Source organism: Pseudomonas sp. KB-10, assembly GCF_018221585.1.
In the GTDB taxonomy this organism is placed as follows: domain Bacteria; phylum Pseudomonadota; class Gammaproteobacteria; order Pseudomonadales; family Pseudomonadaceae; genus Aquipseudomonas; species Aquipseudomonas yangonensis.
Genome location: NZ_QYYB01000004.1, coordinates 335273 through 391236 on the forward strand (window position 1 = coordinate 335273; position 55964 = coordinate 391236).

The window sequence follows — 55964 nt, forward strand, 5'->3', positions numbered from 1 at the left end:
AGTACATCATGGTCGGGTCGAGAAACTGCTCGAACAGGTCGTTGCCCAGGTCATAGTGCGCAGCGATGTTGCGCCGCGAGCCCTGCCGGGTGTTGCGATTGAGCCAGTGCAGGCCCTGGATCAGCGGCCGCCCGAGGCGCGCCAGGCCGCCCTCCATGGCGTCCAGTACATCGAGGTTGGCGACGAAGATGCGGATCACCGCCGTCAGGTCCGGCGTGCTCCAATAGCCGTGGATGTAGGCCTCGCCCGCGCCGATGGAGCCATTGCCGGCCACCAGGCCCCAGACGGCAGGATCGCTCACCCGGATCTCGGCGCGCAGCTCGCTCTGCGGCGTGCCGAAATGCAGGGTGTCGCTGCCTTCCTGGATCAGCAGCAGGCCATGGCGCAGATTTTCCAGCTGGCGCAGTACGGCGCGTCGCAGCAGGCCGGCGCCGATGCCATTGCCACTGCGTACCAGGCTTCGGGTGGAGGTCAGGCTAGAGCTCTTCATGGGGCATGTCCTTCACGTGCGGGCGGGCAACGCGGAAGCTGCCTTCCGCGGGGGAGTGGTCGAAAATCGGGATGCGCTTGAGCAGCAGGCGCAGCGCCTGCCAGTAGATGGCCGCCACGGTCTTGCCGGTCATCCAGGGAAAGCTGAGCAGATAACGCTGCAGGCTGGCGCGGTCGAGCGCCTGGCGCTGCAGACTGAGGCTGGCATCGAACAGCTTGGTTGCGCCTTGCCAGTCGGCCATGTGCACGCCCAGACGTTCACCGACAGGGCTGAAACTCATGCGGTATTCCAGCTCGCGCGGCAGAAAGGGCGAGACGTGGAAGGTCTTGTCCACGCTGACCCGGTGACGCCCGTCGCCCTCAGCCGGCAGCACGTAGTGATAGCGCTCGCGCCACGGCGTATTGCTGACTTCGCAGAGAATCGCCACCAAGCGTTCTTCGCTGTCATGACAGTAAAAGATGCTCACCGGGTTGAAAGCCAGGCCCCAGCTGCGCGGTTGCGTCAGCACGCAGATGCGGCCTTGCGGGCGTGTGCCCAGAGCTTCTTGCACGCGGTTGCGCACCGCCTCGTGCAGTGCCACGCCCTGGCGGGTGGATTCGGGCAGGTAGTCGGTTTCGCGAAAGGCGAACGGCGCGAAGCGGCCGCATCCGGCCAGCTTCGAGAGGCCGAACAGCTGCGCCTGCTCGCTCAGATCGAGATACAGCAGACCCATGCGATAGCGAAAGGCATGGGCGCGTGGGGCGAAGCGACGATGCTGCACCCAGCCGCTGTACAGGGCGCTGTGCATCACAGCGTCTCTCCGAAGGCGCGTGCCACGCGCAGCGCGCTGACCACACCGTCTTCATGGAAGCCGTTGGCCCAGTAGGCGCCGCAGTAGTAGCTGTGCTGGGCACCGAGCAACTCTTCCCAGCGTGCCTGGGCGGCGGTGCCGGCCAGGCTGTACTGCGGGTGGGCGTACTGGAAGCGTGCGAGGATCTTGGCCGGATCTATGGCGGCGGTCTGGTTGAGGCTGACGCAGAAGGTGGTGTCTGCCTCGACGCCCTGCAGGATGTTCATGTTGTAGGTGACGGCTGCAGGCTGATCGGTCGGCCCGCCCAGCCGATAGTTCCAGCTGGCCCAGGCCAGCTTGCGCTTGGGCAGCAGGCGTGTGTCGGTGTGCAGCACCACGTCGTTGTTGGCGTAGGGCAGGGCGCCGAGAATGTCACGCTCCTGTTCGCTGGGCTGATCGAGCAGGGCCAGGGCCTGGTCGCTGTGGCAGGCGAAGATCACCTTGTCGAAGCGCTCGCTGCCGGCTGCGCTGTGCAGGGTGACGCCGTCCTGATCACGGACGACGCGGCTGACCGGGCAGTTGAGGCGAATACGTTCGGCGAAGCTTTCGGTCAAGGGCGCCACGTAGCTGCGTGAGCCGCCTTCGATCACCTGCCAGGTCGGGCGGTCGCTGACCGAGAGCAGGCCGTGGTTCTTGCAGAAGCGCACGAAGAACTGCAGCGGGAAACCGAGCATGTCGGCCAGCGACATCGACCAGATGGCCGAGCCCATCGGCACGATGTAATGCTCGATGAAGCGGCGGCCATAGCCGTTGCGTTCGAGGTACTGACCGAGCGTGGTATCGGCGCTGATGCGGTTGTTGGCCAGGTCGTCGAGCGACTGACGATTGAAGCGCAGGATATCGCGCAGCATGCCCCAGAAGGCCGGCGACAACAGGTTGCTGCGCTGGGCAAACAGGGTGTTGAGGTCGTGGCCGTTGTACTCCACGCCGGTGGCCGGGTCGCTCACCGAGAAGCTCATTTCGGTGGGCTTGTAGCGCACCCCGACCTGCTCCAGCAGGCGAATGAAATTGGGGTAGGTCCAGTCGTTGAAGACGATGAAGCCGGTGTCGATGGCGTAGTTTCGCCCCTCCACCTGCACGTCGACGGTGTGGGTATGGCCGCCGATCCAGTCACTGGCCTCGAACACCTGAATGTCGTGCCGGCGGTTGAGCAGGTAGGCGCAGGTCAGGCCGGCGATGCCGCTGCCGACGATGGCGATTTTCATGCGTTGTCCTCGTTACGCGCCAGGCGGCGACCTATGGCCAGTTGCAGGCTGCTGGGCAGGCTGCCGAGCAGTTTCAGTACGGCGATGAAGGGAGTGGGAAAGGCGATTTCGTGCGGGCGCTTGTCCAGGCGCGCGGCGATATACCGGGCTGCGCGCTCCACGGGCCAGCGCATGGGCATGGGAAAGTCGTTCTTCTGCGTCAGCGGGGTGTCGACGAACCCCGGGCTGACCAGGGTGACGTCGATGCCTTCTGCCGCCAGGTCGATGCGTAGCGTCTGCATCAGGTAACGCATGGCCGCCTTGGAGGCGCCATAGGCCTCGGCACGCGGCAGCGGCATGAAGGTCACCGAGCTGCCGACCCCGACCAGGTGCGGGCGATTGCCCTGGCGCAGCAGGGGCAGGGCTGCCTCGATGCAGTAGCTGGCGGAAAACAGGTTGGCGTTGACCACGCGTTGGATCATCGCCGCCTCGAACTGGCGAACCTCGACGTATTCGCAGGTGCCGGCGTTAAGGATCGCGCAATCCAGTGCGCCCCACTGCTGAGCGATGCGTTCGCCGATGGCGCGCACCTGCTCGGCGTCGGTCAGGTCGCCCGGGGCCACCAGCACTTGCTCGCCATAGCGCGCGGCCAGTGCCTGCAGCGGGCCGCTGCTGCGCGCGCTGAGTGCCAGGCGATGGCCGGCGCGCAGCAGTTCTTCTGCCAGTGCGGCACCGATGCCGCTGCTGGCGCCGGTCAGCCAGATGCGCTTCATGCCAGCCTCCGTTTCAACCAGGCGATCACGCTGCCGAGTACGGGCAGGTGTTCGTAGAGCAGGGCGCCGGCATCGAAGTAGTCCCGGTGCCGGTAGACGCGCTCGCGCCAGAGCAGATGCGAGCAGCCTTCCACGGCAATTTCGGCGCCACCGCGCAGGCGTGGATGGCGGTAGTACATGGTCCAGCGCAGGTAGCCTTCGCCGTCCGCGACCTGGTCGAAGCCGTGAAACTCGAAGCGCAGCGCCTCGACATTGGCATACAGCTCGGCGAAGTAGTGGCGCATCTCGCTCAGGCCGCGCACTTCATGCAACGGGTCGCGAAACAGCACGTCGTCGCTGTACAGCTCGCCCAGGCGGTCGAGGTTGTCCTTGTTCAGCGCGGCGAAGCGCTGGGCGAAGTCGTGCAGGAAGTCGCTCATGCCGGCAGCTCCTGCGCCGAAAGGTTCTTGAACGCCGTCAGTGCGCGCTCGCGCGAGCGCGACAGGTCGACGATCGGCCGCGGATAGCCGGACGGCGCGAACAGGCCGCCGAGCGCGGACGGATCGTGGATGTCGCGCTTGTTCAGGCCCGACATCTCAGGCACCCACTGGCGAATGAACTGGCCGTCGGGGTCGAACTTCTGCGACTGGCTGATCGGGTTGAAGATGCGGAAGTAGGGCGCGGCGTCGGTGCCGGTGGAGGCGCTCCACTGCCAGCCGCCATTGTTCGCGGCCAGGTCGCCATCGATCAGATGGCGCATGAAGAAGCGCTCGCCCTCACGCCAATCGATCAGCAGGTTCTTGGTCAGGAACATGGCGACGATCATGCGCAGGCGGTTGTGCATCCAGCCGGTTTCCAGCAACTGGCGCATGGCTGCATCGATGATCGGCAGGCCGGTGCGACCTTCCTGCCAGGCGGCCAGTTCCTGCGGCGCGTTGCGCCAGGGCACTGCCTCGGTTTCCGTGCGGAAGGCGCGATGCCGCGAGACCCGCGGGTAGCCGACCAGGATGTGCTTGTAGAACTCGCGCCAGAGCAGCTCGTTGATCCAGGTGACGACGCCCTGGTTGCCACTGTCGAACTCGCCGCGGTTGGCCGACAGGGCCGCGTGCAGGCATTGGCGGGGCGAGAGAACGCCAGCGGCCAGGTAGGCCGAAAGCTGGCTGGTGCCCGGTTTGCCGGGGAAGTCGCGCTCGTCCTTGTAGAAGGCCACCTGCTCGTCGGTGAAATGCTGCAGGCGCTGCAGTGCCGCCTCTTCGCCGGCTGGCCAGAGCAGGCGCAGGCTCTCACTTGGAGTAGCGAAACCGTCGACTGCGCAGGGGATGGCGTCGCTCTTCACAGCCAGCGGCGTCTGCGCCTTGGGCAGCGTGACCAGGCCGGGCAGGGCGCTGTGCAGACGTTCGTAACAGACCTTGCGGAACTGGCTGTAGACCTGGAAATAACCACCGGAGCGGGTCAGCACGCTGCCCGGCTTGAACAGCAGTTGGTCCAGGTAACTGTTCCAGGCGATGGCCTGCTGGCTGAGGTAGGCGCACACCTGTCGGTCACGCAGGCTTTCGTTGATGCCGTATTCCTCGTTGACGTGCACGGCGCAGATGGTGTGCTCGCGGCACACATCGGCGATCAGTACCGGCACCTCATTCCAGTCATGGCACTGGCGCACCAGCAGCGGCACGTTGAGTGCGGTCAGGGCCTTGCTCAACTCGGCCAGGTTGCGCAGCCAGAAGTCCACCTTGCACGGCGCATCGTCATGACGTTGCCACTGGCCGGGCGTGATCAGATACAGGGCGATGGTCGAACCGCGACTCATGGCCTGGCTCAGGGCTGTGTTGTCCTGAACGCGCAGGTCACTGCGAAACCACATCAGTTGCTTCATGGGGTTACCTCTTGTGCGCTTAGCAGACCCTGACGCTGCAGCCAGGCATGCGCTGCGAGCGGGTCGTTGGCCGACTCCAGACCGGTCAGCGCATCACGGTGAATGTGCGCAGCGGGGCCGGCGATCAGCAGTGGCACCGGGCATTGTTCGGCCAGGCGGGGCAACTGGCGGCGCACCAGCGTGCCGTCCAGTGCATCCTCGGCGTAGAGCAGCACGGCACGCGGTGCGATGTGTTCCAGTGCCGTCAGCAACTCATTGGGCGGTAGCGGCCAATCGAAGACCTCCACCGGGCAATCGCTGGCACTGGCCAGCCAGGCGCACAGCCACAGGCCCGGTTCCATCGGTGCTTCACCCAGATTGATCAACAGCAGGGGGGCGCCACCGACCTGTCGGTTGCAGTGGTAGATACGCGTGGCCAGCTTGCTGCGCAGCCAGGAGAAAAAGAACACCTGCTCCGCGCGCGCTCCGAACTGACCCTGCCAGCGCTGGCGCAGATCACCGAGCAAGGGCCAGAACAGCTGTTCGACCAGGGTGCAGGCCGGGTAGAGCGCCAGTGCTGCGTTGAAGCGATCATCCAGGCGGCGCTCGTTGAACTGGACGATGCAACCGAGGATGTCGTTGCGCTGGCGTGTCCAGTTGTCGCCGCTGGTGGCCTGCGGCACCTGGCCATGGTCGAGCAGCGCCTTGACCTGGCCTACGGCCACGCCGCGGGCCAGCCAGGCGAGAATGGCGTTGATGCGTTCGACGTTGGCCGGCGAGTAGAGGCGATGGCCCTTGGGCGTGCGGTACGGCACGATCAGGCCGTAGCGGCGTTCCCAGGCGCGCAGGGTGACGGCGTTGATGCCGGTACTGCGCGCCACCTCGCGAATCGGCAGGTAGCCCTCATCGAGCGCCTGGCGGTAATCGTGGCTGGTGTCTTCGTCGGCGATGGTTTCGCGGGTCATGGCGTCACAGTGCGTTGCGCAGGGCAAGAGGTTCGGGGTGCGGCTGCAGATAGGCCTGCTCGGCGATGTAGCGATCCGGGTGGCGGCGGAAGTGGTGCTTGAGCAATGTCAGCGGTACCACCAGCGGCACGATGCCCTCGCGGTACTGGCCGATCAGCTGCTGCATTTCCTGCTTTTCGTCGGCGCTGAGGGCGCGCTTGAGGTAGCCGCTCAGGTGCTGCAGCACATTGCTGTGGGTACGGCGCGTGGCGCATTTCTTCAATGCGCTCATCAGCTCGCTGAAATAGCGCGGTGCCAGTTCGCCAAGATCGTGCTGGCTCAGTTCGCCAAGCATGCGCCCCAGTGACTTGTAGCGCAGCGGATCGGTGGCCATCAGCAGGTACTTGTAACGCGAGTGGAAGGCGATCAGCGCGCGGCGAGTCAGGCCCCGCTGCAGCAGGCGCTGCCATTCGGCGTGGGCGTAGACACGGGTGATGAAGTTTTCGCGCAGCACCGGATCGTTGAGGCGGCCGTCTTCCTCCACCGGCAAATCCGGATGCCGCGCGCAGAAGGCGGCGGCGAAGATGCCACGGCCCGGCTCGCTCGGGCGTCCGCCCTCCTGATAGACCTTGACCCGTTCCAGGCCGCAGGAGGGCGATTGCTGCATGAAGATGTAGCCGCTGATGCCTTGCAGTTCCTGCGCCATGCGCTCGCCGTAGGCGGCCAGCGCGTCGGTCACGTCGCGCGAGCGGTCCACCGTGCCAACGGCGCGCGGCGCCTGCGGGTCACCCACCAGGCGGATCGGCTCGCGCGGGATCGGCATGCCGATGCCGACCTCAGGGCACACCGGGACGAAGTCGAAGTACTCGGTCAGGCTGCGGCTGCACAGGCGTGACAGCTTGTGGCCGCCGTTGTAACGCACTTCGGCACCCAGCAGACAGGCGCTGATCCCCAATTTGGCTTTGCTCGCTTGCATAACCTGACCTCATGATCCTTGTACATGGACTGATCCATGTACAACTTGTGTCTATCATAGGTGCGCAGTTATACAAGTCAAATAATTTGTATAGCTTTCGTATTGCTTCGTGTGTGGCGGCGGGTGGCGCCAGTTGAACCTGGCGCCATGGAGGAGCGGGGCAGGTCAGCGCCAGCCTTGCAGCCAGTGCTCGGTGTCTTGCAGTTGGCGCCAGTCGAGCTGCTGACTGCGCTGGGTGAGGACGGCCTGAAGCTCGACGCCGAGAATGGTGTCCGCTTCGTCGCGGATCAGCTCGGTTACCAGAAAATGGCGCTCGCGGTTCTGCGGCTGTGCTGCCGTCCACTTCGAAAGCAGGAGCTTGCGCCGGTTGAGGCGACGCTTGCCAGGCTTGTCGTTGAACGGGGTCATTGCAGGTGCTCGAGCAGGCGACGCGCCGCATCCTGGCCGCTGAGCCAGGCGCCTTCGACGCGGCCGGACAGGCACCAGTCGCCGCAGGCATACAGTCCCAGGTCGGCATCGGCCAGCGCCCCCCACTGATGCGCTTGCGCCGGCCGTGCGTAGAGCCAGCGGTGGGCGAGGGTGAAGCTAGGGGGCGGCACAGCGCAACCGATCAACTCGGCAAAGGCCCCGTGCAACTGTTCGATCACGGCTTCCTTGGCCAAATCCAGATGCTGTCGGCTCCAGGCGCTGCTGGCGTGCAGTACCCAAGTATCGAGGCGGTTGTCGCGCCCTGGTTTGCTGCGGTTGCGGGCCAGCCAGTCGAGTGGGCTGTCCTGTACGAAGCACCCTTCCACGCGGGTATCCAGCGGGCTGTCGAAACCCAGTGCCACTGCCCAGGTCGGTTCCATGATCACGCTCGCTGCGGCGCCGGCCAGCTTGGGGGCGGCCGCCAGCAGGGCGCTGGCTTGCGGGGCGGGTGTGGCGACGATGACGTGACTGTAAGGGCCGTGGCTGTTGCCGTCGGCGTCCAGCAGACTCCAGTAGCGATCACCGCGGAAAACTTCGGTGATGCGGCAACTGAACCTGACCGGAAGGGCGCCGAGCATGGCGCGGGTGATGGCGCTCATGCGGGGGCTGCCGACCCAGCGTACCTGCTCATCCGGCGAGGCGCTGAGCTGCGCGTCCTGAGCGTTGTACAGGCTTGGCTGCCACTCGGCGACCCAGCCGCGTGCCTGCCATTGCTGTACCACTTCGACGAAGCGCCGATCGCGGGCGGTGAAGTATTGCGCGCCCAGATCCAGGCTGCCGGCGTCGCTGCGTTTGCTCGCCATGCGTCCGCCGCTGCCGCGGCTCTTGTCGAACAGCTCGATGCCTTGCCCGGCGGCATGCAGAGCCTGTGCGGCGGAGAGTCCCGCGATGCCGGTGCCAATGATGGCGATGGGTGCGTTCATGGTTACCTCGTCAGCGCTGAATGCTATACAGGCTAAGGTTTGGACAAAAGCTATACAAGAGTGCTTTCATGTATAGATGTCGCTGGAAGTCGCGCTCCTTGCTTTAGGTTTAGGACAAACGCGGCATTCGATAAAGGCACGTGTGCGCGTCATGAACCAGACTAAAGGTGAAGTCTCATCAATTGCCATGCGAGGACGATGCCATGCATATCCTACTGACCGGCGGTACCGGCCTGATCGGGCGTGCGCTTTGTGCGCACTGGGTCGAGCACGGCCATCGCCTGACGGTCTGGAGTCGTGAACCTGGCAAGGTGGCCGGCCTGTGCGGGCCTGGGGTCAGGGGCATCGGGCGGCTCGAGGAGCTGGCCGAGGAACCGCTGGATGCGGTGGTCAATCTGGCCGGAGCGCCCATCGCCGACCGTCCCTGGAGCAGCAAGCGCAAGGCGTTGCTGTGGTCCAGCCGTATCGGTTTGACCGAGCAGTTGCTGACCTGGTGGCAGGGCCGTACCCAGCGTCCGGCGGTGCTGTTGTCTGGCTCGGCGGTGGGCTGGTACGGCAACGGCGGCGAGCGCGAGCTGCACGAGGAAACGCCGCAGGTCACCGACGACTTTGCCGCGCAGCTCTGTGGAGCCTGGGAAGAAACTGCACTGCGCGCCGAGGAGCTGGGTATCCGTGTGGTGCTGATCCGTACCGGTCTGGTGCTGAGCGCCGAAGGTGGCATGCTCAAACGCCTGCTGCTGCCATTCAAGCTCGGCCTGGGCGGGCGCCTCGGGGATGGTCGGCAATGGATGCCGTGGATTCATATCGCCGATCAAATCGGCCTGATCGATTTTCTCTTGCAGCAAGACGATGCCCGCGGTCCTTATAATGCCTGCGCGCCGACACCGGTGCGCAATGCAGAGTTCAGCAAAGCGCTGGGTCAGGCGCTGAGCCGCCCGACCATTTTCCCTGCGCCGGCTTTCGTCCTGCGCGCTGCACTCGGTGAAATGTCCGAGCTGCTGCTGGGCGGTCAGCGTGCCGTGCCGACGCGCCTGCTGGAGGCGGGCTTCAGTTTTCGTTTTACCCATCTGGATGTGGCTCTGGCCGATCTGCTGGGCCACCCCTGACTAGGATTTCGCATGACCGATCACGCATTGTTGCTGGTTAACCTGGGTTCGCCCGCGTCCACCGAAGTAGCCGATGTCCGCCGTTACCTCAATCAGTTCCTGATGGATCCCTACGTGATCGATCTGCCCTGGCCGCTGCGTCGCCTGCTGGTGTCGCTGATCCTGATCAAGCGCCCGGCGGCGTCGGCGCATGCTTATGCATCGATCTGGTGGGACGAGGGCTCGCCGCTGGTGGTGCTCAGTCGGCGCCTGCAGGAAGCGATGAAGGCGCACTGGTCGCATGGACCGGTGGAACTGGCGATGCGTTACGGCGAGCCGTCCATCGAGGCGACCCTGCAACGCCTTGCTGACCAGGGCATTCGCCAGGTGACCCTGGCACCGCTCTACCCGCAGTTCGCCGACAGCACCACCACCACGGTGATCGAGGAGGCCAAGCGTGTGGTGCGCCAGCGTGGCCTGGATTTGCGTTTCTCCATTCTGCCGCCGTTCTCCGACCAGCCGGAGTACCTCGATGCCCTGGTGGCCAGTGCCAAACCCTATCTGCAGCAGGGCTTCGACCACCTCCTGCTGAGCTTTCACGGCCTGCCCGAGCGCCACCTGCACAAGCTCGATCCCAGTGGTCATTGCCTGAAGGGCGACGACTGCTGCCGCAGCGCTTCGCCCGAGGTGCTCGCCAACTGTTACCGCGCGCAATGCCTGCGCAGCGCCGAGCTGTTCGCTGAGCGCATGGGCCTGCGTCCGGAACAATGGTCGGTGAGCTTTCAGTCGCGCCTGGGTCGTGCCAAGTGGATCGAGCCCTACACCGAGACGCGTCTCGATGAACTGGCAGCGCAGGGGGTGAAGAAGCTGCTGGTGATGTGCCCGGCCTTCGTCGCCGACTGCATCGAGACTCTCGAGGAGATCGGCGACCGCGGCCGCGAGCAATTCGTCGAGGCCGGTGGCGAGAGCCTGCAGCTGGTGCCCTGCCTGAACGATCACCCGGATTGGGTGGCGGCACTCAAGGTACTTTGCGAGCGGGCGCCGCAAGCCCTCTGATGCATGCCTCTGCTCGCCGCGGTGAAGCATTCGCTGCGGCGGGTATGAAGCATTCGCCGGCCTGATAACACCTTCGAGCGATACTCACCGCCGTTTATATCGTCCTAAGCTGACGCTACTTTCAACCGCCGCGCACCGCGTCAGCGGTGCCGAGGAGAGCGTCCGTGCATAACAACAATAACGGCTATCCCTCCAGTGCCCGAGCCTGGGTCACTGTCGCCATCCTGATGGTGGCCTACGTGCTGTCCTTCGTCGATCGGCAGATTCTCAACCTGCTGGTCGAGCCCATCCGCCGCGATCTTGCGATCAACGACACGCAGATGAGTCTGCTGATGGGCCTCTCGTTTGCGCTGTTCTACACGATATGCGGGATTCCTCTCGGGCGTGTGGCCGATACTCGCAGCCGGCGGGGCTTGATCGCCGTGGGCATCCTGTTCTGGAGCGCTGCTACCGCCGCCTGCGGCATGGCCAAGATGTACTGGCAGTTCCTGCTCTGCCGCATCGGTGTCGGTGTGGGCGAGGCGGCGCTTTCGCCTGCAGCCTATTCGCTGATTGCTGACAGCTTTCCCGCCGAGCGCCGGGCCACGGCGATCAGCGTTTATTCGATGGGCGTTTATCTGGGCTCGGGCCTGGCCTTTCTGGTGGGCGGTCTGGTCATTCAGTTCGCCTCGGCGCAGGGCGACGTGACGCTACCGGTGCTGGGAGAGGTGCGTCCCTGGCAGCTGATCTTCCTGATTCTCGGTGTGGCCGGCGTGCTGTTCACCCTGCTCATGCTGGCGGTCAAGGAGCCCGCCCGGCGTGGCGCCGGGGCCGGCGTGGCGGTGCCGCTCAGCGAAGTGGGTCGCTATATCCGCGCCAACCGGCGTACCGTGCTGTTGCACAACTTCGGCTTCGCCGGCCTGGCCTTCGCCGGTTACGGCAGCGCGGCCTGGGTACCGACCTTTTACATTCGCACCTACGGCTGGGACGCCGGCCAGGTGGGTATCGTCTATGGCAGCATCGTCGCGGTGTTCGGCTGTCTGGGTATCGTCTTCGGCGGCCGGCTGGCTGACTGGATGGCGAAACGCGGGCGCAGCGACGCCAACATGCGCGTCGGTCTGTACGCCGCGCTCGGCGCGTTGCCGCTGGTAGCGCTGTTCCCACTGATGGACACCGCGTTCTGGGCCAGCCTGCTGCTGGCGCCGACGGTGTTCTGCCTGAGCATGCCGTTCGGTGTGGCACCTGCGGCGATTCAGGAAATCATGCCGAACTCGATGCGCGGCCAGGCGTCGGCCATCTATCTGTTCGTCATCACTCTGTTCGGCCTGGGAGTAGGGCCGACCGCCGTGGCGCTGGTTACCGACTTCGTCTTCGCCGATGACGCGGCGCTGCGCTATTCGCTGCTGATCGTCACCACCCTGGCGGTGCTGACGTCGGTCATCCTGCTGGCCAAGAGTCTCAAGCCTTATCGTGAGAGCGTGACGCGACTGGAGCAATGGGCTGCCAGCCCGGCCTGAGCCTGCGCGTTTTTCTGCGGTGCCGAGCGTTGTTCGGCACGGTTCATGCGCCAGCGCACGGCCAGCATGGAATTTTTGCGCTTTACTGAGGTCCTGAGTGTTGCGCGCGTCACTCCGGCGCGTGCCAGCCAGGGAACTTCCGTATGGGAGCTAGGCCAGCATCTGCCAGCCAGGGCAGGGCATTCAACGACTCGGTAAATTTTCGACGGTTATTGCTGCCGGGGCTGGCTGCGCTCTTGTTGCTGAGTGGCTGCACCGGCCGGTTGGATAATGACTCGATCGTCCACACGCGCAGCCCGCTCAAGCCTGCCGAAGTGCTGCAAACCGATGTCGACCGCATGGCGACCCTGGCCATGCGCAACAACCTCAACAGCCTGTACCGGCTGATGAACAAGCTGTATCAGCGCAACCCTCGCGAGTGGCGCAAGAACTCGCTGCCCGACGCCGCGGCGGCCGAGCGCGCCATCCAGTACGCCATCGAACACAATCAGGATTGGCCGACGCTGGGTGGTCGGCGCGATGTCGCGGCGCTGGATTACTCGCTAAGCCCGGCGTTTCAGGGCGATCGCGTGGCAGCTTTCACCTATGCCATCGGCAGCATGCTAGTCACTGCGCACGGCGGTCGCACCGAGTTCTACCTGACCGACAGCTTCGATGCGCAATTCATCCACAACGCCGCGCGTAACCTGGAGAAAGCCGGCTGGATGCTGTCGCAGCGGCGTGGCGCCACGGGCCAGCCGCTGCTGTTGTCCAACGAATTCACCGAGCAGGGCGCCAACCTCAGCTATGCGGTGGAGTTCGGCAAGATGGTGGCGCGCCTCGATCTACTCACGCACGTGCTGGAAGAGCGCTACCGGCGCATGGGCGCCAACTATGCGCAGAGCCTGTTCCTGCTGAACTTCCTGCCGGTGCAGTGAGCGGGACGCCGCCCATTGCGGGCGGCGGCGGAGCGTCAGACCTTGCGCACGAACTCCGACTTGAGCTTCATGGCGCCGATGCCATCGATCTTGCAGTCGATGTCGTGATCGCCATCGACCAGGCGAATGTTCTTCACCTTGGTACCGACCTTGACCACCAGTGACGAGCCCTTGACCTTGAGGTCCTTGATCACGGTGATGGTATCGCCGTCCTGCAACAGGTTACCGACCGAGTCCTTGATCACGCGCGCATCGTCGCTGGCATCGGCATTTTCGCCGGCTTTCCACTCATGGGCGCATTCAGGGCAGACCAGCTGGTCGCCGTCTTCGTAGGTGTATTCGGAGTTGCATTTGGGGCAGGGCGGCAGAGCGGTCAAGGGGCGTCCTCGGGCTGATGAGAAACCGCAGATTATATAGGGTTTTGTTGGCTGGCGCCGCTCTAGGACAAGGATTCCTTAACAGGTGGTGTTTTAAATATTGGACTTTGGCCTGCGCCCGATCCGTCAGGAAAGCTCTTCAGGCGCCTTGTGTAGGGCATTGTAAGGGTGGGCGGGAAAAGCGTTGTCCAAATAATCTGAATGGATTTGTTTGACATATTTTACGGCTCGGGCAGACTGGCTGCAGATTCCGTTGCCGAACCGGGTGACGGGCAGCCTCGCTGCAGCCCCCTCTCTGGATGGAGTTGACCCGGTTCGAGCCGCCGTCGGAAGGCGACACTCTGGCTCAGGAAGAGCGCGGGTGCACGGAGTTAGCCAAACAGGCCATGGTGGCGGCAGAACCTTCTGCCGGACACAGGTCTGCACAGCAACGACAGGCCCGGCCTGTCCCAAGGTGACGTATGTCCGACAACAAGATCCGCAACGATTCCTGCAAGAACAATCCCCGCAAACCCGTCGTGTTGATGTCCATGGGCGCTCAAGAGCGCAAGGGCCACGACTATCAAGTAATGACGCACAAATACATCCAGCCTCTGGTCGAGTTCTCCGGTTGCGTGCCGGTGCTGGTGCCCACCTGCTGTGGCACCGCGGACCTCGAGCAGTATCTGGACATGGCCGATGGCGTGTACCTGACCGGGGCCGGCAGCAACATCGATCCAGCGCTCTATGGGCAGGAGAACGAAACGCCGAACAAGGGCCAGGATCGTGACCGCGACCTGTTCGACCTGCCGCTGATTCGAGGCGCCATCGCCCGTGGCCTGCCGATCTTCGGCATCTGTCGGGGCATGCAGGAAATCAACGTGGCGCTGGGCGGCGACATCTATCAGAAGGTCTACGCCGAGCCCGGCTTCAACGATCATCGCGAAAATCCCGATGACCCGGTCGAGGTGCAGTACGCACCCAGCCACAGCGTGCGCCCGGTAGCGGGCAGCTGGTTCGCCGAGTTGCTGGGCAAGGACGAGATTGAGGTCAACTCCCTGCACGGGCAGGCCATTCGCAACCTGGGCAAGGGCCTGGAGGTTCTGGCCACCGCCGAGGATGGGCTGATCGAGGCGGTTCACGCGCCGAGCCTGTCGCCTTTCCTGTTCGCGGTGCAGTGGCACCCGGAGTGGCAGGCGGCGCTGAACCCTGATTCGGTGAAGATCTTCCAGGCATTCGGTGACGCCTGTCACCGCCGTGTGGCCTCGCGCAACAGCCGTCAGGCTGCCTGACCCCGCTCAGCCGTCGGCCCTTATCAGTAAGGGCTTGGCGGCTGTGGCCAGTTCAGGGTGCCGCTGTCGCTGAAGCGGCGGGTGCCGAACAGGCCGTCTGCCAGTTTGCCGCGCAGCCTGTAAGGCACCTCCTGGCCCGGTTGGTAGCCGGCCACGCCCCAGGCTTGGCGCATCACCGAAAACGCGGAAATGCTCACCGGTACGCTTACAACCGTTTCACCGAAGCGCGGCACGCTGCCGCTCTGGTCGCTGACGCCACTGGCCAGCGGCTGGCCGTTGACGTCCAGATCCAGCGCCATGCCGTTGAAGCTTACCGCGCTGTCGTTGGGGTTCTGCACCCGCAGCTTGACCGCGAAGCGCACCTCCAGGCCCTGACCGGGCAAGGGTTCCAGACCGACCAGATCGACCCGCAACGGATCACGATTGCCCAGGCTGGCACAGGCGCTGAGGCCGGCCACGAGCAGGCTGACGAGGCAAAGACGGAGCAGGCGGGGCATGGCGATCTTCCCTGGATTTTGTGGGTTCAGGATAGAAGACCGCTGCGCGCGCCATTAGCTCCCGGCACGTTGCCGGCCGCCCAGTACCAGCGCGATCCCGCCGAGCACGGCAACGGCGCTGAGCAGCAGACGCAGGCTCAGCGCTTCGCCGAGCAGCAGGCTGCCGCCGAGTGCGGCGAGAATCGGTACGCTCAATTGCACCGTGGCCGCCTGGCTGGCGCGCAGGCCGGGCAGGGCGCTGTACCAGATGGCGTAGCCGATGCCCGAGGTCAGCGCGCCGGACAGCAGTGCGTAGAACAGGCCGGGCCCGTCCCAGTCGAGCTGTCCCCACAGTAGCGCCGTCAGCAGCAACGCCAGCGGTGTGGAGCGCATGAAATTGCCGGCGGTTACTGCCAGCGGATCACCCTGGCCGCGACCAAGCAGGGAGTACGCACCCCAGGCGATACCGGCCAGTAGCATCAGCAGTGCGGCCTGCGGCGGTGGTGCGCTGGCGCCCGGTAGCAGCAGCGCCAGCAGGCCTGCGGTGGCCAGTGCTGTACCGAGGCTGGCGGCGAGGCCCAGGCGTTCGCCGCGCAGCAAGCCCCAGAACAGCATGCTCAACTGCACCGCACCGAACAGCAGCAGGGCGCCGGCACCGGTATCCAGTTGCAGGTAGGCGAAGGAAAAGGCGGCCGCATAGGTGAACAGCGCCAGCGCGCCAGGCCAGTTGCCGGCCATGGGCTGCGTGCCTTGTCGCAGTTTCAGCAGCAGCCAAAGGGTCACCGCGCCGCAGAGCAGGCGAATGGCGGTGAAGCTGGCAGCGTCGATTTCGGTTTCACGCAGTGCCAGGCGGCACAGCAGCGAGTTGCCGGCGAAGGCCAGCATGGCGAGGGTGGTGAGCAGCAGGATACGCGCAGGCATCGTCCATCCTTGGGTGAAGGTCTGGTGATGCCTTGCAGCTAACCATGCCAGGCGGGTGCTGGGCATTGGCAGAAGGTCGCAAGTGACTGCGACCTTGGCCATTCACCCGCTGGGCATCGATCAGAAGTGCGCCTTGACCAGCAGGCTCGCGGTGTTCTGGTCGGTCGGGCCAACGAAGTTGTCGCTGACGAAGCCGCCGTCCTTGATGCCGTACTTGTTCTTCCAGTAGTCGTACTCGATGCCAACGTAGAGCTGTTTCTCGCCCCACTTCATGGCCTTGCCCAGGTCGTACTTGATCTGCGGATTGAAGTGCAGGTTGGCGTGGTAGTCGCCACGGCGGTTGCTGTCGTTGTCCACCACCCAGTCCATGAAACCGTCGATGAGGATGTCGGACTCGCCGACCGCAATGGTGTAGCTCCACACCGGGGTGATCTGCCAGACGTTCTTGCCTGGGCGGCTGCCGTCCGGCTTGCGCAAGTAGGTATTGAGCTGGAAGTAGTCGAAACCGGGGATATCCAGGTCGAAAGCCGGACCGAGCAGATAGGCATCGACGTCCTTCTCGCCGAACTCGTAGGTGAAGGCCAGCAGCACGTCCTTGATCGGGCCGAAGGACAGGTCGGCACCGCTGATCTTGCCGAACGACAGGCGCGGGCTGAATTCACCGTAGTAGGTGTGGCCGTCGCCGTTACCGTTGCGTGCGTCGGTGTTGTACTTGATCAGGTCGGTAAAGAAGAACAGGTCACCGAAGCTCCAGCCGCTGGCGTGCTCGAAGGTAACGGTCTGCTGGATCTCCGGATCGATCTTGAAGTCCTGCCCATAAAGGTAGGTCAGGCTGTTGTTCTGCCAATGCAACAGATCGCCGGCGATGGCCTGGCCGCCGGCCAGCAGACCGCTGGCGAGCACCAGCGAAGAGAGGGTGCGGTTCATGGAAGCTCCTGGTGATTAAGACGTGTCGTTATGGTTGTTAAACCTGTCCGCCTGGTCAGGCTGGTGCTGCCAGAGCAAAAACGGCGCCAATTCTGGTGATTGCTGATATCCGTTGCAATTCAATTGGATGCGAAGCTCTTTCGGATGTTTGTGATTGGTTTTTCTGCACCCTTTCTGACCGGGAGGACAAGTGCAGCCATAACTTGGTGCGCAACCGTCTGGCCGATGCAGTGCTGCTGCTTCCCGCTGTGCTTGTTTATTTTGATTATGGTTGTAATATGATAATTGAATTATGGTTGTAATCTAATCAGTGAGAGGATGTCCTCTCACTCATCACACCCCTGGAGAATCACCATGAATACCCAAGCCACCCGCGGGACCGCTTTGATCACAGGCGCCTCAACCGGTATCGGCGCGACCTATGCCGAGCGCCTGGCCCGGCGCGGTCACGATCTGCTGCTGGTGGCACGCGATGCCCAGCGCCTCGATACCCTGGGCAAGCGCCTCGGTGCCGAGTACGGCGTTGCGGTCGAGGTAATGCCTGCCGATCTGACCCACAAGGACGACGTGCTCAAGGTAGAGCAGCGCCTGAGAGGGGATTCGACTATCACTCTGCTGGTCAACAATGCCGGGGTTGCCATGAACGGCACGCTGGCGGCCGCCGACCTGGATCAGGCCGAGGCGATGATTCAGCTCAATGTAGTGACCTTGACTCGCCTGGCCGCCGCGGCGGCAGCCAATTTCTCCGCGGCCGGACGTGGCGGCATCATCAACCTTGGCTCGGTGGTGGCTCTGGCGCCCGAGATGTTCAACGCCGTATACAGCGCGACCAAGGCTTACGTACTGAGCCTGACTCAAACGCTGGCTGGCGAGCTGCGCGAGCGCGGGGTGCAACTGCAGGCGGTGATGCCGGGTGTGACCCGCACCGAAATCTGGGAACGCAGCGGCACCGATGCCTCGGCGCTGCCGCCGTCGATGATCATGGAAGTGGGGGAGATGGTGGACGCGGCACTCGCCGGCTTCGATCAGAAGGAGCTGGTGACCATTCCGTCGCTGCCTGACGCCGCCGATTGGGACGCCTTCGTCAAGGCGCGCGCAGCGTTGGGGCCGAATCTGTCGCGCAATCAGGCGGCTGCGCGCTACAAGTGATGCCAAGCGGCGCACCCGGGCTGCAGGGTGCGCCAAGTGGCATGCGTTACTGCTTCTGCGCCTGTTCGATCAGCACGCGTCGAGTCGTTTTCAGCAGGCGGTCGGACAGTTCCGGGTCCTTGACGCTGCGCGACAGCAGCAAGGCGCCGACCATGGCCGAGAGCATCAGCACACTTTCATCTTTCGCATCATCGCCTGGCAGATTGTTCTCGATCAGCGCCAGGCGGTTACGCACCATCGCATCGGTGGTGGCGCTGGGCTCACCACGCTGGCCCAGCTCCGCAGACATGGTCGGCAGTGGGCAGCCAGCGCCCGGATTGGCGCGGTGCGCACTGGATAAATAGTTCGCGATAAAGCTCGGCAGCGGTGCCTCGGCATCCTTCTCCAATGCCTCGGTGCTGCTGGCCAGTTCCTGCACGGCATGTTGCAGGGCGGTTTCCACCAGATCGTCCTTGGATTTGAAATGGGCGTAGAAGCCGCCGTGGGTCAGGCCCAATGCCTTCATCAGCGGCTGCAGGCCGGTAGCGCCGACACCGTCGCGGCGAAAACGCAGGGCCGCTTCCTCGATGATGCGTTGATGAGTCCTGGCCTTGTGGTCTTCCGAATAGCGCATGGGCTTTCCCGTCGTTCAGATGCTGCTCGTCATCTTACACCTGTGTCGCTGTTCTGGCGTGGGGCATTCATGTCGAGAATCAGGCAGGTGGTAGAGGCCACGGCATAGAGGCGTTCGTCGACGTCATACAGGCGCCCCTCGGCCAGGGCCGTGGAGCGCCCGACATGGATGATCCGACCTTCGGCGCGCACCGGGCCGGCCTCGCTGCGCAGCGCACGGATATAGCTCACCCGCAGGTCGGCGGTGGTGTAACCCTGACCTGGTTTGAGCAGGGTATGCACCGCGCAGCCCATGCAGGAGTCGAGCAGGGTAGCGATGTAGCCGCCGTGCACGCTGCCCAGCGGGTTGTAATGACGCTGATCCGGCGAGCCCTGGAATATGAACAGGCCGCTGGCCCATTGCACCGGAGTGAAGTCGAGGACGCTGTTGATCGGCGGGGAGGGCAGGTCGCCGCGACCGATGGCGTCGAAGAAATCCATCGGTCTCATGGCGGCCACCTCGGCCAGGCTGAGGGTGCCGGGCGCGGCGAGCTGGCTGCGAATGGCCTTTTCCTCGGCGATCCAGGTGGCGAGACGGGCATCTCGTGAAAGGTCGGTCATGCGGGCTCCAGGTAAATATGATGGACGACATTCAATGTTTCATATTATGGTTGAAATATAAATAACCGCCAGTCGTTGTCGAACGGAGCTTTGCCATGCAGCCGTCCCGCGTCCTGTTGATCATCCTGATGCTACTCACCGCGCTCGGGGAAACCTCCACGCAGTTGCTGATCCCCGCACTGGGCGAGCTTGAGCGCGGGCTGCACGCCCAGCCGGGCAGCAGCCTGCTGGCGTTGTCGTTGTTCGTCGGTGCTTTCGGCCTAGGCCAGCTGTGGCTCGGGCCGCTGTCGGATCGCCTGGGGCGCCGGCCGGTATTGCTCGTAGGCCTGAGCCTCTATCTGCTGGCGACTCTTGGCATGCTGCTGGCGCCGAATATCGAGGTGCTGATCGGCATGCGCGTGCTGCAGGGCCTGGGCGCCTGCGCGGCGCTGGTGCTGGCGCGTGCCATCGTGCGTGACGTATGGCAGGAGCGGGCAGGACCGGCCCTGGCGCTGACCGTGCTGGGCATGTTCGCCGCCATCGTCCTGTCGCCGGTGGTCGGTGGACTGCTGACCCAGTACGGCGGCTGGCGTGCGCCTCTGCTGGCCACCCTGGTGCTTGGCAGCCTGGCCCTGCTATCCGTGTTTGGCGGCTATCGCGAGACGCATCTGCAACCTGATCCGCGTGCCGGTCGCCTCAAGGGGCTGCTGGCCAACTATCTGCAGGTTTGGCCCAGCTGCCGCGCGCTGGCGCTGACCATCGCCTGCACCTACGGCGCGATGTTCGTCGTGGTGGCCGGCTCGTCGTCGGCGTACATCGGGCTGCTGGGGCTGAGCGCCGCGCAGTACGGGCTGACCTTTGCCGTGATCGTTTCCGGCTTGCTCGGCGGTGCGCTGTTCACCCTGCGCAACGTGCAGCGCATGGGGCCGCAACGGGTAGTCGGCATCGGCGTGGCGCTGGTGCTGCTCGGGGCGTTGCTGACCCTGGCGGTTTATCAGTTGTCCGGTCTGTCGCTACTGGGGCTGTCGTTACCACAGGTACTGGTGACGCTGGGCGGTGGCATGCTGCTGCCCGCCGCCGTGGCCGGCGCGGTGATTCCCAATCCGCAGCGTGCCGGACTGGCGGCGGGGCTGATGGGGTTCTCGCAGATGGCCGGCGCCACTCTGTCGGGCCTGCTGCTCGGCGCGCTGCAGGATGGCTCGGCCTGGCCTATGGTTGCTCTGAACGCGCTGTTCGCCATGCTGGCGTTTCTGTTCTTCCACCTTCTGCGTACCCGCCCGGTCGTTACGGCTGCGGTGGCCGGCAAACTTCCCTGATTCGAGGACAAAGCAATGAGCAGCTATGACGTGGTCATCATCGGCGCCGGACCCGGCGGTTACAACGCCGCCATTCGGGCTGGCCAACTGGGCCTGAAGGTGGCCTGCGTGGAAGGACGCGAAACCCTCGGCGGTACCTGCCTGAACGTCGGTTGCATGCCGTCCAAGGCGCTGCTGCATGCCTCCGAACTCTACGAGGCAGCGGCCGGTGGTGAGCTCAGTGCGCTGGGTGTGGAAGTCACGCCTACGCTCAACCTGGCGCAGATGATGAAGCAGAAGGAAGGCAGCGTCGAAGCGCTGACCAAGGGTGTGGAATTCCTGTTTCGCAAGAACAAGGTGGAATGGGTCAAGGGCTGGGCACGCATCGAGGGCCCTGGCCGTGTGCAGGTCAAGCTGCACGAGGGTGGCGAGCGCCTGCTGGAGACGAAGAACATCGTCATCGCCACAGGCTCGGAGCCGACACCCTTGCCTGGCGTGAGCATCGACAATGCGCGCATTCTCGACTCCACCGGTGCGCTGTCGCTGCCCGAGGTGCCCAAGCATCTGGTGGTGATCGGCGCCGGGGTGATCGGCCTGGAGCTGGGCTCGGTATGGCGCCGCCTGGGCAGCCAGGTCACGGTGGTGGAGTACCTCGAACGCATCTGCCCCGGCCTGGATGGCGAGACTGCCAAGACCCTGCAGCGCACCTTGGGCAAACAGGGCATGAGCTTCAAGCTGGGTACCAAGGTCACCGGTGCGAAGACGAGCAAGTCCGGCGTGATCCTGAGTCTGGAGCCTGCTGCTGGTGGCGCGAGTGAAAGCCTGGACGCCGATTACGTGCTGGTAGCCATTGGTCGGCGTCCCTATACCAAGGGGCTCGGCCTGGAGAGTGTCGGCCTGAATACCGACAAGCGCGGCATGCTGGACAACGAAAAACACCAGAGCGGTGTACCCGGTGTGTGGGTGATCGGTGACGTCACTTCCGGACCGATGCTCGCCCACAAGGCCGAAGACGAGGCTGTGGCCTGTATCGAACGCATCGCCGGGCATAAGGCGGAGGTCAACTACGGGGTGATTCCAGGCGTGATCTATACGCGCCCAGAGGTGGCCAGCGTCGGCAAGGGCGAGGAGGAGCTGAAGGCAGAGGGACGTGCCTACAAGGTCGGCAAGTTTCCCTTTACCGCCAACAGCCGGGCGAAGATCAACCACGAGACCGAAGGCTTCGTGAAGATCCTCGCTGACGCCAACACCGACCAGATTCTCGGCGTGCACATGATCGGCCCGAGCGTGGGCGAGCTGATCGGCGAGTACTGCGTGGCCATGGAATTCTCCGCCTCGGCCGAGGACATCGCGCTGACCTGCCACCCGCACCCGACCCGCTCCGAGGCCGGGCGCCAGGCGGCGATGGGCGTACATGGATGGACGATGCAGGCGTGAGAACGGCAAGGGGCGGCCCAGCCCAGACCTTGCGCGCCGGGCATTGAGCCGAATGACTGATGGCATAGGTGCGGGCGGCACGCCCTACCTGGAGACGCGTGGTCCGGATGCAGTCCAGGCCCCGTTATCCTGATGGGCGTGCTGTTTCAGAGCACGTGATCGAGGTTCACCGGTTCGCCCGGTTGGACGTGCAGCTTGTTGCGGATATCGGCGAACACCTTGTCGTACTCGTCATGGCCACGCATGACCGGGCTGCTGTTGGGCGGCAGGCCATGGCGGGCGGCGATGCGGGTGGCGACGCTGGCAAAATTGAAGGCTACGTCGCGGTGCAGCTCGAAGGTTTCTTCGAAGTGCCGACCGTCCACTTCGCCGACCATGCGCATATGCAGCATTGGTCCCTGCTGTGGGTCGTTGCGCACTTCGTAGTAGAAGTCCACCGAGAAGGGCGGCGCCAGGCGCAGGCCTTCAGGGCGGTCTAGGTTATCGCGGTGCAGATGGCCTGGTGTGAACATTTCTTTGCTCCTGCGAGACGCGACAAGGCCTTGGCCTCGTCACGGATCAGCGGTAATCGATGCCTTCGGTATCCAGACCGATGCGGGTACCGGAGCTGCCCTGAACGATTGCCTCGATGTTTTCCAGCGAGCCAATCACGGCTGTTTTGCCGGTGTTGCGGGCGAATTCGCAGGCAGCCTGTACCTTTGGTCCCATCGAGCCGGCGGCGAAGCCGAGCTTTTCGATTTCCTCAGGGTGGGCGGCAGCGATGGATCTCTGTCCGGGTTTGCCCCACTCGATATAGGCGGCGTCGACATCGGTGGCGATCACCAGCAAATCGGCGTTCAGTTGTTCGGCCAGCAGGGCCGAGCACAGGTCCTTGTCGATCACTGCCTCGACGCCGCGCAACTGTTTGCCGTCGTACATGGTGGGAATACCGCCGCCACCCGCGCAGATCACCACGCTGCCCTTTTCCAGCAGCCATTTGATCGGGCGGATCTCGAAGATACGCTGCGGTCTGGGGCTGGCCACCACGCGGCGGAACTTGTCGCCGTCCGGGGCGATGCTCCAGCCTTTCTCGGCGGCCAGACGTTCGGCCTCTTCCTTGCTGTAGACCGGACCGATGGGCTTGGTGGGTTTCTTGAAGGCCGGATCGCCGCTGTCCACTTCGACCTGGGTGAGGATGGTGGCGAAGGGCACCTCGAAGGGCAGCAGGTTGCCCAGCTCCTGTTCGATCATGTAGCCGATCATGCCTTCGGTTTCGGCGCCGAGCACGTCCAGCGGGTAGGGGTTGGCCGCGTCATAGGCGTTGCCCTGCAGGGCCAGCAGGCCGACCTGTGGGCCGTTGCCGTGGGCGATCACCAGTTCGTTGCCGGGCGCCACCTTGGCGATCTGCCGGCAGGCGATACGCACGTTTTCGCGTTGGTTTTCCGCAGTCATGGCTTCGCCGCGGCGAAGCAGGGCGTTGCCGCCCAGAGCGATGACGAGTCGCATGGTGTTCTCCTTGTTCGTGTTCGTAGCCCGGATGCAATCCGGGCAGTGGAACAGACCTTTCCCGGATTTCATCCGGGCTACGGGCTGCGTTGCCGGCCAGACCCTCTCCCCCGGCCCCTCTCCCATTAATGGGAGAGGGGAGACAAGTGCGCAGCGTCAGATGTCAGCCAGGGTCGAAACCAGAATCGCCTTGATCGTGTGCATGCGGTTTTCCGCCTGCTCGAAGGCGATGTTCCAGGGCGATTCGAAGACGTCTTCGGTGACTTCGATGCCGTTCTTCAGGTTCGGATATTGTTCGGCGATCTGCTTGCCGACCTTGGTCTCGCTGTTGTGGAAGGCGGGCAGGCAGTGCATGAACTTCACCCGCGGATTACCGGCGGCCTTCATGATCTCGGCGTTGACCTGATAGGGCAGCAGTTCCTGGATGCGCTCGCCCCAGGCCTCGACCGGCTCACCCATGGAAACCCAGACGTCGGTGTGAACGAAGTCCACGCCCTTGACCGCTTCCTTCGGGTCTTCGGTGAGCAGGATGCGTGCGCCGCTTTCCTCGGCGAATTTCTTGCACGCAGCAACGTGTTCGTCGCTCGGCCACAGTGCCTTGGGCGCGGCGATGCGCACGTCCATGCCGAGCTTGGCGCCGATCAGCAGCAGCGAGTTGCCCATGTTGTTGCGCGCATCACCCAGGTAGGCGTAGGCAATGTCGTGCAGCGGCTTGTCGGCGTGCTCGCGCATGGTCAGTACGTCGGCGAGCATCTGCGTCGGATGATATTCGTCGGTCAGGCCGTTAAAGACCGGCACGCCGGCGTACTGGGCCAGTTCTTCGACGATTTCCTGCTTGAAGCCGCGGTACTCGATGGCGTCGTACATGCGCCCGAGCACACGGGCGGTATCCTTCATCGATTCCTTGTGGCCGATCTGCGACGAGTTGGGGTCGATGTAGGTGACGTTGGCACCCTGATCGTATGCCGCTACTTCGAAAGCGCAGCGGGTACGGGTGGAGGTCTTCTCGAAAATCAGCGCGATGTTCTTGCGCTTGAGGTGCTGTTGCTCGGTGCCGGTGTACTTGGCACGCTTGAGATCGCGGGACAGGTCGAGCAGGTAACGCAGCTCGCGGGTGCTGTGGTGCATCAGGCTGAGCAGGTTACGGTTGTGCATGTTGAACGCCATGGTTCTCTCTCCTTGTGGGCAGCTGAAACGCCCCGGCAGCGGATGGCCGCCGGGGTTGGCTGGATCAGTAGTCGATCGGGTCGCGAATGATCGGGCAGGTCATGCAGTGGCCGCCGCCACGACCGCGGCCCAGTTCGCTGGCGCTGATGGTGATGACCTCGACGCCGGCCTTGCGCAGCAGGGTATTGGTGTAGGTGTTGCGGTCGTAGCCAATGACCACGCCTGGTTCCAGGCAGACCACGTTGTTGCCGTCATCCCATTGCTCGCGCTCGGCCTCGTAGGCGTCGCCACCGGTTTCCACCACCCGCAGTTGCTTGAGGCCGAGGCACTCAGCGACGACGTCGACGAAGGGCTTGTCCTCGCGGCGCACGTCGATGCCGCCGGGGCGGCTTTCGTCCGGGCGCAGGATGAAGGGCACGATGCTGTTGGCCACTTCCGGGAAGATGGTCACCAGATCGCGGTCGCAGAAGCTGAACACGGTGTCCAGATGCATGGCCGCGCGCGAGCGGCCGAGGCCGGCGACCACCACCTTGTCTGCCGCGCCCTTGGCGAACAGCGCGCGTGCCACCTGGCCAATGGCCTGGTGCGAGGTGCGCTCGCCCATGCCGATCAGCACGGTGCCGTTGCCGATGGGCATCACGTCGCCGCCTTCAAGGGTGGCCGAGCCATGGTCCTTGTCCGGATCGCCGTACCAGATCTCGAAGGGTTCGTTGGCGAAGTCCGGGTGGAAGGTGTAGATGGCGCTGGTGAGCAGGGTTTCCTGACGGCGTGCCGGCCAGTACATCGGGTTGAGGGTGACGCCGCCATAGATCCAGCAGGTGGTGTCGCGAGTGAACTGGGTGTTGGGCAGCGGTGGGAAGATGAAGCTGGCTTCGCCCAGGTAGGCGTTGAACATCTTCGCCGCTTCGGAATCCTTGTGCCTGGCCAGATCGGCACCGGATACACCGCCGATGAGGAACTCGGCGATGCGCCGCGGTTCCAGACCTTCGATGAAAGAACGCACTTCGTTCTGCAGGCCGAGGCCTACGCTGTTGGGAGTGATCTTGCGGTCGAGAATCCACTTCAGCGCATGGGGATCGCTGACGGTTTCTTCCAGCAGGTTGTGCATTTCCACGATCTCGATACCGCGTTCGCGCATCTTGGTCATGAAGTCGAAATGGTCGCGCTTGGCCTGCGATACCCAGATCACGTCGTCGAACAGCAGTTCGTCGCAATTGGCGGGGGTCAGGCGCAGATGGGCGAGGCCCGGCGAGCAGACCATCACCTTGTGCAGTTTGCCGGCTTCGGAATGAACGCCGAGGGGCTTCTTGGACATGTCGAACTCCTTCTCGTAGAGCGAGTTTTAAGGCTGGCCGGCAGCCCGTCGCGGGCCGCCGGCCAGCGGTGTTACAGACTCAGGAAGCCGTCATACAGCCCGAAGGCGGCGATGGCGGCACCGATCAGCACGACGACGAAAATCAGCTTCTCGACGCCGGTGAAGATGGGGTGACCCAGTTCGCGCTTGGCCTTGGCGAAGAGAATCGCGCCAGGCGCATACAGCAGTGCCGAAAGCAGCAGGTACTGCACGCCAGCGGCGTACACCAGCCAGACCGCGTAAAGGGTAGAGATACCCGCGATCAGCAGATCCTTGTTGCGCTCGCCAGCGGCGTTTTCGTAGGTCTCGCCGCGCACGGCCAGCAGCACTGCATAGGCGCTGGACCAGAAGTACGGCACCAGAATCATCGAGGTGGCCAGATACAGCAGGCTGAGGTAGGTGGAGGCACTGAACAAAGTGATGATCAGAAAAAGCTGGATCAGCCCGTTGGACAGCCACAGCGCATTGGCCGGAACCTGGTTGGCGTTCTCCTTGCGCAGGAACTCCGGCATGGTGTGGTCGCGCGCGCTGGCGAAGAGAATCTCGGCGCACAGCAGCGTCCACGACAGCAAGGCTCCAGCCAGTGAGACGATCAGGCCGATGGCGATCAGCTGTGCGCCCCAGGGACCCACTACCTGCTCCAGTACACCGGCCATGGACGGGTTCTTCAGGCCGGCCAGTTCGGCCTGAGCCAGAATGCCCTGGCTGAGCACGTTGACCAGCACCAGCAGCAGGAGCACGCCGACGAAGCCGAGCACCGTGGCCTTGCCAACGTCGCTGCGTTTCTCGGCTCGGGCCGAGAAGATGCTTGCGCCTTCGATGCCGATGAACACCCAGACGGTGACCAGCATCATGTTGCGCACCTGATCCATCACGCTGCCCAGTTCACTGTTGCCATGGCCCCAGAAATCCGCGGTGTAGACGTCGAACTTGAAGGCGATGGCGGCGATGATGATGAACAGCGCCAGGGGAACCATCTTGGCGATGGTGGTGACGGTGTTGATGAACGCCGCCTCCTTGATGCCGCGTAGCACCAGAAAGTGCAGCAGCCAGAGCAGCAGCGAGGCGCAGATCACCGCCGGCAGGGTGTTGCCTTCACCGAACACCGGGAAGAAGTAACCCAGGGTGGAGAACAGCAGCACCATGTAGCTGACGTTGCCGATCCAGGCGCTGATCCAGTAGCCCCAGGCCGATGAGAAACCCATGTAGTCGCCGAAACCGGCCTTGGCGTAGGCGTAGACCCCGCCGTCGAGTTCGGGCTTGCGGTTGGCCAGGGTCTGGAACACGAACGCCAGGGTCAGCATGCCGACACCGGTGATCAGCCAGCCGACAAGCGTGGCCCCGGCGCTGGCGCTGGCAGCGATGTTTTGTGGAAGGGAGAAAATACCGCCGCCGACCATGGAGCCGACGACCAGCGCAATCAATGCGCCGAGGCGGAGTTTTTGTGTCGAATCAGACATCTCAATTACCTCCGTGTCACAAGGGGACATAGGTATTGAGCGCGTTTGACGAGCACTGCATCCTGACTTGAATCAATAGTCAGGATTCGTCAACGCACATCCCTGTATGCAGGCGTTGTCGAGCACCTGAACGAGTCAGGAATGCAGCTCCGACCGGCGCGCCTGGGCGCACCAGTCCTGACACGATAGTCCGAACTTTTCGTTACGCAATGATGGCTAACTGAGATGGAGTTTCGAGGGGGGAAGAGCGGGCGGGGCGTTTGGCCCCGCTCGATGCGCCGGCCGGGTAGGCTGGCGCAGACCCGAAGGTCGGAAGGAGAGAACGCGGTGCCGGGCGGGTAGCCCCTGCAGGCAGCTGCGCCGCGTGGGTACAGCATGGCGTGGAAAGCTTTCAGCCAGCTTTCCACGAGATGACAGCGGCGTTTAACCGATGGTCATCAGGCTGGCGTTACCGCCAGCCGCTGCGGTGTTGACGCTCAAGGCGTGCTCGATCAGCAGGCGCTCCAGCGCAATGTCGGTTTCGCCCTTGTTCAGCCCGTGCACGCCGACGATGGCGCCCTTGCGCTGCGCTGCCTGCTCGCTCACCGCGCGCAACTGGTCGGAATCGCCGTGGTGCAGGATGGCGTCCAGCTCCACATCGATGCTGTTCCAGTCGGCCACCAGCTGGATGTGCTTCTGCACCTCCTTCGGCAGTTCCGCGTGCAGCGCGCGTTGGCTTTCCAGCCAGATCGCCTTGCTGCCCACCGCCAGGGTGGCGGCCAGTTGGGCCAGCAGGTCGCTGCGCTCGTCGGCCAGGTTGAGCACGCGCTCGCGCGGCAGCAGGCTGTAGCTGTTGCGCTCGCCGGTCGGGCCGGTCAGCGTGTGGCTGCTGTAGCTCTGCGACAGCGCGCGGTACTGCTCGAACAGCGCGGCGATGCCCGGCTCCTGCTTGCCTGCCCACTCGGCGAAGGCGGCGCGCACCTTGTCCAGTTCGCTCGGAACCGGCAGGGTCTGCACCTCGGCCTGTTGCAGGTACTGGGCGACCGCCTCCTGCGGACGGGTCGACAGCAGACGATACAGGTACAGCGGGCCACCGGCTTTCGGGCCGGTGCCGGACAGACCTTCGCCGCCGAACGGCTGCACGCCGACAACGGCGCCGACCATGTTGCGGTTGACATACAGGTTGCCGACCTTGGCGGTGCCGACCACCTGGGCGATGGTCTCGTCGATGCGGGTGTGCACGCCGAGGGTCAGGCCGTAGCCGCTGTCGTTGATCTGCTGCAGCAGCTTGCCAAGGTCAGCGCGCTGGTAGCGCACCACGTGCAGCACCGGGCCGAAGATCTCGCGCTTCATTTCGTCGAAGCTGTCCAGCTCGATCAAGGTCGGTACGACGAAGGTGCCGCGCTTGATCTCCTCGCCGTTGACGCGTGCCAGTTGAGTGACCTTGCGGCCTTTCTCGCGCAGCTTGGCGATGTGGGTTTCGATGCCGGCCTTGGCTTCGGCGTCGATCACCGGGCCGATGTCGGTGTTCAGACGCTCCGGGTTGCCGAGGCTGTATTCGGCCATGGCGCCCTTGAGCATGGTCAGCACGCGATCGGCCACGTCGTCCTGCACGCACAGCACGCGCAGGGCCGAGCAACGCTGGCCGGCGCTGTCGAAGGCAGAGGCGACCACGTCCATCACCACCTGCTCGGTCAGCGCCGAGGAGTCGACGATCATGGCGTTGAGGCCGCCAGTCTCGGCGATCAGCGGAATGGTGCGGCCCTGGGCGTCGAGACGACCGGCGATGTTGCGTTGGAGGATGCCGGCCACTTCGGTGGAGCCGGTGAACATCACCCCACGCACGCGCTCGTCACCCACCAGGCGCGCGCCGACGGTTTCGCCACGGCCCGGCAGCAGCTGCACGGCGCCAGCCGGGACGCCGGCCTCGCGCAGGATGCGCACGGCCTGGGCGGCGATCAGCGGGGTCTGCTCGGCCGGTTTGGCCAGCACGGTGTTGCCGGCGGCCAATGCGGCGGCCACCTGGCCACTGAAGATCGCCAGCGGGAAGTTCCACGGGCTGATGCACACCACCGGGCCTAGCGGACGGTGGCTGTCGTTGCCGAAGCTGCGCGCCTGGATCGCGTAATAGCGCAGGAAGTCCACCGCCTCGCGCACTTCGGCGATGGCGTTGGCGAAGGTCTTGCCGGACTCGCGTACCAAGAGGCCCATCAGCTGCTGCAGCTCGGCTTCCATCAGGTCGGCGGCGCGCTCCAGTACGGCGGCGCGCTCGGCCGGCAGGGTGGATTGCCAGATCTGGCCGCTGGCCAGGGCGCAGAGCAGGGCGCTGTCGACATCGGCAACGCTGGCTTCGCGCACGTGGCCGACCAGGTCACGATGATCGGCCGGGTTGCGCACCGGCTCCGGCTCGCCCGGGTTGGCGCCATCGCAACCGAGCATCGGCTCGGCCAGGTAGCTGTGGTTGACGGTGGACAGCAGCGCCGAGGACAGCGAGCCGAGGCGATGTTCGTTGGCCAGATCCAGGCCCGAAGAATTGACCCGCTCCTTGCCGTACAGGTCGCGCGGCAGCGGAATGCGCGGGTGCGGCAGACCGACGGCGCCTTCCTGCGCGGCCATCTGCTCGACCTGTTGCACCGGGTCGAGCACCAGGTCTTTCAGCGAGATGCTGTGGTCGGCGATGCGGTTGACGAAGCTGGTGTTGGCGCCGTTTTCCAGCAGGCGGCGTACCAGGTAGGCCAGCAGGGTTTCGTGGCTGCCCACCGGCGCGTAGATGCGGCACGGGCGGTTCAGCTTGCCGTCCTTGAGCTTGCCCACAACCTGCTCGTACAGCGGCTCGCCCATGCCGTGCAGGCACTGGAACTCGTACTGGCCCGGGTAGTAGTTCTGCCCGGCCAGGTGGTAGATGGCCGACAGCGAGTGGGCATTGTGGGTGGCGAACTGCGGGTAGATGGCTTCCGGCGCGGCCAGGAGCTTGCGCGCACAGGCGATGTAGGACACGTCGGTGTACGGCTTGCGGGTGTACACCGGGTAGCCTTCCAGGCCGTTGACCTGAGCCAGCTTGATCTCGCTGTCCCAGTAGGCGCCCTTGACCAGGCGGATCATCAGGCGATGACGGCTGCGCTTGGCCAGGTCGATGACGTAGTCGATGACGTACGGGCAGCGCTTCTGGTAGGCCTGGATGACGAAGCCGATGCCGTTCCAGCCGGCCAGGCTCGGCTCGAAGCACAGGCGCTCGAGCAGGTCCAGCGACAGCTCCAGGCGGTCGGCTTCCTCGGCGTCGATGTTGATACCGATGTCGTACTGCTTGGCCAGTTGGGTCAGGCCCAGCAGGGTCGGGTACAGCTCGTCCATCACGCGCTCGTACTGGGCGCGGCTGTAGCGTGGGTGCAGGGCAGAGAGCTTGATCGAAATGCCCGGGCCTTCGTAGATGCCACGACCGTGCGAGGCCTTGCCGATGGCGTGGATGGCCTGCTCGTAGGAGGCCAGGTAGCGCTTGGCGTCTTCCTCGGTCAGCGCGGCCTCACCGAGCATGTCGTAGGAATAGCGGAAGCCCTTGGCTTCCAGATTGGCGGCGTTGGCCAGGGCTTCGGCGATGGTCTCGCCGGTGACGAACTGTTCGCCCATCAGGCGCATGGCCATGTCCACGCCCTTGCGGATCACCGGCTCGCCGCTCTTGCCGATGATGCGGTTGAGCGCCGAGGTCATGCCGGCCTCGTTGTGGGTGGACACCAGCTTGCCGGTGATCAGCAGGCCCCAGCTGGCCGCGTTGACGAACATCGACGGGCTCTGGCCGAGGTGCTGACTCCAGTTGCCGTTGGCGATCTTGTCGCGGATCAGCGCATCGCGGGTGGCCTTGTCGGGGATGCGCAGCAGGGCTTCGGCCAGGCACATCAGCGCCACGCCTTCCTGCGACGACAGCGAGAACTCCTGCAGCAGACCCTGCACCAGGCCCTGACGGCCGCTGGCGTTCTTCTGGTTGCGCAGCTTCTCGGCAATGCCCAGCGCCAGCTTCTGCGAGGCCTCGGCCTGCTGCGGGTTCAGGCGCGCCTGCTCCAGCAGCATCGGCACCACTTCGGTTTCCGGGCGACGGTAGGCGCTGGTGATGGCAGCGCGCAGTACCGACTGCGGCAGGATGCTCTCGGCGAAGTCGAGGAACACCTGCAGACCCTGCTCGGTCAGCGACTCCAGGGCTTCCTCACCGGCAGCAGCGGCCAGGCCGGCATGCTCGGCGGGCGTCAGGCCACTCTCGACCTGCTCCAGATAATTGAAGATCGCCTGCTTGATCATCCAGTGCGGGGTGCGGTCGATCTTTGCTGCGGCGGTCTTCAAGCGCTCGCGGGTGGCATCGTCGAGTTTTACGCCAAGGGTCGTGGTAGCCATGGGGGAAGTCCTACTTGTTCGGGTTATTCACGGCAAAAAATCTGCGCGAGATTAAACCCGTAAAAAAGCGGGTGCAACCAGGTGCAACCATTATTTTCAATGATCCGACGGACGTTGCTCGCTGCCCGGAACCACCCTGATCGGCTTAATAAGGTAAAAGGTGCAACCCGCCGCCATGGCCTCGGTATTTGAGGATAGACCATCGTCAGGGTAGCGGTTGCGACACGTCCTGACCGGCGGCGGGCCTTTCAGATTGTTCCGACTATCAACTGGGCCGCCACCGCGAACATCATCGCCGCCACGCCCAGGTCGATCAGGCGCCAGGTCAGCGGCCTGGCCAGCCAGGGCGCAAGCCAGGCCGCGCCAAGCGCCAGGGCGCTGAACCAGAGCAAGGAGGCGCTGGCAGCCCCCGCCGCATAGGCACCGGGTTCGGGCTGCTGGGCGCCGAGCGAACCGATCAGCAGCACGGTATCGAGATAGACGTGCGGGTTGAGCAGGGTGACCGCCAGCGCTGCGAGCATCACCGCTCGAAGCGAACGCGGTTCGCTGCCAGCCGCCTGCAGTGATTGTGGGCGGGCGGCGCGCAGCAGCGCCTGGCTGCCGTACCAGAGCAGAAACGCGGCGCCGCCCCAGCGGGAGATGGCCAGCAGCGTCGGGCTTTGCGCAAGCAAGGTGGCGAGGCCGAACACGCCCGCCGCCACCAGCACCGCGTCACAGACGATGCACAGCGCCGCCACCGACAGGTGATGTTCGCGACGCAGGCTCTGCGCCAGAACGAAGGCGTTCTGCGCGCCGATGGCCATGATCAGACCGATGGCCACCAGCAGGCCATTGCTGTAGCTCTGCCACATCAGGCTGACTCCGGCGTGGCGGCGGCTGCAAGCGCGCGCAAGGTGGACAGCGCCCGTTCGGCGCGTTCGATGGGCACGAAGAGATGGTCGTGATGAAAGCCGGCGACCACGTTGCAACTGATACCGGCCTGAGCCAGGGCGGCGGAGAACGCCGCGGTCAGGCCCACGGCCGCCAGCGACGAATGGACCTGCAAGGTGATCCACGCGGCGATGTAGTCGTAACCCAGACCGTGGGCGTCGGCGACGTCGCGCTGCAACACCAGGCTCAGGCCCTCGGCTTCGCGCAGGCTGGCGATGGGTTGCAGGCCGCTGCAGTCGTGGTCGGTGGCGACGCAGCAGAACACGTACTGCCCGGGGTTGAGCCGCGGCGTCATGCTCTGCAGCAAACGTGAGAGATCGGTTTCGCCGGCCATGCTGGGCTCCAGAGGTAAGGTGGATGCTGGCGAGTCTGCGGCGCGAAGGGGTATAAGAGAAACAAATAATGCTGATTGCACATTAGGAAAATCGATTGTTCGATTACAAATTGCTGGCCGCCCTGGCAGCGGTGGTGGAGCAGGCCGGTTTCGAGCGGGCGGCGCAGGTGCTGGGCCTGTCGCAGTCGGCGGTATCGCAACGCATCAAGCTGCTCGAGGCACGGGTCGGCCAGCCCGTGCTGGTGCGTGCAATGCCTCCGGCGCCCACCGAGATCGGCCAGCGTCTGCTCAACCACGTACAGCAGGTGCGCCTGCTCGAGCGCGACCTGCAGGCTCAGGTTCCCGCGCTGGATGAACAGGCCTTGCCGGAGCGTCTGCGCATCGCCATCAACGCCGACAGCCTGGCCACCTGGTGGGCGGCGGCGACGGCCGAGTTCTGCGCCACCCGGCGGGTGCTGATGGAGCTGGTGGTCGAGGATCAGGAAGTGGGCCTCAAGCGCATGCGCGCGGGCGAGGTGGCCGGCTGCGTATGCGCCGCCGAGCGGCCGGTAGCCGGCGCGCGCAGCCTGGCACTGGGGGCGATGCGTTATCGCGCGCTGGCCAGCCCGGCCTTCATCGCGCGGCACTTTTCCACTGGCGTCACGGCCGAGGCGCTGGCGCGGGCGCCGGCCATCGTCTATGGCCCGGACGATCAGTTACAGCACCGCTACTTGGCGGGATTGGGGGTTACCGGCGCCTTTGCCTATCACCTGTGTCCCTCATCGGAAGGTTTCGTGCGCCTGACCGAAGGCGGCCTGGGCTGGGGCCTGGTGCCGGAGTTGCAGGTGCGCGAGGAGTTGGCCTGCGGCAGGCTGGTAGACCTGGTGCCGGAGCGCTTCATCGACGTGCCGCTGTACTGGCACCACTGGCGCAACGGCGGTGAGCTGTTCGGCGAGCTGACCGCGCAGTTGCGTCGCCACTCGGCTTCGGTGCTGGTACCACAGCTTTCATAAGCGGCCTGCCGGGTCGTCGTTCTGGCCTTCGCCGACAGCGCAGTCCGGAATGAGCGCTGCTAGAGTGCGGCCATTATAAAAAACGATGTTGGGGGGACGATGAGGATTCTGGTCACTGGTGCGAGTGGTTTCATCGGTGGGCGTTTTGCCCGTTTCGCCCTCGAGCAAGGTCTGGCAGTGCGGGTTAATGGCCGCCGTGCCGAGGGTGTGCAGCACCTGATCAAGCGCGGCGCCGAGTTCGTTCAGGGCGACCTGGGCGATGCCGAGCTGGCCCAGGCGCTGTGCCGGGACGTAGAGGCAGTGGTGCACTGCGCCGGCGCCGTTGGCGTGTGGGGCGACTATGCGCATTTCCATCAGGCCAATGTGACGGTCACCGAGAACATCGTCGATGCCTGCCTCAAGCAGAAGGTGCGGCGTCTCGTGCATCTGTCTTCGCCATCGATCTACTTCGATGGCAAATCCTATGTCGATGTCCGAGAGGAGCAAGTGCCCAAGCGCTTCTCCGATCACTACGGCAAGACCAAATACCTGGCCGAGCAACAGGTATTCGCCGCGCAGGAGTTTGGCCTGGAGGTGATCGCCCTGCGCCCGCGATTCGTCACCGGAGCCGGCGACACCAGCATCTTCCCGCGACTGATCGGCATGCAGCGCAAGGGCCGCCTGGCGATCATCGGCAATGGCCTGAACAAGGTCGATTTCACCAACGTGCACAATCTCAACGAGGCCCTGCTCAGCTCGCTGCAGGTCGGTGGTGCGGCCCTCGGGCAGGTGTACAACATCAGCAATGGCGCGCCGGTGCCGTTGTGGGATGTGGTCAACTACGTGCTGCGCCGCCTGGAGCTGCCACCGGTGACCCGGCATGTGCCGTTGCCGCTGGCCTATGCTGCGGCGACGCTCAACGAGGGTGTGTGTCGCCTGCTGCCCGGGCGGCCCGAACCGAGCCTGTTTCGCCTGGGCGTGGCGGTGATGGCCAGGGATTTCTCCCTGAACATCGATCGTGCCCGTGAATACCTGGGCTACGAGCCCAGGGCCAGCCTGTGGGAAGCGCTGGACGAGTTCTGCACTTGGTGGCAGGCGCAGATGGGGCCTCAGGCGTAGATGCGCTGGCCGCGATAGATGCGCACCGAGCCGGTTGCGCCGCCGGCCGGCAACTCCGCTGCCGCCTCGGGCGTCGCGACGCCCCGGGGTTGATCGGAGAGCTCGGCCAGGCGCCTGCCCAGGCTGCGGGTTTCTTCGTCATCGGACTTGAGGCTGCCATCGAGCATGGCACCGATGGCGTCGGGCTGGCTGAGGCGAATGTCCACTGCCTGCTCTTCGCGCAGGCGACGACGCAGCGCTTTCATGCAGTCCAGTACTTCTTTGTTCAGTTCCATCGCGACTTCCCCCGGTTGGTTGAAGGGGCACGGGGTGCGGCATCCTCGCCCGCCGTGACCTGGCTAGCCACTTCCTGGTGGCTTTCACACGCACACGTATTTTGGTGCTGAGTGCATTGAAGAACTTTCAGGCCGCTTGCTGGCTCGTGAGCGACGCGCCATGAGCGCGTTCAGGACGGGATCAAAAAAAGCAAAGTGCGTACCAGTTCAAGTTTTGCGGAACTGCCGGGCTGCAGGCGAGTCGATGGCCCTGTCGCGCCCTTTGTGGGTGCGCCACGCACCTGCTTGGCGCGACGCTGATGCCATAGTGGCGAATCGGTATACTGCGCGGCATTTCCGTTTCTACGTTCCAGCCATAGGTCCGACCATGCGCAATGACGCCAATGATGAGCTCGACAACCTGCCCAGCCTGACCCCGGAGCGCCGCGAGGATTTCGCCGAGCCACGCGAGGAGCCGGCCCCGCGCAGCAGCCGCGTGACCAGCAGCAAGGCGCCGGCGGCCAGGGGGGGCAGCACCGGGCCGTTGTGGGCGTTGGTTGGTGCGCTGAGTTTCGCCCTGGCCGGCCTGGGCTGGTGGAGCCTGCAACAGATCGGCCTGATGGAGCAGCGCCTGGTGGCGACCCAGGAGAGCTTCGCGCGTATCAGCGAAGAGGCCGCCGGACGTATTCAGGATATTTCCGGCAAGGTGGTGGCCACCGAATCCAGCGTCACCAGCGGCAGCGAGGCGCTCAAGCTGCAGGTCAAACAGTTGGAGACGCGCCTGGCCGAACTGAGCAAGCAGCAACAGCAGAGCGCAACCGCTCAGGCCGCGCTGGACAAGCGCGTCGAGCAACTGGGTAGCGAACTGAAGAGTGGCGTTGGTGCCAGCGCCGATTTCGACAAGCGCCTGCAGGCGCTGAGCAGCGAGCAGGCAGCGCTGAAGGCCGCGCAGGGTGACGCCAAGGCGACGCTGGCCGAACTGGCCAGGCTCGATACCCGTATCAAGGCGCTCGGTGGCGATATCGATGCGCTGAAGAAGCAGGGCAACCCGGCCCAGGCCATCCGCAGCCTGGAGCAGGATCTGCTGGTGCTGCGCAGCGAGCTGGACAATCGCCCGGCCGCCACTGGCGCGGGCCCGACTACCGCCGAGTTCGATGCCTTCCGTGCGCAGATGACGCGCAACATCAACACGCTGCAGAGCCAGGTGGCGAATCTGCAGCAGCAGATCAATGCGCGTTGAGCCCTGGATGTAGGAGCGAGCTTTGCTCGCGAAGATATGTTTGCTACAGCGATTCGCGAGCAGAGCTCGCTCCTACCTCGAACGAATGCACCTGTGAAAACGCCGCGCTCCTGCAAGGGGCGCGGCGATTTTGCTGTTCTGTCGTAGGGTGCGCCGCGCGCAGCGACATTGCTCGTCTCGCCCGTTGGTACGCGCAGCGCACCCTACATGAAGCGCCTTACAGGCGCGGATAGTCGATATAACCGACCGGGCCCGAGCCGTAGAAGGTTTCCGGATGCGGCTCGTTCAGCTCTGCGTCCTGCTGCAGACGCTCCGGCAGGTCCGGGTTGGCGATGAAGGGGATACCGAATGCCACCGCATCGGCCTTGCCTTCAGCCAGCCAGGCGTTGGCCCGGTCCTTGGTGAAACGCTCGTTGGCGATGAACACGCCGCCGAATTCCTTCTTCAGTTGCGGTGTCAGGCTGTCGTCGCCTTCCTTCTCGCGGGCGCAGATGAAGGCGATGCCGCGCTTGCCCAGTTCGCGGGCGACGTAGCCGAACGTTTCAGCGCGGTTGGCGTCGCCCATGTCGTGCGAGTCGGCACGCGGCGCCAGGTGTACGCCAACGCGGCCGGCGCCCCACACGGAAATGGCGGCATCGGTCACTTCCAGCAGCAGGCGAGCACGGTTTTCGACGCTGCCGCCGTAGCGGTCGGTGCGCTGGTTGGTGCTGCTCTGCAGGAACTGGTCGAGCAGGTAGCCATTGGCACCGTGGATTTCCACGCCATCGAAACCGGCCGCCATGGCATTCTCGGCGCCCTGACGATACGCCTCGACGATATCGGCGATCTCTTCGGTTTCCAGTGCGCGCGGGGTGACGTAGTCCTTGATCGGCCGCACCAGGCTGACGTGGCCGGCCGGCTGGATCGCGCTGGGCGCGACCGGCAGTTCGCCGTTCAGGTAGATCGGGTCGGAGATGCGCCCGACGTGCCACAGTTGCAGGACTATCTTGCCGCCATTGGCATGCACCGCCTGGGTGATGTTGCTCCAGCCACGCACCTGCTCGTCGGACCAGATGCCGGGGGTGTTCGGGTAGCCCACGCCCATCGGCGTGACGGCGGTGGCTTCGCTGATGATCAGGCCGGCCGAGGCGCGCTGGGTGTAGTACTCGGCCATCAGTGCATTGGGCACACGGCCTTCGTCGGCACGGCAGCGAGTCAGCGGCGCCATGATGATGCGATTGTTCAGGTGCAGATCACCGATCTGGATAGGGTCGAACAGTGTGGGCATGTGATTTCTCCGAAGGAAGAGTCGAATCAGAGTTGCTGGCCTAGGCGCTCGACGAAGGCCTGGATCAGCTCGTCGTTACGCTTGAAGAAGTGCCACTGGCCGACCTTGCGGCTGGTCACCAGACCGGCGCGTTGCAGGGTGGTCAGATGGGCGGAAACGGTGGACTGCGAAAGCCCGGTGCGCAGGAAGATCTTGCCGGCGCACACGCCGATCTCCAGCGGGTGATCCTGTTCGGCGAAGTGGCGTTCGGGCTCCTTCAACCAGTCGAGGATGTCGCGGCGTACCGGGTGGGCGAGGGCCTTGATGATGGCGTCGAGATCGATGTCCATGGCGTGATCGTTGCGTATCGGCATGTGGCGAACCTTATATCGTCTCTGAGCGATATACAGATCGTTTGTTCCGATAGTCTCCATCAACCGCTTCGATGTCTTGTCAGTGCTAAGCTCGCCGGATGAACTACCTCGCCCATTTGCATCTCGGCGGCGATGCGCCGGCACAGCTGCTTGGCAGCCTCTATGGCGATTTCGTCAAAGGCCCGCTCAACGGACGCTGGCCGGCGCAGATCGAGGCCGCCATCCGTCTGCACCGGCGTATCGATGCCTTCACCGACAGTCACCCGCTGCAGGCACGCGCACGAGCGCGTTTCCCGCTTGAGCGACGGCGCATGGCCGGCATGCTGCTGGACCTGTTCTTCGACCATTGCCTGGCGCGTGATTGGCAGGCCTATGCCACTTTGCCGCTGGAGCGCTTCACTGGTCGGGTGTATCAGGTGCTGGCTGCCGAACCGGAGTTGCCGGGGCGTCTGGCTCTGATGGCGCCGCGCATGGCTGCGCAGGACTGGCTGGGCAGCTACCGCGAGTTCGCGGTGCTGGAGCAGGTGATTGCCGGCATGCAGCGGCGGCTGTCCAGACCACAGTTGCTCGACGGCAGCCTGAGCGAACTGGAGCGTCTGTACGAACCGCTCAGCGAAGACTTTCGCGCCTTCTATCCGCAGCTGATGGCATTCGCCGCGGCGGAGCTGGGGCGTGGCCCGGAGGCAATCCGGGGGTGAGCATCCCCGCTCGCGGCTGAAGCACCTCCCACAGAAGCGGATGTCTGGCACCGTGGGAGGGGCTTCAGCCGCGACGACATCACTGCATCGTTGCTCTGGCGTTCAGACCGCCTGCGGATGCAGGTGATAGCGCCGCACCACCCATTTCTCCAGCTCTGCCAAGGCAAATAGCGCCAGGCCCGCCAGCAGCACCCGCAGCCATTGCTCCAGGCTCATGCCGACCGAGCCGAATACGCCTTGCAGCGGCGGCGCGTAGGTGAACAGCGCCTGCAGCACCAGACACAGGGTGATGGTCAGCAGTACCGCTCGGTTGCCCAGCAGGGCTTCGCGGCTGAGCACCGAGCCGAACAGGCTGCGGCAGTTGAGCAGGTAGAAGATCTCGCACATAACCACGGCGTTGACCGCCACGGTCCTTGCACTGCCCAGGTCGTTGCCAAGCTGCAGTTCCCAGAGGAACAGGGCGATGCCGGCACCGGCGATGAGCACCGAGATCATCACCACGCGCCAGACGAAGAAGCCGGACAGTAGAGGCTCGTTCGGCGCCCGCGGAGCGCGGTTCATCAGGCCGCGCTCGCTGGGCTCGAACGCCAGCGCCAGACCCAGGGTGCTGGAGGTGACCATGTTGATCCACAGCACCTGCGCCGGTGTCAGTGGCAGCATCACCTGGAACAGGATGGCGAAAATCACGATCAGCGCCTGGCCGCCGTTGGTGGGCAGGGCGAAGAGAATGAATTTCTTCAGGTTGTCGTAGATCGCCCGACCCTCGCGCACGGCGCCGGCGATGGTGGCGAAATTGTCGTCGGCCAGCACCACTTCGGCCGCTTCCTTGGCCGCTTCGGTGCCCTTCAGGCCCATGGCGACGCCTACATCGGCGCGTTTCAGGGCCGGCGCATCGTTGACTCCGTCACCGGTCATGGCCACCACCTGGCCGCTGTCCTGCATGCTCTGCACCAGGCGCAGCTTGTGCTCCGGGCTGGCCCGAGCGAATACCTCGACGCCGGGCAGCACCTCGCGCAGGCGGCGGTCATCGAGCAGCTCCAGCTCGGCGCCGGTCAGCGCCGGCAGGCCGACGCCGATGCCCAGTTGCGCGCCGATGGCGCGTGCGGTTTCGGCGTGATCGCCGGTGATCATCTTCACTCGAATGCCGGCGCGCTGGCATTCGGCCACGGCGGCGATGGCTTCTTCCCTAGGCGGGTCGATGATGCCGACCAGGGCCAGCAGCGTCAGCCCATCCTCCACGTCGGCGAAGTTCAGCGTGCGCTGTTCAGCCGGTGCGGCCTTGCTGGCCAGGGCCAGCAGGCGCAGCCCACGGGCGGCCAGGTCGGTGGCCTGGCGTCGCCAGTAATCGGCGTCCAGTGGCACGCTGCCGCCGTCTGCGCTGCGCTGGCTGGAGCACATCTCCAGCACGCGCTCCGGAGCGCCCTTCAGATAGATCAGACCATGGCCGGTGTGATCGTGATGCAGGGTCGCCATGAAGCGATGCTCGGACTCGAACGGAATCGCGTCGCTGCGTGGCAACTGCATCTGCAGGCTGTGAATATCGAGGCCGCTTTTCAGTGCCAGAGTCAGCAGCGCGCCTTCGGTGGGGTCGCCGTGCAACAGCCAGTGGCCGGCTTCGTTCTGATGCAGGCGGGCGTCGTTGCACAGTTGCGCGGCGCGGGCGATCTCCAGCAGGTCGGCGTCGGGCTCGTGCAGCGTGCCGTCCTGGTGGAAGGCTCCTTCCGGGGCGTAGCCAACACCGGAGACATCGAGAACGCGGCTGGCGCTGACCACGCGCTGCACCGTCATCTCGTTGCGGGTCAGGGTGCCGGTCTTGTCCGAGCAGATCACCGTCACCGAACCCAGGGTTTCCACCGCCGGCAGGCGCCGTACGATGGCGTTGTGACCAGCCATGCGCTGCACGCCGAGGGCCAGAATCACCGTCATGATCGCCGGCAGCCCTTCAGGGATGGCCGCTGCGGTCAGGGCCACCACCATCATGAACATGTCGCCGGGGTTCTGACCGTTCCACAGAATGCCGAGGACGAAGGTGGCGAAGGCCAGGATCAGGATGATCACCGCCAGCCAGCGGCTGAATTGTTCGATCTGCCGCAGCAGCGGGGTCGACAGCGCCTGAACCTGTTGCAACATGGCGCCGATGCGCCCCAGTTCGGTGTCGGCGCCGGTGGCCACCACCACGCCGGTGGCCTGGCCGCTGCTCACCAGCGTGCCGGAATAGGCCATGCAGCGACGGTCGCCGAGTGCGGCGTCGAGGTTGCAGTGGGCTACGGATTTTTCCACCGGGACCGATTCGCCGGTCAGTGCGGCTTCCTCCACCAGCAGGTTCTTCACGCCGAGCAGGCGCAGATCGGCCGGCACCTTGTCGCCGGATACCAGCAACACGACGTCGCCGGGCACCAGGTGTTCGGCATCTATTTCGTGGCGTTCTCCGCCGCGCAGCACCATGGCGTGAGGCGAGAGCATGTTGCGGATGGCGTCCAGCGCATTCTCCGCCTTGCCTTCCTGGATGAAGCCGATGATCACGTTGATCAGCACCGCGGCGAGAATTACCGAGGTGTCGATCCAATGGCCGAGCAGGGCGGTGATCAGCGCGGCCACCAGCATCAGATAGAGCAGCACGTTGTGAAACTGATAGAGCAGGCGCAGCAGCGGCCCACGGCGTTGCGGTGGTGGCAGGCGGTTGGCGCCATGGCGCTGCAGACGTCGTTCGGCTTCGGCCTGGCTGAGGCCGCTGGCGCTGCTGTGCTGCGCCTCGAGCGCCTGTTGTGCAGTCAAACCGTGCCAGGCGTGGTCACTATCTACAGAGGGTGAGCCGGACATGGACGCATCTCCTTCGGCGAGTCGGGTGATCTCACGGGCTTTCCTGGCAACCCTAGAGCGCTTTGCTGCGCTGTGCCTGACCTGCATCAAGGAGTGGACCGGCAGGAGCGGCTTGAATGTAACTCGGTGTGAATCCCATGGAGGAAACGAGATGATCAAGATTCTGGTAGCGACCGACCTGTCCGAGCGTTCGGCGCACGCGGTGCAACGCGCCGTACAACTGATCCGTCGCCAGGGTGGCGGCGAATGGAGCCTGCTGCATGTGATCGACGACGATGCGCCGGCCGCGCACGTGCAGCGTCAGGTGCAACAGGCAGAAACGCTGTTGCAGGCGCAGGCCGAGCGCCTTGGCGAACAGGCCGGCAGCGTGCCGCGGGTGATCGTGGCCACCGGCGAGGCCGCCACTCTGATCGTCGAAGGTGCCCAGGGCATGGGCGCCGATCTGCTGGTGGTGGGGGCCCATCGCAAGTCGGCATTGCGTGATTTCTTCGTCGGCACCACGCTCGAACGCGTTGTGCGCAGCAGCCATCTGCCGGTGCTGCGGGTCAATGGTCCGGTGACCCACGAGTACCGTCACGCGCTACTGGCGATGGACCTGTCGCGCACCTCGCAACACGCCCTCAAACGCGCACGCGACCTGGGTCTGGCGAGCCTGGACAGCCTGCATGTGGCCAGCGCGGTCGAGCCGCTGGCAGCGGGGGCGATGATGGAGGCGGGTATCAGCGCCGAAGTGATGGAAAACCAGCGCAAGCTGCTGCGTGAGCAACTGGTGGAGCGTCTGGATGCAGTCGGCGCGACGCTGAGCCACGAGCGCCTGCTGGTGCAGATCGGATCGCCCGAAGGGGTGATCGGTGAGGCCTTGCGTCAGTCCGGTGCCGATCTGCTGGTACTCGGCACCCATGCCCGTGAGGGCGTCTCGCGCTTCTTCCTGGGCAGCGTGGCCAGCCGCCTGCTGGGTACGCTCGACAGCGATGCCTTGATCGTGCCGCCGGCTGGCTGAACGGCTATGGCCTGCAGCCTGGATGAAATCCAGGGAGCCCTTGCAAACGCCCCCGGATTCATACGGGCTACGCGTTAGCTTAGGCAGCTTCGGCTTCGGTCGGCACCATGGCGGGCGTTTCCAGCTGCAAGGCGCAGGCGATTGCGGCCTGGCTGTGCCGGGCCAGTTCGTTGCGGCTGCGTGATTCGCTGGAAATCGGCTCAAGCAGGCGGATCTCCACCTCGCAGGCGGAACTGGAAAGCAGGCGCAGCAGGTGCGAGAGCATGTCATCGTCGCCCACGAAAGGCGCCACTGGGCAGGGCTGGCCATCGCGCAGATAACGAATCGCCACGGGCTGTACGGCCACGCCACTGTCGATGGCGCTGCTCAGCAAACGGCCGTGGAAGGTGCGCAGGGCCAGGCCATCGGTGGTAGTGCCTTCAGGGAAGATCAGCAGGTGATGGCCCTGCTGCAGGTGACGGGTGAGCTGCTGGCCGACCTGGCCGCTGTCGCCCGCGCCGCGACGGATGAACAGCGTACCGCCCTTGTGCGCCAGCCAGCCGGCCACTGGCCAGGCGCGCACTTCCGCCTTGGACAGGAAGGACAGCGGCTGCAGGGCGCCGAGCAGGGGAATGTCGGTCCATGACACATGGTTGGCCACCCACAGCATCGGCTTTTCGGGCAACTCGCCTTCGACCCGCACGCGAAACGGCAGCGCACCACCCAGGCGTGCCAGGAACCAGCGCGTCAGGCGCTGGCGCAGGGGCATCAGGTCGTGCCGTACCACGCGTTCGCACAGGCTGACGACGCCGGCCAGCAGGGTGCCGAAGGCGATGACCAGGGCCAGGTGGAACAGGCGTAGGGATAGACGCAGTTTGGCCATCGAGGCCTCCGGTTGAAAGCGGGTGCCGGCATTATCCACGGGTAGCGCCGTTTGGCCATTAGCGGCAGTCATGTCGCTCCTGCAACCGGGTTCAGACTGCGGCCTTGAAGTGCCGGGCGTAACGCGGGCACAGCTCGTCGCGCTTGAGCAGGATGAACACGTCGGCCACCTGGAAGTCCCTGTCCCAGCAGGGTTCGCCGCAGATCTTCGCGCCCAGGCGCATGTAGGCCTTGAGCAGCGGCGGCATTTCGGCGATGACGTTGCCCGGCAGATCCAGCTGCGGCAGTGGGTGCTTGGGTTCGGCACGCAGGTGCTCGGTGCACAGGTAGCGCTCGCGCAGGCGCTGCATCACGGCATGGGCCTGGATGCCGCCGTCCTGCATGGAGATGCTGGCGCAGCCCATCAGGTAGCGATAGCCGCCCTCGTTGAGCACTTCGGCCAGTTCGCTCCAGAGCACGGCGATGGTGGCGCCGTTGCGGTAGGCGATATCGACGCAGGTGCGGCCGATCTCCAGCACCGGGCCTTCGAGGCCGGCCAGGCCGTGCAGGGCGAATTCCTCTTCGCTGTAATAGCGCCCCAGGCCTGCGGCGGCCTGGTGGTCGAGCAGGCGGGTGGTGGCTACCAACTGGCCGCTTTCCAGGTCACGCACGCCGATATGGCGGCAGTGGATATCGTAGTCGTCCATGTCCAGACCCAGTTCGGCGCCGTTGAGCTTGGCGTCGAATTCTGCGCTGAACACGCGATAGCGCAAGGCCTGAGCTTCACGCAGGGCGGCGGGGCCTTGCAGGCGTTCGGCCTGCAGACGGCGAGCGTTTTGAGTCATGCCAGATCCTCCGTGTGCCGGCTGGATGCTTGCAGCCGGTCGATCTTGTTGGGCAAGCTCAGGCTAGGTAGCTGCGGTGTCACCACCGTGAAGCTTTTTTGATGCTTGTGTGACGGCAGTCCGAAGCTGCCCACGAGGAGAGCCGCAATGCCTTGGTCGAGCCTGTTTCAGCCCATCGAGCGTCTGACTGCCGAAGCCGGGCTGGAGGATTGGTATGCACGTCTGCTGGCGCGACTGGGCGGCACGCCGCAGCCTTTCGAGCTCGCTTTGCTGGGCGGTCTGCAGGCGGCCACGCCGGGCCTGGCCTTTCTTGCCGGCTATCAGGCGGCGCTGCGCATGCTCTGGCCGGCGGCGCCCTGGACGGCCGGCGCGCTGTGCGTAACGGAGAGTCGCAGCACGCGACCTGCCGACATGACCACGCGCATCGAAGGCCTGCAGATCAGCGGTCGCAAGGATTTCGTCACCGCCGCCGAATGCGCCGACTGGCTGCTGGTGGCGGCGCGCGAGGAGGGCGAGGGACAACCGCCACGCCTTGCCCTGGGTGTGTTGCGCCAGGGGGCATCGGGCGTGCGTATCGAGCCACTGCCTGCGCTGCCGTTGATGCCGGACATCGGCCATGCGCGACTGCATTTGCAGCAGGCGCAGAGCGAGCGCCTGGCCGGCGATGGTTGGGACGACTACGTGAAACCCTTTCGAACCCTGGAGGACGTGCACGTGCTCACAGCGGTGAGCGCCTGGCTGTTCGGCATCGGCCGTGAATGTAACTGGCCGGACGCCTTGCTCTTGCGTCTGCAGGCGCTGCTCGCCGGGTGCGCCGAGCTGGCGCGGCAGGCGCCCAATGCGCCGACCACGCACTTGCTGCTGGCCGGCCTTTTCGCGGAGCAGCAGGCCTTGGCCGACGAGATGGAGGCCGCTCTGGCGACCGGGCCGACGCATTGGGCGGAACTGTGGCGGCGTGACAGGGGCTTGCTGCGTATTGCCGAGGCGGCGCGCGCTAAACGCCTGGAGAAAGCGCGGCAGATTGTCGCCGGCTGTTGATCCATATCAGTACCGGCTGGCGGAGGCGCGCATAAGGTTGCCTGGTGAATCATCCAAGAGGTTTCCATGCGCCGCGAGCCCATCGTGCTGTTCGATAACGGCAGCCACCAATGCCTGATGTTCGATGACCTGGTCAGCGGCGAAGGCGTGCAGTCCAACCAGTTTCTGATCACCGACAACGAGCAGTATCTGCTGCTCGATCCGGGTGGCGACCTGACCTACACGCCTCTGTCGCTGGAGCTGTCCAAGCATATTCCGGTGCAGGATCTGACCTACATCTTCGCCTCGCACCAGGACCCTGACATCATCGCCTCGCTGGACAAGTGGCTGCTGCACACCCGCGCGCGGGTGATCTGCTCCAAGCTGTGGGCGCGCTTTCTGCCGCACCTGACAGCCAACTACCTGGTGCTGAGCCGCGGCATCAACACCTTCGACCGCATCATCGCCCTGCCTGATCGCGGCCAGAGCATTCCGCTCGGCAAATGCTCGCTCAAGGCCGTGCCGGCGCACTTTCTGCACTCGGTGGGCAACTTCCAGGTGTACGATCCGGTGAGCAAGATCCTCTTCTCCGGCGACATGGGCGCCTCGATGGTCGACGACGCTACGCCGGTGCGCGATTTCGTCAACCACGTGCCGAACATGGAGGGCTTCCATCGCCGCTACATGGCCGGCAACAAGGCCTGCCGCCTGTGGGCGGCGATGGTGCGCGAAATGGATGTGGAAATGATCGTGCCGCAGCACGGCCGGCCCTTCGTCGGCGCGGAAATGATCAGCGCCTTTCTCTACTGGATCGAGAACCTCGAATGCGGTCTCGATCTGATGGGGCCCGAGGATTATCAACTGCCCAAGTGACGGCAGAGGCGCGCTGCCCGAAAGAGCCGCGGAGATGGCGCAACAGGCCCTTCAAGCCGTCATCTTCGTCATGCTAGGGTGCGCCACGATTTCTGATCGAGGCCGCCCATGCCCACTTCCTTGCTTCGTCGACTGAGCCTGGCGCTCGCTCTCAGCCTGGCTGCCAGCACCGCCCTGGCGCAGAGCTGGCCGCAACCCGACTGGCAGAGCCAACCTCGTATCGACAGCGCCGCGCTGGCCGAACTGGAACACTACGCTTTTCCCGAGCGCGATGACGTCGAGCGCACGGGCGTGCGTACCGACGCGCTGCTGGTGATACGCGACGGGCAGATCGTCTACGAGCGCTACGCCGAGCCCACCACGGCGCAGACCGCGCACCTGACCTGGTCGATGGCCAAGAGCCTGCTCGCCACTATCCTCGGTGTGGCCTATGGCGAAGGACGCTTCAAGCTCGATGCGCCGGCCGCGCAGTACTACCCGGCGATGGCCGAGCATGCGCAGATCAAGATCGGCCACCTGCTCAACTGGGCCTCGGGCCTGACCTGGGAAGAAGATTACGAATACGCGCCGCTGAAATCCTCGGTGGTGGCCATGCTCTATACCCGTGGCCGCGCCGACATGGCCGCGTTCACCGCCGCACACGAGGCCGATGCCGCGCCTGGCGTGCGCTTCCGTTACTCCAGTGGCGACAGCAATGTGTTGGCTGCCGCGTTGCGTGGCATGGTCGGCGACCAGGCTTATGCCGATTATCCCTGGACGGCACTGTTCGAGCCGCTGGGCATCACCAGCGCGACCTGGGAGCGCGATGCCAGCGGCACCTTCGTCGCCTCGTCCTATGCTTACCTGAGCGCGCGTGACCTGGCCCGGGTCGGCCTGCTGATGCAGCGCGGCGGACGTTGGGGCGAGCGCCAGTTGCTGCCGACTGCCTGGATCGATTTCGTCTCCACACCCTTCGCTGGTTATCAGCCACAGGGCTTCGCGCCGGGCGATGCCGTGCCGGGTGGGCACTGGTGGCTCAATGCCGAGTTGCCGGGCGCCGCGCGGCCCTGGCCGGATGCGCCGGCCGACACCATCGCCGCGCTGGGCCACTGGGGGCAGGGGTTGTACGTGATGCCGCAGGAGAAGCTGGTGGTGGTGCGCTACGCCGATGACCGCGACCGCAGTTTCCAGCACAACGAATTGCTCAAACGCGTGCAGGCGGCCTTCGCCACGGAGGTGCAGCCATGATTCGTCGTCACCCGATCCTCAGCATGCTGGCGCTGCTGCTGATCCTGCTGCTGGCCTGGGCCTGGCCGAACCGCGCGCATCTGGCGGCGTTTCCCGACATCATCGGTGCCTACACGGCCAAGGAGTATTGCTCCTGCCGTTACGTCAGTGGTAACCCGGCGGCCTATTGCGAGGGCTATGTGAAGCAGTACGTGCCGATCAGCAGCCTGCTCGATGACGAGAACGCCAGGCGCGTGACCGCCAGCGGGCTGGGCCGCACCCACAGCGCGGTATGGCTGGGCGAGCGGCAGGGCTGCCAGTTGTTGCCGAACGAGTAGAGCCGGCCCTCTCCCCCCAACCCCTCTCCACCAGGCGTGCCCCCATAAAATTAATAGGAGAGGGGAGCCAGGCGCGTCTTGCTTTGCAACGCCGGCCTTGGCGACTATCGTTGCCGCCTGGTCATGCCTTTATCGAGTTTTCATGCGCCGTTCGCTCCTCGCCCTGTTGCTTGCTGCCGCCTTGCCCGTTCACGCCGACTGGTATCTGGACAACGAGTCCTCGCGGCTGTCGTTCATCTCCACCCATTCCGGCAGCCAGTCGGAGGTGCATCGCTTCCTCACCCTGCACGGGCAGATCGCCGCCGATGGACGTGTGCGCCTGCGTGTGGATCTGGATTCGCTGAGCACCGGCATCCCACTGCGTGACGAACGACTGCGAACCCTGCTCTTCGACACCTCGCGTCTGCCCGAGGCGCGCATCAGTGCCCAGGTCGAGCTGCCGCAACTCACCGACCTGGCGCCCGGCGCGCAGTTGGAATTGCGTATGCCGCTGCAGCTGACCCTTAACGAGCGCACGCAAGAGCTGGACAGCGAGCTGTTGGTGACCCGCCTCGATGATCGCCGCTTTCAGGTCGTGACCCTGGCGCCGTTGGTGTTGCACGCCGAGGACTTCGCCCTGGGCAGTGGCGTCGAGGCGCTGCGCAAGCTCGCCGACCTGCCGGCCATCAGCCTGTCGGTGCCGGTGGGTGCCGTGCTGATCTTCACGGCGCGTTGAGCGTGCACAAGCGCGGCCGCATATTTCCCTGGCGCGGTGGCAATCGCTTCGAGTTGCTGCTGGACGGGCCGGCGTTCTTCCCGCGCATGCTGGCAGCCATCGAGGGCGCCAGGCGGCAGGTGGAGATCGAGCTTTACCTGATCGAGGACGGGCGCTGCAGCGAGCGTCTGGTCGATGCCCTGTGCCGGGCGGCCGAACGAGGGGTGACGGTGCGCGGCCTGTTCGATGCCTTTGGCGCGGCCCGCCTGGGGGCCTCGCTGCGTGAGCGCATGCAGGCCGCGGGGGTGCAGTTGCGCTGGTATAACCCGGTGCGTTGGCGGCGTGGCATCCGCAACTTTCACCGCGATCACCGCAAGCTGCTGCTGGTGGATCAGTGTCTGGCATACGTGGGCGGCACCGGCTCCACCGACGAGTTCTGGCTGCCGGATGAAGCCCGCAGCCCCTGGCACGAAGCCATGGTGGAAATCGAGGGGCCGCTGGTGGGCGACTGGCAGCAGTTGTTCGAGCAACTCTGGCGTGCACGGTTTTCCTGGCGCCCGAGTCATCAGCCGGTTGCGCTGAGCCTGCCCGAATGTCCGCCAGCCGGCGTCGGTCTCGGGCGTGTCGCTTATGCCGATGCGGCGCAGCATCGCGATATTCTGCTTTCACTGCTGCGCGCGCTACGAGGCGCCAGGCAGCGCGTCTGGCTGGCCACGCCGTACTTCCTGCCCACCTGGAAAATCCGTCGAGCCCTGCGCCGCGCGGCGGCCCGAGGTGTCGAGGTGCGCCTGTTGCTGGCCGGGCGCAACACCGATCATCCACCCGTGCGTTTCGCCGGTCAGCGCTATTACCCAAAGCTGCTTAGGGCCGGCGTGCGCATCTTCGAATACCAGCCGCGTTTCCTGCATCTGAAGATGGTGCTGGTGGACGACTGGGTCAGCGTCGGCTCGTGCAATTTCGACCACTGGAACCTGCGCTTCAACCTCGACGCCAACGTCGAGGCTCTCGATCCGGCCTTCGCTAAGGCGGTGGCGGCCAGTTTCATCGAGGACTTCGGTAACAGCCGCGAGATCACGCTCGACGACTGGCGCCGTCGCCCCTGGTGGCGCCGCGCGCAACAGCGCCTCTGGGGCTGGCTGGATCGCCTGACGGTAAACCTGCTGGACCGTTGGCGCTGAGGCTCCGAAGGCTCTATCTCAGACGTTTCGTTCACATTCGGAAAAGCATTGCCGCGTTGGCGCTGCAGGGTGGTTGCTATAGTCGCCAGCTCAGTGACGTCTGCGCCTGGCCGTAGCAGGCGTTCAGCCGCGAAACCGCCATAGGAATGCGCACGTGAAGAAATCCCTGCTCATCGCGACACTTTCCGCCAGCCTCCTTCCCCTCTCCCTGCTCCAGGCTGCACCTCAGGCCGGTTATGGCCCGCAGTTGGAAGGCTTCGACTATCCCCATCCCATCGAACGGTTCGAATTCAGTTCGCAGCAGCAGAAGCTGTCGATGGGCTACATGGACGTGAAGCCAGCCGGCGAGGGCAATGGCCGCACGGCGGTGCTGCTGCATGGCAAGAACTTTTGTGGCGCCACCTGGGGGGCGACCATCAAGGCACTGAGCGATGCCGGCTACCGTGTGATCGCCCCGGATCAGATCGGTTTCTGCAGTTCGAGCAAGCCGCGCGGCTATCAGTTCAGCTTCGGCCAACTGGCCAGCAATACCGATGCGCTGCTGGAGTCGTTGGGGGTGGAGAAGGCCACGGTGATCGGCCACTCCATGGGCGGCATGCTGGCCGCGCGCTACGCACTGGCGCATGCCGATCGGGTGGAACGGCTGGTACTGGTCAACCCCATCGGTCTGGAGGACTGGCAGGCCGAGGGCGTGCCCTACGTGACGGTCGATCAGCTCTATCAGGGCGAGCTGAAGACCTCCTACGAGAGCATCAAGAACTACCAGCTGAAGTTCTACTACAACGGCGTGTGGAAGCCCGAGTACGACCGCTGGGTCGATATGCTCAACGGCATGTACAGCGGTCCGGGCAAGGAGATCGTGGCCTGGAACCAGGCGCAGACGGCGGAGATGCTTTTCACCCAGCCGGTGGTGCATGAGTTCGCCAACATCAAGGCGCCGACCCTGCTGCTGATCGGCGGCAAGGATCGCACCGCACCGGGTGCCAACCGTGCGCCGGAGGATGTCGCCAAGCGTCTTGGCAATTACCCGGAACTGGGGCGCAAGACTGCCGAGACGATTCCCGAGGCGAAACTCGTGGAGTGGCCGGAGCTCGGCCATTCGCCGCAGGTGGAAGCGCCGGCGCTGTTCCACGAAGTGTTGTTGCGCGAGCTGGCAGCCAGCGGCAACTGATCGACCTGGCAGAGCCTGGCCCCAGGCTCTGCCCCTTCTTCAGGACGCCATTCGCGTCGTCCTCTGGCAGAGTCATCGGTGTCTGCCTGCAAATAGTTCCCCACCCGCCTGATGGTCCGTCATTCAGCAAGCTGAGGTCGGCCCGCGTGCGCCCGTTTCAGGGCGCCGTTCATCCTTTCGGGCGACAGGTGAAATCCCTCCTTGGTGCGCTTATCCGGGGCCTGTTCCCCGCCTAGGGTTGGCGCTGCAGTACCCAATACCTAGGAGACCCGCATGACAACAACAACAGGGCCCGGACTATTCCAGCCGCACACCTTGGCTTTGGCCGTCGCCGTCGGTTTCGCCGCTCCGGCACAGGCCGTCACTTTCAATATCGGTGAGATCGAAGGGCAGTTCGACAGCGCGTTGTCGATCGGTGCCAGTTGGTCGATGCGCAGCCCCGATCGTGACCTGATCGGCCCCAACAATGGTGGCCAGGGCCAGGCGCAGACTGGCGATGACGGGCGCCTGAATTTCAAGAAGGGCGAGACCTTCTCGAAGATCTTCAAGGGCATTCACGACCTGGAGCTGAAGTACGGTGATACCGGCGTCTTTGTGCGCGGCAAGTACTGGTACGACTTCGAGCTCAAGGACGAAAGCCGCCTGTTCAAGGACATCAGCGACCACAACCGCAAGGAGGGGGCCAAGTCCGCCGGGGCGGAAATTCTCGACGCCTTCCTCTACCACAATTACGCCATCGGCGATCTGCCGGGCACGGTACGGGTCGGCAAGCAGGTGGTGAGCTGGGGCGAGAGCACCTTCATCGGCAACAGCATCAACTCGATCAACCCCGTCGACGTCGCGGCTTTCCGTCGCCCTGGTGCGGAGATCAAGGAGGGCCTGATTCCGGTGAACATGCTCTACGTTTCGCAGAGCCTCACCGACCGTTTGAGCATGGAGGCCTTCTACCAGCTGGAGTGGGACCAGACCATCCTCGACAACTGCGGCACCTTCTTCTCCACCGCCGACGTAGCCGCCGACGGTTGCGACAGCGGCTATCACATCGGCTCGCCGGCCATCGCACCGCTGCAGCCGGTCGCTGCTGCGTTCGGTCAGGGCTTTCGTGTCGACAGCGAAGGGGTGATCCTGCCGCGCGCCGGTGATCGTGATGCGCGCGACAGTGGCCAGTGGGGTCTGGCGTTGCGTTGGCTGGGTGACGAGACCGAGTACGGCGCCTACTTCATCAACTATCACAGTCGTACGCCGATCGTCGGCACGCAGAACGCCGGCCTGTCGACCCTGGCGGCGCTGCCGGGGATCATCGGCACCGCCGAGGGCATCGCACCGGGAAGTGGTGCCGGTCTGGCACAGAGCGTGATGCTTGGCAACGGCCGCTACTATCTGGAGTACCCGGAGGATATACGCCTCTACGGGCTGAGCTTCTCCACCACGCTGCCCACCGGCACGGCCTGGAGTGGCGAGATCAGCTATCGGCCCAATCTGCCGCTGCAGATCAACACCACCGACATGACCCTGAGCCTGCTCAACCCCATCGCTCCCGGCACGGCGCCGGTCACGGCCGGCCCCGGCCAGGACAACGTCGGCTACCGGCGCAAGGAAGTCACTCAGCTGCAGACCAGCTTCACCCACTTCTTCGATCAGGTGATGGGTGCGGGGCGCTTCACCCTGGTCGGCGAGATCGGCATGGCCCACGTCGGCGGGCTGGAGAGTCGCGAGGACCTGCGCTATGGCCGCGATTCGCTGTTCGGCGCCTACGGCTTTAACGGCGACACCCACGGCTTCACCACCAGCACCTCCTGGGGCTATCGAGTTCGCGGTATCTGGGAGTACAGCAACGTCTTCGCCGGAGTGAACCTCAAGCCGAACATCTCCTGGTCGCACGACGTCGACGGCTATGGGCCCAACGGCCTGTTCAACGAGGGTGCCAAGGCCATCAGCTTCGGTATCGACGCCGACTACCGCAATACCTACACCGCCAGCCTGTCGTACACCGACTTCTTCGGCGGCGATTACAACGTCGCGGTCGACCGCGACTTCCTGGCGCTCAGCTTCGGCGTGAGCTTCTAGGCCATCAGGATCAGTTGAGGAATGCAGATGAATACAACCCTGAAGATGCTCGGCGCACTTTCCCTGAGCCTGCTGGCCAGCGGCGTGCTGGCCGCGGTCAGCGAGCAGGAAGCGGCCAAGCTCGGTAACAGCCTGACCCCGCTGGGCGCGGAGATGGCCGGCAATGCTGCCGGCACCATCCCCGCCTGGGACGGTGGCCTGGCGGCCGATGCCGGGCAGGTGGACGCCCGCGGTTTTCTCAGTGACCCCTTCGCGGGCGAACAGCCGCTATTCACCATTACCGCGCAGAATCTGGATCAGTACCGTGACCGTCTCACTGCGGGACAACTGGCGATGTTCCAGCGTTATCCGGAAAGCTACCGCATGGCGGTATACCCGACCCACCGCAGCGCCGCGGTGCCGGACAACATCTATGCCGCGGCCAAGACCAGTGCGCTGAACACCGGGCTGGTGGCAGGCGGTAACGGTTTGACCAACTTCGGTCAGAGCCGTTACTACGCGTTCCCGATTCCGCAGAGCGGCCTGGAGGTGGTGTGGAACCACATCACCCGCTATCGCGGCGGCAACCTGCGCCGCAGCATCGTCCAGGCTTCGCCACAGGCCAATGGATCCTACACGCTGGTCAATTTCGAGGATGAGGTCGCCTTCCCGGACAACATTCCCGACATGGACCCGGCCAAGGCGGAAAACACTCTGCTGCTGTTCAAGCAGCGGGTCACCGCGCCGCCGCGCCTGGCGGGCAACGTGCTGCTGGTGCACGACTCGCTGGATCAGGTTCGCGAACCGCGCATGGCCTGGATCTACAACGCCGGCCAGCGTCGCGTGCGGCGTGCCCCGCAGGTGGCGTACGACGGCCCGGGCACTGCAGCCGATGGTCTGCGTACCACCGACAACTTCGACATGTTCAGCGGTGCTCCGGATCGTTACGACTGGAAGCTGGTGGGCAAGCGCGAGGCGTTCATCCCGTACAACAACTACCGGCTGGCCTCGCCGCAGGTGAAGTACAGCGACATTCTCAAGGCTGGCCATATCAATCAGGATCTGGCTCGTTACGAGTTGCACCGTGTGTGGGAGGTCGAGGCCACGCTCAAGAGTGGCGAACGCAACATCTACGCCAAGCGGCGCTTCTACGTGGATGAGGATTCCTGGCAGATCGCCCTGTCCGAGCATTACGACGGTCGGGGGCAGATGTGGCGCGTCGGTGAGGCCCTGCTGTTCCAGCAGTACGACAAGAAGGTGCCGGTATACGCGCTCGAAGCACTGTATGACGTGATCGCCGGACGCTATATCGCCATCGGCATGGCCAATGAGGAAAAGACTGCCGTGCAGTACGGTACTCAGGCCTCGGCCAAGGACTTCACTCCGGCAGCGCTGCGCAACGCTGGCGTGCGCTGACCACCAAGCAAGCCGAAGCAAGCCGGTGTCGCCCTGTGCGCCGCCGGCTTTTTTGTGCGCGCGCCTCTCTCACGTGAATCTCGCACCATAAGCGCCAAGGGGTGGTCGCGCGCGGTCAGCGGGGTACCATCGCTGAGTGGTTCAACAATGACAAGCAGAGAGAACCGCTGCCATGCCGACCCTTGCCATCGCCCGTCCGAGTGCGCTGCAGGTGCAACCTGCAGACCTGCCGCGTCTGCCACCCTGTGTGGTTTCCCGTCCCGCCCTGCAGCAGCGTCTGCTCGCCAGCGAGTCGCGCCTGCGCCTGCTCTGCGCGCCTGCCGGTACCGGCAAGAGCGTGCTGCTTGGCCAATGCGCGCGACAGACGCCTGCCACCATCGAGCGGGTATGGCTCGATCTTGCCGGGCGCAATCTGAGCCCCGCGCAACTGTGCAAGCGGCTGGCTGTTGCCATGCAGCTGTCGGGCGAGGATGTCAGCGAAGCCGGTCTGATCGACCGTCTGCATGAGCGGGCAGGGCGGTTGTGGATCTTTGTCGATGACTATCCGCGGCAGGCCGACGAGGCGCTCGATGCCTGCTTCGATCGCTTGTTCGCCGCAGCGCCGGCGCAGGTCACCTGGTGGGTCGCCAGCCGCCGGACGCCGACCTGGAATCTGCCGCGCCTGCTGCTGGAGGGCGATCTGCTGGAGCTCAAGGGCGAGGAGCTGGCGCTGGACAATACGATGCTCGACGAGCTGCTGGCGACACTTCAGGTGGATCTGGCCGATGACCTTCGGCAGGCCCTGCTAAAGGGTAGCGAGGGGTGGCTGGCGGCGATTCGTCTGCTGTTGCTCGATGCCGACGAGGACGCGCTGCGGCAGCGCTTGCAGGATGGTTGCCCGGTGCTGCATGACTACGTGCAACGGGAGGTGCTGGCCGATCTGGACGAAGAGCTGCGCAGCGATCTGCATGCGCTGGCCTTGCTGCCACGTTTTTCCCGGTCGCTGTGCGAGCACCTGCTGGAAGGCCGCGGTACCTTGTTGCTGAGCGAGCTGCAACGGCGTCAGTTGTTCATTCGCAGCCTGGACAGCAGTGGTAGCTGGTTCCGTCTGTGGCGACCGCTGGCCGATGTGCTGCGGCGCTTGCCGGGCGCTCCGGCACCGGCCTCGATCCATGTGCGCGCCTGCCAGTGGTTCGCTCAGCATGGCGATATCCGCGAGGCGGTCGAACATGCCTTGCAGGCGGGTCAGGTCGAGGTCGCGGTCAATTACCTGCAGCGCTTCAGCCAGGAGCAACTGTTGCAGGGGCACTCGGTGGCGCAGCTGCTGCAATGGCGCGAGGAGCTGCCGGACTGGCTGTTCGCCAGTTCACCGCGGCTGATCGTACTGCAGGCCTGGGCGCTGATCATTTGTGCCCGATTCGACGAAGCCAGTACCTGCATCCAGGGGCTGACGCATTTCATGCCGCAGCCCGATGCGCGACGTCAGCGCAAACTGATCGCCCACTGGCAGGCATTGATGGGTGTGCTGGCGCGT

53 protein-coding genes (2 of these 53 running past the window's edge) are annotated in these 55964 nt (G+C 64.8%); 23 read left to right on the forward strand and 30 right to left on the reverse strand.

Going from position 1 to position 55964, the window contains the following annotated elements:
* From DXK50_RS13345 to DXK50_RS13390, 10 genes are all read right to left on the reverse strand, one after another.
* On the reverse strand, nt 1–490 hold the 5' portion of the coding sequence (locus DXK50_RS13345) for an SAM-dependent methyltransferase (RefSeq protein ID WP_212630641.1). 785 nt of this gene lie to the left of the window's left edge; the window shows 490 of its 1275 coding nt (coding positions 1–490); its start codon is at nt 488–490; the stop codon falls past the left edge of the window.
* Nucleotides 477–1277, reverse strand: coding sequence for a DUF1365 domain-containing protein (locus DXK50_RS13350; protein WP_212630642.1), 801 nt, complete (start codon nt 1275–1277; stop codon nt 477–479). The genes DXK50_RS13345 and DXK50_RS13350 overlap by 14 nt, the downstream gene beginning before the upstream one ends.
* Nucleotides 1277–2524, reverse strand: coding sequence for an NAD(P)/FAD-dependent oxidoreductase (locus DXK50_RS13355; RefSeq protein ID WP_212630643.1), 1248 nt, complete (start codon nt 2522–2524; stop codon nt 1277–1279). Before DXK50_RS13355 ends, DXK50_RS13350 begins: the two co-directional genes overlap by 1 nt.
* Nucleotides 2521–3276: an SDR family NAD(P)-dependent oxidoreductase gene (locus tag DXK50_RS13360; RefSeq protein WP_212630644.1), complete on the reverse strand. Its 756-nt coding sequence runs from the start codon at nt 3274–3276 to the stop codon at nt 2521–2523. Before DXK50_RS13360 ends, DXK50_RS13355 begins: the two co-directional genes overlap by 4 nt.
* A complete protein-coding gene (locus tag DXK50_RS13365; RefSeq protein WP_212630645.1) occupies nt 3273–3695 on the reverse strand; it encodes a nuclear transport factor 2 family protein in 423 nt (140 codons plus the stop codon). The genes DXK50_RS13360 and DXK50_RS13365 overlap by 4 nt, the downstream gene beginning before the upstream one ends.
* Nucleotides 3692–5128, reverse strand: a complete 1437-nt coding sequence (gene phrB, locus DXK50_RS13370; RefSeq protein ID WP_212630646.1) for a deoxyribodipyrimidine photo-lyase — start codon at nt 5126–5128, stop codon at nt 3692–3694. The genes DXK50_RS13365 and phrB overlap by 4 nt, the downstream gene beginning before the upstream one ends.
* Nucleotides 5125–6072 carry a MerR family transcriptional regulator gene (locus tag DXK50_RS13375; protein WP_212630647.1) on the reverse strand — a complete coding sequence of 316 codons (948 nt, stop codon included), beginning with the start codon at nt 6070–6072 and terminating at the stop codon, nt 5125–5127. The genes phrB and DXK50_RS13375 overlap by 4 nt, the downstream gene beginning before the upstream one ends.
* Nucleotides 6073–6076: 4 nt before the next feature.
* Entirely contained in the window at nt 6077–7027 is a 951-nt protein-coding gene (locus tag DXK50_RS13380; RefSeq protein ID WP_212630648.1) for a YbgA family protein, read from the reverse strand.
* A 165-nt stretch (nt 7028–7192) separates the two neighbouring features.
* Nucleotides 7193–7435 (reverse strand): TIGR02450 family Trp-rich protein, encoded by a 243-nt coding sequence (locus tag DXK50_RS13385; protein ID WP_212630649.1) that lies wholly within the window; start codon nt 7433–7435, stop codon nt 7193–7195.
* Nucleotides 7432–8418 carry an NAD(P)/FAD-dependent oxidoreductase gene (locus DXK50_RS13390; protein WP_161867357.1) on the reverse strand — a complete coding sequence of 329 codons (987 nt, stop codon included), beginning with the start codon at nt 8416–8418 and terminating at the stop codon, nt 7432–7434. Before DXK50_RS13390 ends, DXK50_RS13385 begins: the two co-directional genes overlap by 4 nt.
* 203 nt (nt 8419–8621) lie before the next feature.
* Here DXK50_RS13390 and DXK50_RS13395 point away from each other — a divergent pair, with 203 nt between their 5' ends.
* The 4 genes from DXK50_RS13395 to DXK50_RS13410 all read left to right on the forward strand — a co-directional run bounded on the left by DXK50_RS13395 (nt 8622) and on the right by DXK50_RS13410 (nt 12972).
* Complete coding sequence (locus DXK50_RS13395) at nt 8622–9524, forward strand: TIGR01777 family oxidoreductase (protein ID WP_212630650.1); 903 nt, start codon at nt 8622–8624, stop codon at nt 9522–9524.
* Nucleotides 9525–9536: 12 nt separating this feature from the next.
* Complete coding sequence (gene hemH, locus DXK50_RS13400; protein ID WP_212630651.1) at nt 9537–10559, forward strand: ferrochelatase; 1023 nt, start codon at nt 9537–9539, stop codon at nt 10557–10559.
* Nucleotides 10560–10723: 164 nt separating this feature from the next.
* Nucleotides 10724–12055 (forward strand): spinster family MFS transporter, encoded by a 1332-nt coding sequence (locus tag DXK50_RS13405; protein ID WP_161867360.1) that lies wholly within the window; start codon nt 10724–10726, stop codon nt 12053–12055.
* A gap of 143 nt (nt 12056–12198) precedes the next feature.
* Nucleotides 12199–12972, forward strand: a complete 774-nt coding sequence (locus tag DXK50_RS13410; protein ID WP_249186830.1) for a hypothetical protein — start codon at nt 12199–12201, stop codon at nt 12970–12972.
* A gap of 35 nt (nt 12973–13007) precedes the next feature.
* Here DXK50_RS13410 and DXK50_RS13415 read toward each other — a convergent pair whose 3' ends face one another.
* Nucleotides 13008–13349, reverse strand: a complete 342-nt coding sequence (locus DXK50_RS13415) for a zinc ribbon domain-containing protein YjdM (protein WP_161867362.1) — start codon at nt 13347–13349, stop codon at nt 13008–13010.
* Between the two features lie 461 nt (nt 13350–13810).
* Here DXK50_RS13415 and DXK50_RS13420 point away from each other — a divergent pair, with 461 nt between their 5' ends.
* Nucleotides 13811–14620 carry a gamma-glutamyl-gamma-aminobutyrate hydrolase family protein gene (locus DXK50_RS13420; RefSeq protein ID WP_212630652.1) on the forward strand — a complete coding sequence of 270 codons (810 nt, stop codon included), beginning with the start codon at nt 13811–13813 and terminating at the stop codon, nt 14618–14620.
* 23 nt (nt 14621–14643) lie between these two features.
* Here DXK50_RS13420 and DXK50_RS13425 read toward each other — a convergent pair whose 3' ends face one another.
* The 3 genes from DXK50_RS13425 to DXK50_RS13435 all read right to left on the reverse strand — a co-directional run bounded on the left by DXK50_RS13425 (nt 14644) and on the right by DXK50_RS13435 (nt 16944).
* Entirely contained in the window at nt 14644–15117 is a 474-nt protein-coding gene (locus DXK50_RS13425) for an LEA/WHy family protein (RefSeq protein WP_161867364.1), read from the reverse strand.
* Between the two features lie 54 nt (nt 15118–15171).
* The gene (locus DXK50_RS13430; RefSeq protein WP_212630653.1) at nt 15172–16017 is read right to left on the reverse strand and encodes an EamA family transporter; all 846 of its coding nucleotides are present in this window, start codon (nt 16015–16017) and stop codon (nt 15172–15174) included.
* Between the two features lie 120 nt (nt 16018–16137).
* Entirely contained in the window at nt 16138–16944 is an 807-nt protein-coding gene (locus DXK50_RS13435; RefSeq protein WP_161867366.1) for an outer membrane protein OmpK, read from the reverse strand.
* A 354-nt stretch (nt 16945–17298) separates the two neighbouring features.
* Here DXK50_RS13435 and DXK50_RS13440 point away from each other — a divergent pair, with 354 nt between their 5' ends.
* A complete protein-coding gene (locus tag DXK50_RS13440) occupies nt 17299–18093 on the forward strand; it encodes an SDR family NAD(P)-dependent oxidoreductase (RefSeq protein WP_212630654.1) in 795 nt (264 codons plus the stop codon).
* 46 nt (nt 18094–18139) lie between these two features.
* Here DXK50_RS13440 and DXK50_RS13445 read toward each other — a convergent pair whose 3' ends face one another.
* Together DXK50_RS13445 and DXK50_RS13450 are read right to left on the reverse strand one after the other, a co-directional pair.
* Nucleotides 18140–18706 (reverse strand): TetR/AcrR family transcriptional regulator, encoded by a 567-nt coding sequence (locus tag DXK50_RS13445; RefSeq protein WP_212630655.1) that lies wholly within the window; start codon nt 18704–18706, stop codon nt 18140–18142.
* A gap of 29 nt (nt 18707–18735) precedes the next feature.
* Nucleotides 18736–19305 (reverse strand): PaaI family thioesterase, encoded by a 570-nt coding sequence (locus DXK50_RS13450; protein WP_212630656.1) that lies wholly within the window; start codon nt 19303–19305, stop codon nt 18736–18738.
* Nucleotides 19306–19400: 95 nt separating this feature from the next.
* Here DXK50_RS13450 and DXK50_RS13455 point away from each other — a divergent pair, with 95 nt between their 5' ends.
* Both DXK50_RS13455 and lpdA read left to right on the forward strand, forming a co-directional pair.
* Nucleotides 19401–20600, forward strand: a complete 1200-nt coding sequence (locus DXK50_RS13455) for an MFS transporter (protein ID WP_212630657.1) — start codon at nt 19401–19403, stop codon at nt 20598–20600.
* 15 nt (nt 20601–20615) lie between these two features.
* Nucleotides 20616–22016, forward strand: coding sequence for a dihydrolipoyl dehydrogenase (lpdA, locus tag DXK50_RS13460; protein ID WP_212630658.1), 1401 nt, complete (start codon nt 20616–20618; stop codon nt 22014–22016).
* Nucleotides 22017–22162: 146 nt separating this feature from the next.
* Here the strand turns inward: lpdA and DXK50_RS13465 are convergent, their stop codons facing one another.
* The 8 genes from DXK50_RS13465 to DXK50_RS13500 all read right to left on the reverse strand — a co-directional run bounded on the left by DXK50_RS13465 (nt 22163) and on the right by DXK50_RS13500 (nt 33105).
* Complete coding sequence (locus DXK50_RS13465; protein ID WP_212630659.1) at nt 22163–22528, reverse strand: DUF5064 family protein; 366 nt, start codon at nt 22526–22528, stop codon at nt 22163–22165.
* Nucleotides 22529–22574: 46 nt separating this feature from the next.
* Nucleotides 22575–23501: a carbamate kinase gene (gene arcC, locus DXK50_RS13470; RefSeq protein ID WP_212630660.1), complete on the reverse strand. Its 927-nt coding sequence runs from the start codon at nt 23499–23501 to the stop codon at nt 22575–22577.
* Between the two features lie 156 nt (nt 23502–23657).
* On the reverse strand, nt 23658–24668 hold the full coding sequence (locus DXK50_RS13475; RefSeq protein ID WP_161867374.1) for an ornithine carbamoyltransferase: 1011 nt from the start codon (nt 24666–24668) through the stop codon (nt 23658–23660).
* 64 nt (nt 24669–24732) lie between these two features.
* Nucleotides 24733–25983, reverse strand: coding sequence for an arginine deiminase (arcA, locus tag DXK50_RS13480; RefSeq protein WP_212630661.1), 1251 nt, complete (start codon nt 25981–25983; stop codon nt 24733–24735).
* 71 nt (nt 25984–26054) lie between these two features.
* Nucleotides 26055–27482, reverse strand: coding sequence for an arginine-ornithine antiporter (gene arcD, locus DXK50_RS13485; RefSeq protein ID WP_212630662.1), 1428 nt, complete (start codon nt 27480–27482; stop codon nt 26055–26057).
* Nucleotides 27483–27905: 423 nt separating this feature from the next.
* Entirely contained in the window at nt 27906–31841 is a 3936-nt protein-coding gene (gene putA / locus DXK50_RS13490; RefSeq protein ID WP_212630663.1) for a trifunctional transcriptional regulator/proline dehydrogenase/L-glutamate gamma-semialdehyde dehydrogenase, read from the reverse strand.
* Nucleotides 31842–32089: 248 nt separating this feature from the next.
* The gene (locus DXK50_RS13495; RefSeq protein WP_161867378.1) at nt 32090–32692 is read right to left on the reverse strand and encodes a LysE/ArgO family amino acid transporter; all 603 of its coding nucleotides are present in this window, start codon (nt 32690–32692) and stop codon (nt 32090–32092) included.
* The gene (locus DXK50_RS13500) at nt 32692–33105 is read right to left on the reverse strand and encodes an ACT domain-containing protein (RefSeq protein ID WP_212630664.1); all 414 of its coding nucleotides are present in this window, start codon (nt 33103–33105) and stop codon (nt 32692–32694) included. Before DXK50_RS13500 ends, DXK50_RS13495 begins: the two co-directional genes overlap by 1 nt.
* Before the next feature lie 95 nt (nt 33106–33200).
* Between DXK50_RS13500 and DXK50_RS13505 the strand changes: the two genes are divergently transcribed.
* Together DXK50_RS13505 and DXK50_RS13510 are read left to right on the forward strand one after the other, a co-directional pair.
* Nucleotides 33201–34097, forward strand: a complete 897-nt coding sequence (locus DXK50_RS13505) for a LysR family transcriptional regulator ArgP (RefSeq protein WP_161867380.1) — start codon at nt 33201–33203, stop codon at nt 34095–34097.
* A gap of 99 nt (nt 34098–34196) precedes the next feature.
* Nucleotides 34197–35195 (forward strand): NAD-dependent epimerase/dehydratase family protein, encoded by a 999-nt coding sequence (locus DXK50_RS13510; protein WP_212630665.1) that lies wholly within the window; start codon nt 34197–34199, stop codon nt 35193–35195.
* Here the strand turns inward: DXK50_RS13510 and DXK50_RS13515 are convergent.
* On the reverse strand, nt 35186–35470 hold the full coding sequence (locus DXK50_RS13515) for a hypothetical protein (RefSeq protein ID WP_161867382.1): 285 nt from the start codon (nt 35468–35470) through the stop codon (nt 35186–35188). The genes DXK50_RS13510 and DXK50_RS13515 overlap by 10 nt on opposite strands.
* Before the next feature lie 367 nt (nt 35471–35837).
* Between DXK50_RS13515 and DXK50_RS13520 the strand changes: the two genes are divergently transcribed.
* Nucleotides 35838–36689 (forward strand): ATPase, encoded by an 852-nt coding sequence (locus tag DXK50_RS13520; RefSeq protein ID WP_212630666.1) that lies wholly within the window; start codon nt 35838–35840, stop codon nt 36687–36689.
* Nucleotides 36690–36906: 217 nt separating this feature from the next.
* Here the strand turns inward: DXK50_RS13520 and DXK50_RS13525 are convergent, their stop codons facing one another.
* Both DXK50_RS13525 and DXK50_RS13530 read right to left on the reverse strand, forming a co-directional pair.
* Complete coding sequence (locus DXK50_RS13525; protein ID WP_212630667.1) at nt 36907–37956, reverse strand: alkene reductase; 1050 nt, start codon at nt 37954–37956, stop codon at nt 36907–36909.
* A gap of 26 nt (nt 37957–37982) precedes the next feature.
* Nucleotides 37983–38285 carry an ArsR/SmtB family transcription factor gene (locus DXK50_RS13530; RefSeq protein WP_041769672.1) on the reverse strand — a complete coding sequence of 101 codons (303 nt, stop codon included), beginning with the start codon at nt 38283–38285 and terminating at the stop codon, nt 37983–37985.
* Between the two features lie 122 nt (nt 38286–38407).
* Here DXK50_RS13530 and DXK50_RS13535 point away from each other — a divergent pair, with 122 nt between their 5' ends.
* Complete coding sequence (locus DXK50_RS13535; RefSeq protein WP_161867385.1) at nt 38408–39007, forward strand: acyl carrier protein phosphodiesterase; 600 nt, start codon at nt 38408–38410, stop codon at nt 39005–39007.
* 102 nt (nt 39008–39109) lie between these two features.
* On the opposite strand, the gene DXK50_RS13540 is transcribed toward DXK50_RS13535, so the two are convergent.
* Entirely contained in the window at nt 39110–41827 is a 2718-nt protein-coding gene (locus DXK50_RS13540) for a cation-transporting P-type ATPase (RefSeq protein WP_212630668.1), read from the reverse strand.
* A gap of 151 nt (nt 41828–41978) precedes the next feature.
* Here DXK50_RS13540 and DXK50_RS13545 point away from each other — a divergent pair, with 151 nt between their 5' ends.
* Nucleotides 41979–42827 (forward strand): universal stress protein, encoded by an 849-nt coding sequence (locus DXK50_RS13545; protein WP_212630669.1) that lies wholly within the window; start codon nt 41979–41981, stop codon nt 42825–42827.
* A 79-nt stretch (nt 42828–42906) separates the two neighbouring features.
* On the opposite strand, the gene DXK50_RS13550 is transcribed toward DXK50_RS13545, so the two are convergent.
* Both DXK50_RS13550 and olsB read right to left on the reverse strand, forming a co-directional pair.
* Nucleotides 42907–43689: a lysophospholipid acyltransferase family protein gene (locus tag DXK50_RS13550; protein WP_212630819.1), complete on the reverse strand. Its 783-nt coding sequence runs from the start codon at nt 43687–43689 to the stop codon at nt 42907–42909.
* Nucleotides 43690–43780: 91 nt separating this feature from the next.
* A complete protein-coding gene (olsB, locus tag DXK50_RS13555) occupies nt 43781–44512 on the reverse strand; it encodes an L-ornithine N(alpha)-acyltransferase (protein ID WP_161867389.1) in 732 nt (243 codons plus the stop codon).
* 147 nt (nt 44513–44659) lie between these two features.
* On the opposite strand from olsB, the gene DXK50_RS13560 reads away from it, so the two are divergent.
* From DXK50_RS13560 to DXK50_RS13605, 10 genes are all read left to right on the forward strand, one after another.
* Nucleotides 44660–45550, forward strand: coding sequence for an acyl-CoA dehydrogenase middle domain-containing protein (locus tag DXK50_RS13560; RefSeq protein ID WP_212630670.1), 891 nt, complete (start codon nt 44660–44662; stop codon nt 45548–45550).
* Between the two features lie 66 nt (nt 45551–45616).
* Nucleotides 45617–46402, forward strand: a complete 786-nt coding sequence (locus tag DXK50_RS13565; RefSeq protein WP_161867391.1) for an oxygen-binding di-iron domain-containing protein — start codon at nt 45617–45619, stop codon at nt 46400–46402.
* A gap of 108 nt (nt 46403–46510) precedes the next feature.
* Entirely contained in the window at nt 46511–47629 is a 1119-nt protein-coding gene (locus DXK50_RS13570) for a serine hydrolase domain-containing protein (RefSeq protein WP_212630671.1), read from the forward strand.
* A complete protein-coding gene (locus DXK50_RS13575; RefSeq protein ID WP_161867393.1) occupies nt 47626–47946 on the forward strand; it encodes an amidase in 321 nt (106 codons plus the stop codon). The genes DXK50_RS13570 and DXK50_RS13575 overlap by 4 nt, the downstream gene beginning before the upstream one ends.
* 142 nt (nt 47947–48088) lie before the next feature.
* Nucleotides 48089–48661, forward strand: coding sequence for a YceI family protein (locus tag DXK50_RS13580; RefSeq protein WP_212630672.1), 573 nt, complete (start codon nt 48089–48091; stop codon nt 48659–48661).
* A gap of 2 nt (nt 48662–48663) precedes the next feature.
* A complete protein-coding gene (locus tag DXK50_RS13585; protein ID WP_461818874.1) occupies nt 48664–49818 on the forward strand; it encodes a phospholipase D-like domain-containing protein in 1155 nt (384 codons plus the stop codon).
* 154 nt (nt 49819–49972) lie between these two features.
* Nucleotides 49973–50989, forward strand: coding sequence for an alpha/beta fold hydrolase (locus tag DXK50_RS13590; protein WP_212630674.1), 1017 nt, complete (start codon nt 49973–49975; stop codon nt 50987–50989).
* A 273-nt stretch (nt 50990–51262) separates the two neighbouring features.
* The gene (locus DXK50_RS13595; RefSeq protein ID WP_212630675.1) at nt 51263–53056 is read left to right on the forward strand and encodes a DUF1302 domain-containing protein; all 1794 of its coding nucleotides are present in this window, start codon (nt 51263–51265) and stop codon (nt 53054–53056) included.
* A gap of 27 nt (nt 53057–53083) precedes the next feature.
* Nucleotides 53084–54451 (forward strand): DUF1329 domain-containing protein, encoded by a 1368-nt coding sequence (locus tag DXK50_RS13600; RefSeq protein WP_249186831.1) that lies wholly within the window; start codon nt 53084–53086, stop codon nt 54449–54451.
* Nucleotides 54452–54623: 172 nt separating this feature from the next.
* Nucleotides 54624–55964, forward strand: partial view of a LuxR C-terminal-related transcriptional regulator gene (locus DXK50_RS13605; RefSeq protein ID WP_212630677.1) — the 5' portion only. Its footprint extends 1266 nt past the window's final position; 1341 of the gene's 2607 nt are visible here — the first part of the coding sequence; the start codon lies at nt 54624–54626; its stop codon lies off the right edge, out of view.

Coding starts and splice junctions, on each gene's coding strand:
- DXK50_RS13515 (WP_161867382.1), bottom strand. CDS start 35,470: ATGGAACTGAACAAAGAAGTACTGGACTGCATGAAAGCGCTGCGTCGT.
- DXK50_RS13550 (WP_212630819.1), bottom strand. CDS start 43,689: ATGGCCAAACTGCGTCTATCCCTACGCCTGTTCCACCTGGCCCTGGTC.
- DXK50_RS13410 (WP_249186830.1), top strand. CDS start 12,199: ATGGGAGCTAGGCCAGCATCTGCCAGCCAGGGCAGGGCATTCAACGAC.
- DXK50_RS13520 (WP_212630666.1), top strand. CDS start 35,838: ATGCGCAATGACGCCAATGATGAGCTCGACAACCTGCCCAGCCTGACC.
- arcD (WP_212630662.1), bottom strand. CDS start 27,482: ATGTCTGATTCGACACAAAAACTCCGCCTCGGCGCATTGATTGCGCTG.
- DXK50_RS13440 (WP_212630654.1), top strand. CDS start 17,299: ATGAATACCCAAGCCACCCGCGGGACCGCTTTGATCACAGGCGCCTCA.
- arcC (WP_212630660.1), bottom strand. CDS start 23,501: ATGCGACTCGTCATCGCTCTGGGCGGCAACGCCCTGCTTCGCCGCGGC.
- DXK50_RS13445 (WP_212630655.1), bottom strand. CDS start 18,706: ATGCGCTATTCGGAAGACCACAAGGCCAGGACTCATCAACGCATCATC.
- DXK50_RS13425 (WP_161867364.1), bottom strand. CDS start 15,117: ATGCCCCGCCTGCTCCGTCTTTGCCTCGTCAGCCTGCTCGTGGCCGGC.
- lpdA (WP_212630658.1), top strand. CDS start 20,616: ATGAGCAGCTATGACGTGGTCATCATCGGCGCCGGACCCGGCGGTTAC.
- DXK50_RS13430 (WP_212630653.1), bottom strand. CDS start 16,017: ATGCCTGCGCGTATCCTGCTGCTCACCACCCTCGCCATGCTGGCCTTC.
- phrB (WP_212630646.1), bottom strand. CDS start 5,128: ATGAAGCAACTGATGTGGTTTCGCAGTGACCTGCGCGTTCAGGACAAC.
- DXK50_RS13570 (WP_212630671.1), top strand. CDS start 46,511: ATGCCCACTTCCTTGCTTCGTCGACTGAGCCTGGCGCTCGCTCTCAGC.
- DXK50_RS13395 (WP_212630650.1), top strand. CDS start 8,622: ATGCATATCCTACTGACCGGCGGTACCGGCCTGATCGGGCGTGCGCTT.
- DXK50_RS13530 (WP_041769672.1), bottom strand. CDS start 38,285: ATGGACATCGATCTCGACGCCATCATCAAGGCCCTCGCCCACCCGGTA.
- DXK50_RS13510 (WP_212630665.1), top strand. CDS start 34,197: ATGAGGATTCTGGTCACTGGTGCGAGTGGTTTCATCGGTGGGCGTTTT.
- DXK50_RS13380 (WP_212630648.1), bottom strand. CDS start 7,027: ATGCAAGCGAGCAAAGCCAAATTGGGGATCAGCGCCTGTCTGCTGGGT.
- arcA (WP_212630661.1), bottom strand. CDS start 25,983: ATGTCCAAGAAGCCCCTCGGCGTTCATTCCGAAGCCGGCAAACTGCAC.
- DXK50_RS13595 (WP_212630675.1), top strand. CDS start 51,263: ATGACAACAACAACAGGGCCCGGACTATTCCAGCCGCACACCTTGGCT.
- DXK50_RS13390 (WP_161867357.1), bottom strand. CDS start 8,418: ATGAACGCACCCATCGCCATCATTGGCACCGGCATCGCGGGACTCTCC.
- DXK50_RS13535 (WP_161867385.1), top strand. CDS start 38,408: ATGAACTACCTCGCCCATTTGCATCTCGGCGGCGATGCGCCGGCACAG.
- DXK50_RS13455 (WP_212630657.1), top strand. CDS start 19,401: ATGCAGCCGTCCCGCGTCCTGTTGATCATCCTGATGCTACTCACCGCG.
- hemH (WP_212630651.1), top strand. CDS start 9,537: ATGACCGATCACGCATTGTTGCTGGTTAACCTGGGTTCGCCCGCGTCC.
- putA (WP_212630663.1), bottom strand. CDS start 31,841: ATGGCTACCACGACCCTTGGCGTAAAACTCGACGATGCCACCCGCGAG.
- DXK50_RS13560 (WP_212630670.1), top strand. CDS start 44,660: ATGCCTTGGTCGAGCCTGTTTCAGCCCATCGAGCGTCTGACTGCCGAA.
- DXK50_RS13350 (WP_212630642.1), bottom strand. CDS start 1,277: ATGCACAGCGCCCTGTACAGCGGCTGGGTGCAGCATCGTCGCTTCGCC.
- DXK50_RS13385 (WP_212630649.1), bottom strand. CDS start 7,435: ATGACCCCGTTCAACGACAAGCCTGGCAAGCGTCGCCTCAACCGGCGC.
- DXK50_RS13580 (WP_212630672.1), top strand. CDS start 48,089: ATGCGCCGTTCGCTCCTCGCCCTGTTGCTTGCTGCCGCCTTGCCCGTT.
- DXK50_RS13450 (WP_212630656.1), bottom strand. CDS start 19,305: ATGACCGACCTTTCACGAGATGCCCGTCTCGCCACCTGGATCGCCGAG.
- DXK50_RS13565 (WP_161867391.1), top strand. CDS start 45,617: ATGCGCCGCGAGCCCATCGTGCTGTTCGATAACGGCAGCCACCAATGC.
- DXK50_RS13360 (WP_212630644.1), bottom strand. CDS start 3,276: ATGAAGCGCATCTGGCTGACCGGCGCCAGCAGCGGCATCGGTGCCGCA.
- olsB (WP_161867389.1), bottom strand. CDS start 44,512: ATGACTCAAAACGCTCGCCGTCTGCAGGCCGAACGCCTGCAAGGCCCC.
- DXK50_RS13545 (WP_212630669.1), top strand. CDS start 41,979: ATGATCAAGATTCTGGTAGCGACCGACCTGTCCGAGCGTTCGGCGCAC.
- DXK50_RS13375 (WP_212630647.1), bottom strand. CDS start 6,072: ATGACCCGCGAAACCATCGCCGACGAAGACACCAGCCACGATTACCGC.
- DXK50_RS13465 (WP_212630659.1), bottom strand. CDS start 22,528: ATGTTCACACCAGGCCATCTGCACCGCGATAACCTAGACCGCCCTGAA.
- DXK50_RS13525 (WP_212630667.1), bottom strand. CDS start 37,956: ATGCCCACACTGTTCGACCCTATCCAGATCGGTGATCTGCACCTGAAC.
- DXK50_RS13435 (WP_161867366.1), bottom strand. CDS start 16,944: ATGAACCGCACCCTCTCTTCGCTGGTGCTCGCCAGCGGTCTGCTGGCC.
- DXK50_RS13500 (WP_212630664.1), bottom strand. CDS start 33,105: ATGGCCGGCGAAACCGATCTCTCACGTTTGCTGCAGAGCATGACGCCG.
- DXK50_RS13495 (WP_161867378.1), bottom strand. CDS start 32,692: ATGTGGCAGAGCTACAGCAATGGCCTGCTGGTGGCCATCGGTCTGATC.
- DXK50_RS13575 (WP_161867393.1), top strand. CDS start 47,626: ATGATTCGTCGTCACCCGATCCTCAGCATGCTGGCGCTGCTGCTGATC.
- DXK50_RS13420 (WP_212630652.1), top strand. CDS start 13,811: ATGTCCGACAACAAGATCCGCAACGATTCCTGCAAGAACAATCCCCGC.
- DXK50_RS13365 (WP_212630645.1), bottom strand. CDS start 3,695: ATGAGCGACTTCCTGCACGACTTCGCCCAGCGCTTCGCCGCGCTGAAC.
- DXK50_RS13600 (WP_249186831.1), top strand. CDS start 53,084: ATGAATACAACCCTGAAGATGCTCGGCGCACTTTCCCTGAGCCTGCTG.
- DXK50_RS13540 (WP_212630668.1), bottom strand. CDS start 41,827: ATGTCCGGCTCACCCTCTGTAGATAGTGACCACGCCTGGCACGGTTTG.
- DXK50_RS13355 (WP_212630643.1), bottom strand. CDS start 2,524: ATGAAAATCGCCATCGTCGGCAGCGGCATCGCCGGCCTGACCTGCGCC.
- DXK50_RS13475 (WP_161867374.1), bottom strand. CDS start 24,668: ATGGCGTTCAACATGCACAACCGTAACCTGCTCAGCCTGATGCACCAC.